The sequence below is a fragment of the Pseudomonas sp. R1-1 genome (assembly GCF_051132135.1).
Taxonomy (GTDB): Bacteria; Pseudomonadota; Gammaproteobacteria; order Pseudomonadales; family Pseudomonadaceae; genus Aquipseudomonas.
This window is the reverse complement of the sequence record NZ_CP071663.1, coordinates 5,390,001-5,447,671: the sequence shown is the minus strand read 5'-3', so window position 1 is coordinate 5,447,671 and position 57,671 is coordinate 5,390,001. Positions and strand designations below refer to the sequence as shown.

Below are 57,671 nucleotides of genomic sequence, written 5' to 3'. Positions count from 1 at the left end.
CACTTGCCTGCCGGGCCTGAGCGCCGCCAATTACGCCGGGCAAAGCGCGTTGCGCAACGGCTACGTCGTTGACGCCAGCAACACCCTCGCGACGACCTGCGGCACGCTGCAAACGGCGGCGACCGGGCTGCGCACCTTCAGCGTGGATGCCACCCAAGCGGTCGCGGTGAAGGTCGCGGCCAGCCGCACCGTTACCAGCAGTTTCGCCGGTGGCGTGCAGGCGTTGTTCAGTGCCACCCCGGTCAGCCTCAATACCACGCTGAATGCCTCGGCAGTGGCTGCCAAGCCGCAGCCGACCGTGGCCCAGCTGAATATCCGCAGTAACCTGGCGACGATCGACACGGCGCAATCGAACATTCTCAATCCGCTGTTTTCCGGCCTGCTGGGCGGTAATGTCAACCTCACTGCGCTGGGCTGGGAAGGCTTGCTCAACACCGATATCAACCTGCTGAAATACCTCGATCAGTTGGCGATCAACCTCAACGTCACCGCCGGTGATTACACGCAATTACTCAATACCCAAACCAGCGTCACGCAACTGATTCAGGCGGCGGCGACGGTGGTGCAACTCGGCGGCGCGACTGCCCAGGTGACTACCGCACTGGGTCAGCTACAGGTGGCGGCAATCAACGCGGCACCGGTCAGACTCGGCGACATCCTGCAATTGCAGACCGGCACTACGGCGGCGGGGCTGGACGCGAATCTGCAACTGCTGCAACTGGTTCAAGGCGTGGTGCAACTGGCCAATAGCAAGAGCGCGGTGGCGGCGACGTTGCCGGTCAGCGTGCTGGGGCTGGCGAATGTCACGGTGCGGGTCAAGGTGATCGAGCCGCCGCAGCTTTCCGCGATTGGCGATCCGGCGCGAGCCAAGGTCGACCCGCTGGGGGCAGACCGGATTTATGTGCGCTCGGCGCAGGTGCGTACGCTGCTTTCGGTGAATCTTCCGGTGTTGTCCGGGGTGACTGGACTGACCAATGCGGTACTGGGGCTCGTAGCTGGATTGACCCCGACACTCAACGCGCTGCTGAGTCTGCATCTGGTCGGCACGCTCAATTCAGCGCTGTGTCTGCTGGGCGCCGGTTGCGAGCAGCTGGATCCGCAATTGCTGGCATCGCCACGGATCGACATCAGCCTAGACGCCGGCGGCGCGAAAAGTTACGTGACCGATTACACCTGCCCGACAGGCACCAGCGGTACCAAGAGCCTGACCGCGCATACCGTCACTTCGCTGGCCGACCTCAAGCTCGGCAAGATCGACCCGATCAACGCTTTTTCTTCCGCCGCCCAGCCGACAGTCGCGCCCTTGCCATTGATCGACCTGGGCATCGTCACCTGCCACAAGATCCTCTTGCTCGGCACTTGTAATCCTGCCACTCACGTACCGTTTGGTGCGGGGGGTATCGGCATCAAGCTCGACACCAGCGTTGCGCAGAATTCCCAGGACCTGGTGTTCTCCAGCAGCACGCCGTTCGCCACCCCGGCCAACCTGAAACTGCCAGCGAGCGTGCTGCCCGCTGTGCCGACCAGCAATCTCGTCGGAAGCCTCTCGAATTCGCTGGCGGGGATCAATCTGATCGTCTACCAACCCGTGGGCAGCAATCCGCTGGGCGCGATTGTCAGCGGCGTCGCTTCGTTGATCAGTGATGTCACCAACCGTTTGTTGCCAGTCGTGACCAGCACCATCAGCCCATTGCTCGACCCGTTGCTCAACAACCTGCTCAAAGGCCTGGGTATCAACCTGATGGACGTCAAGGTTGGCGCCAACATGACCTGCGGCCAGACCGGCAAGGCCTATCTGGTGATCTAGGCGTCGCTGGCAATCGGCAATTCGATGCAGAACCGTGCGCCTTCCACCGAGTTGCGCACGCTCAAGCGCCCGCCCATGTTGTCGATGATGCCATAGCTCACCGACAGACCCAGCCCGGTACCGACACCGATCGGCTTGGTGGTGAAAAACGGTTCGAAAATGCGTTCGAGCAAGCGCGCATCGATGCCGCCGCCGTTGTCCTCGACCCACAACCGCACATGCTGCTGGTCGCGTTCGACATACATCGAGATCCATGGCTTGAACGCTGATTCCTTTTCACGCTTGCTGAGCAATGCGTCACGCGCGTTGACCATCAGGTTGATCAGCACTTGCTCCAGCTGATCGACGTAACCGCGCACCTGGACTTCGAATGCGGTCTCGCTGATGCGCAGGTCCACGCCTTTGCCGCGCATACCTTCGGCCAGCAGCGATAACGTACCTTCGATGGCGTAAACGGGGTTGAACAGTTGTTGCTCGATTTCCGAGCGCCGGCCAAACACGCGCATGTGATCGACCACTTTCGCCGCGCGCTGCACTTGCGCATCGATGCGGTTGAGTTTGTCGGTCAGGTAGTCGATCTGCACGTCACCGTTGCCCAGGCGTTTGAGCACGTTGACGATGGCCATGCGCATAACGTTCAGCGGCTGGTTGATTTCATGGGCCAGGCCGGTGGCCATTTCGCCGAGGGTGGCCATTTTCGCGCTTTGCGTGAGTTGTTGCTGCGAGCGGCGCAGCTCGGTGTTGTCGCGGCCCACTGCTTGCACCTCGATCAAATGACCATGCTCGTCGAACACGCCGCGATCGGACCACACCCACCAGGCGTGTTCGCGGCCGGGCAGTTGCAGGCTGATTTCCGCGGTGCTCACCGGTTGTTCCGGGGTCAGCGCGGCGAGACGTTGAACGAACGCGCTGCGCTGCTCGTCGGACATCCAGCTGCCGAGATCGACTCCCGGCAGTGCCTGCGGCGCACACTCCATATATGTCGCCAACGGGCGGTTGCCGAAGGTCAGAATCAAGTCAGGGCGATAGCGACAGATCATCGCTGGCGAATCCTCGACCAGGATCCGGTAGCGCTCTTCACTGTTTTTCACCTGCTCGGCGGCCAGCGTCGCTTCAGTGACGTCGAGCCACAAACCCACCGCTTCCACCGGCAGGCCAAGGTCATCACGCAGCAATCTGGCCTCATCAAGCAGCCAGTGATAACTGCCGTGACGATCACGCAGGCGATAACGCCCACGCACTGCACCTTCGCGCAGCAGCTGACGCGTGCGCTGGAAATACAGGTCGCGATCGTCAGGATGGATCATCTCGATCAGCGCCCCATCGTTGCAATCGGCCAGGCTCCAGCCGAGCAGCGGTTGCAGGCTGGCGCTGAAAAACGTCGGAATCAGCGCACCCTCGCGGTATTGCTGAACGTAAATTACCGCAGGCGAACTGGCGATCAGGTTGTCCAGCCGTGCGTGTGCGGCAGCGGCGCGTTGCTGCTGGTTCTGGATGTCGCTGATGTCGAGCATGAACCCGACCAGCCGCCGGTTTGCGCCGCTGCCTGTAGCCTGGCCTTGCACTCGGTACCAGGTTGCGGGCTGCGCAGGCTCGCGGCCGGCCAGACGCACCGACAGCGTCAGGGCCTCGCCGTGCTGCTGCAAGCCGTGCAGGCGGCTGCGCAACTCGTCGCGATCGGCCGGGTGGATCTGCGCCAGCCAGTCCTCAAGGGTTGAATCGCCAAGGTCCAGCTGCAGCGCAGCGGCCAGCGAGGGGGCCAGTTGCACGCGCTGGCGCTCGGCGAGGATTTCCCACCAACCGCTGCCCAGCAGGGTTTGCAAGGCTTCGACGCGTTCCAGTTGCAACTGATGCTGGTGTTCGCGCAGACGTCCCAGCAAGGGGCCGGCGAGGGCGCCGAGCAGCGCCGTCCAGTCGCGCTCGCTGAGGTGAGGCGCGGCCGTTTCGACCGGGTAAAAAGCGCAAAGCAGCCAGGCGACCACGCCGCGCTCATCGCTGTACGGCACGGCGAAACCTTCGGCATTGCCGAACAGTACCTGCACCCGCGAATGCTCGTCGAACCCCGGCTGCCCGCCGATCCGCTGCGGCGCAGCGCTGCTCAGGCTGTCGAGCGGCGTGCCGAGACGCTGACCGTCGTCCCAGAGGTTCGGCGTATCGTGAGCGCGATACTGTCGATACACCTGCCAGCCTTTTTGCTCGTCATCGAGCAAGGCCAGCGCCACACAGGGGATGTGCCAACGTTGCGCGATCACTTGCAGTTGTTCGCCGACGACTTCTGGCAAGCGCGCCAGGCTGCAGGCACGCACCTGCTCGCTGATCCGCGCAGCAATCGATTGGCAGGCGTCGCGCTGACGCGCTTGCTGGCGTTCAAGCAACAAGTCGCCGATATCGATCAATTGCAGGAGCCAGCCATCGCCCAGCGGCTGCACCCAGCCGCGCAGGTGCAAGGTCTGCTCGCCGAGGCCGGAAAAATCCAGATCGAGCAACAGGCCTTGCCACTCCTTGGGGGGGCCTTCGATCGCCAGCGTGCTGTGCGCTTGCACATAAGTGCTTAGCGGCAAGGGCTTGTCTTGAGGTTTGTGTTGCGCGAGCAGATGCCGCAGCGGCCCGGCCATTTGCACGACGCCACCTTCGTCGTTGAGGTACAGATGCAAACCACTGGTGGGCGAGCCGAGCCGGTCGGGCAATTCGTGGGCGGCGAATGTGCTGCGTTTGAGCAAGCGCCCGAAGAGCTTGTCGCCCGAGGTCAAAATTGCAGGCTCGAGGTGGCGGTCAGATGACTGGGCAGGCTGGGGACCGGGCCGATGCCCGGCAACAGCAGAACCGGCATGACCTGGTTGAGCTTGCTGACCGGGTAATTCACTTGCACTGTCAGCAGGCCGGTCCCGCTGTATTGGGTGCTGGTATCAACGCCGACCACCAGGTTGAAGACCGGCGGAATCCAGGACAATTGCTGGGTCAGCGTCGCGTTCGCGGTGTTGATCACCACGGTTGAGTAGTTGGGCGTGTTCGGATCAACCGCAACACTGCGGCGTACCGCTTCGGCCGTGGCCTGATTGAACGACTGCATCATCACCAGCGGCAGGCTGTAGCTGACCAAGCCGTAAAACACCGCAAAAAAGATGATGAACACCAAGGCGAACTCAATCGCCACCGCACCTGTTTGCGACTTCCGGAAGGCGTATTTCATGAGTGCGTCTACCCTGACTGTCACTGCGTAGTATCAGCATAGAATCATTCAGCAAAAACGGACGGCTTTTAGCGGATGCACAGTTTGATCCTGTTGCTTTGGCTGGTGTTGTGCGCCGCGCAGGATGCGCGGCAACGGCGCATCCCTAACCTGCTCACCTTGGGGGCTGCTGCGCTGGCGCTGGTTTATCTGCTGGTGACCCACAACACCTGGCTGGGCGCGGAAGCCGGGCAGGGCGGGTGGGCGGTTCTGATTGCCTTGGCGCTGACGTTGCCGGGCTTCTTCATGGGGCGCATGGGCGCCGGCGATGTGAAATTAATGACAGCTCTGGGGCTTGCGACGGACGGTCTGTTTATTCTTGGCGTGTTTATCGGCGCGGGTATCGCTAGTGTGATCTGGATGTTGCTGGCGCCAAGACTCTGGCTCCATATGAGTCAACGAGTTAGAGATCGTTTGGAAAATCTGCGACCAGACACGTCAAAAAAGCTGCCATTTGCACCGTTCGTGCTGATCGGTGCCATCCCCGTTCTGTATTGGATTCGTTGATCGCCAAGCGCCACTAGTCCTATGTACATAGTCGGAAAGTAGGTCTACTTTCAATTGAAACGGGGTATACAGCCAGAAGCTGGCAGTACAGGAATGGTCAGCTTTGGCCCAAGGCAATGGAGTGGCACGTGAACAAGCTTACGTCTGCGGTGAAAATCCTTGTGGTCGACGATCAGCCGTTGGTGGTCGAGGAACTGTGCGAGTTTCTGGAAAGCAGCGGCTACCGCTGCGTGCCGTGCCAATCCAGTCTGCAGGCGATCGAGCGGTTCAGTGACGATGCCGAGATTGGCCTGGTGCTGAGCGATCTGCACATGCCGGACATGGATGGCATTCAGCTGATTCAAGAGTTGCAGCGGCTGGCCGGCAAGCATCGGGTGTTCGAGGCGATCATGCTCACCGGGCGTGCCGACAAGCAGGATGTGATCAAGGCGTTGCGCGCCGGGATTGCCGATTACTATCAGAAGCCGATCAATCTGGATGAGTTGCTTGAGGGCGTGCAGCGTCAGGAAGCGGCGCTGCAGGAGCGTCAGAAGAATCTGCATCTGGGGCATCTGAATCAGAAATTGCAGTTCTTGTCGGAGTCGATCGACGATCTTTATCAGGATCTGGACAAGGTGCGGCGCAGTCCGGCGGCGGTGGCTCGCGATGTGTCGGGCGGTGAGCCTGACGGGGGCGAGGCGCAGGAGACGCCGGCGCTGTTCAGTCAGTTGTCACCGCGCCAACTCGATGTGGCGCGGTTGGTGGGCAAGGGGCAGACCAATTATCAGATTGCCTGTGAGTTGGGGATTACCGAGAACACGGTGAAGCTGTATGTGTCGCAGGTGTTGCGGTTGACGCATATGCATAATCGCACGCAGTTGGCGTTGGCCTTGGCGCCCAGTGGTTCTGCGTTGCGGCAGCGGGTTACGGCGCATTGACCCTTGGCGGCCTCTGGGCCGACCAGGCTTTGGTTGGTTTTGGGTGTTTATCCGTTGCTTCGGGTGTTGCTTCTGGCGGTTCCGCTCTTACAGCGGGTCACCTTTTTCAAACGCCAAAAAGGTAACCCAAAACGCTTGCTCCTACGTACGGCCCTCGCAAGCTCGGGTCCCTTCGCTCCGGGATCGATCCGGGCGCAGCGGCTACGGTTTGCTGCGCTGCACCTCCTTCCGCTGTGTACGACTTCGTCGTACGGTCGCTGCGCTCCCACGCCCGGATCAATCCCTCCACTCAGCCTTCCGATGTCGCTGGTTAGGCAAGATCAAGATCAAGAGCACTCGAGCTGGCGCTCATTGTTGAGTGGTGAAAAGCACGGCGTTCGGCTGGGGATTTGCGGTGTATTCGCCCCTCACCCCAGCCCTCTCCCCGAGGAGAGGGAGCCGATTGGTGTGCTTTTCAAGCGCTGTATTCAACTCGATATTCCAGGTCGGCGTACCTTTCGCATCCACCCCGATCAGTCCCCTCTCCCTCCGGGAGAGGGCTAGGGTGAGGGGCTCTTGATTTTCGAAACGCGACTTCGACTCGGTATCACACGTCGGCATATCTCTCACATCCCCCACGGTCAGTTCCCTCTCCCTCTGGGAGAGGGTTAGGGTGAGGGGCTTTTGATTTTCAAAGTTCGAGTACGACTCGATTTCCCAAGTCGGCGTAGCTCTCGCATCCCCCACGGTCAGTCCCCTCTCCCTCCGGGAGAGGGTTAGGGTGAGGGGCTTTTGATTTTCAAAGTTCGAGTACGACTCGATATCCCAAGTCGGCGAAGCACTCGCATCCACCCCGGTCAGTCCCCTCTCCCTCCGGGCGGTCCGACGTTTCGGGAGGGCTAGGGTGAGGGTTGGCTTTTGGCTTTGCCATCAGGCGCCCCATTCCTGACTGAACACACCAAATCCAAATGTGGGAGCGAGCCTGCTCGCGAAGGCGTCCGCAAGCTCACCGCTTCACTAATTCTTGGTCTCAACCTTCCCACCCGCATCCGGATCATAAAAATCCGGTATCTCGTATTTGTACTTTTTCAACCAGCGCTGCATCGCCAGGTCGCGTTCAGTGGCGGTGGCCGTTTGCGGTTTTTGTGAGGCGGCTTTGTTGCGGCTTTGCAGGAGCAGCCAGCCTTCGGTTTCCTGTTGTTGCGCCGAGGCGGGGCCGGCGTCGATGGCGGGGGCGCTGAGGGGCAGGGTGAGCAGGGTCAGGTAGCACAGGCCTTTGAGGGGATGCATGGCTGTCTCCTTATTTGAGCGACGGCGGCAGTGGGTCGGCCACGGCGGCGACCTGATTGCCAGTCGGCGGTTTGGCTTTGCCCGGCGCTTTGAGTTGTTCAGCGCGTTGTTGGGCCTGGGTGAATTGTTCCGGGGTCAGTTTGGCGCGGCTGACGATCTCGGCGGCTTGCGGCCAGTCGTTCTGGTACAGCAGCAGGGTGACCATGTTCAGCGTCGCCAATTCGTTGTTCTGCTTGAGTTCGATGGCGGTGAGGAATTCGAAACGCGCGTCGTTGAGACGCAACTGGTTGAGGTAGACCACGCCAAGGTCGTTGCGGATTTTCTCGTCGGTGGGCGCCAGGCGGGCGGCGCGTTGCAGGTGGGCCTGAGCCTGGCCGTAGTCGCTGCGGGCGGCGTAGATCTGGCCCAGACCGTGTTCGGCCTGGGCGGTCAGGCAGCCGCCGAGCAGGCTGCGATACAACGGTTCGGCTTCGCTGCGGCCGAGCAGGCGGTAGACCTTGGCTTTGCGCAGGCGCACTTCGCTGAGGTTGTCTGGCAGGCTTTGCAGGTTGGCCAGGCTGGCGTGCAGTTTGCCGTCGTTGGCCAGGTCATCCGCCAGATTCAACGCCAGTTCCTGCTCCTGGGTCATTTTGCTGCAACTGGTTGGTGACAGCAGTGCCGTCCACGGCGCCTGGCCGTCGGTGGCGCAACCGCCGAGCAGCAACAGACTTGCCATGACAATCAGTACTTTCATCAAACGCTCTCCATGAGCCAGGGTCAGTTGGCGAAGGCCCGGGCAATTGCGGTGAAGCCCGGGCCGGCGAGGACGATCAGCAAGGCTGGAAACAGAAACAGCATCATCACCACCGACATCTTTGCCGACATTTTCGAAATGTATTCCTGCAGTCGGGTCAGGCGTCGGTCATCCAGCAGTTGCTTGAGCGCCAGCAGCGATTTCATCGCGCCGCCGCCTTGGTGAATCAGTTGTTCGAGAATCACACAGGTATCGCTGAACTCGTCGACGGCGAGCATCACCGCCGCTTTGTGCAGCTCCTGGCCAAGTTCCAGGCCGCTGTCGACGCGCGCCAGAATCAGGCGCAGTTCGCCGGTCAGTTCCGGCAGCAGTTTTTGCGCTTCACTGCTGAGCACGCGCAGTGCCTGTTCCACCGCCATGCCGGATTCGAAGAGGATGCGCAGCAACGGAATGAAGGTGGATATCTCCACGGCGAGGGTGCGCTGGCGTCGCGCCGCGGCGTAGGCGAGCACGCGTTTGGGCAGCAGATAGCCGCCGCCGGCGGCGAGCATTGGCACGATCCAGCGGTTGCTGGCCTGGGGGAAGAACACTTGCTGCAGAAAGATCGCCAGACCCAGGGTCAACAACGGCGTGCCGATCTGGCAGGCGGCATACAGAGATCGTTCGCTGGCGCGGCGCCAGCCGAGGCGGTTGAGCAGGGTCTGGGTTTCGCTGTCGATGCTCACCGAGCGCTGGCCAAAACGACTGCTGCCGACTGCGCGCAGCCAACTGCCGAAGCGGTTTTCGCGCAAGGTTTGACCTTGCAGGCGCTGGTTGATTTGCCGTACCCGGCGCCGCTCGACCAGCCAGTGATGGGTCACCAGCAGCAGCGCGCCGAGCAGCAGGAGTGCCGCGAGCCAGACCATCTCAAACGCTCCGCAACATGCGCCACAGCGCCAGACTGCCGACCACTTGCAGCACAGCGGCGCTGATCAGCATCTGCCTTCCGCCGGCGTCGTTCCACATGCCGAGCATGTATCCCGGATTGGTCAGCATGAAGTAACTCACCAACAGCAGCGGCAATGCGCCGAGCACCCAAGCGGTCATGCGTGTTTCGCCGGTGAGCGCGCGCAGTTGTCGCGCGCCCTGATCACGTTCGCGGATCAGTTTGATCAGATTCTCCAGCAGTTCGCTGGCGTTGCCGCCGTAGCGGTGATTGACCTTGAGGCCGAGGGCGAACATGCGCAGTTCGTCCTGTTCATACAGCTCGGCAAAATCGCTGACGGCGTCGGGCAGGTTCACGCCCAGTTGCACGTTGCGCTGCACCCGGCCCATGGCCGCTTTCAACGGATCTTCGCTGGCGTCGATGCTGCCCATGACCGCGTCGCTCAGGGTGCGCCCGGACTTCAGGCTGCGTACGGTGTGATCGAGCAACTGCGGCAGTTGCTCGATCATGCGTTTGATCCGGCGCCGGTAAAGGAAGGCGATATACAGCCGCAGCGTCAGAGGCGGCATGACGATCATCAGCAGCAGGCCGACCCAGTCGGCGAGCACGAAACCCAGCCCCATCGCCACTGCCCACAGACTCAGCCACAGGCCAAAACGCTCGGTCGGCCGGCCCAGCCCGGCGCGCAGGAACATCCGCTCCAACCCGACCCAGACGGGCTTCTCCACAGCCGGCTGCGGTTGCCCGGCGGCCAGCCGGTTGAGGACTTTTTCCGTGGCGGTCTTGCGCAGGCCTTGCAGGAACAGGCGGATCGACAGCCCCAGCAGGGTCAGGCAGACAAGGATCAGAATCAGCGGTGACCACATGTTCGCTGCTCCTCGCCGTCAGATCGGATGCGCGTCATGGCGCAACTTGTCGCCAGCCGGATTGACCGCCTCGCGCAGAAAGCCGAAACCCGTACGGCGATCAAGGCGGAACAAGGTGTTGGTGACGTAGACGTCTTCGCGAATGCCGACCACTTCCACCACTTCGCTGACGCAGCGGCGCCCGTCGGGCATGCGCGTCAACTGGATGATGACGTCGAGGGCGGCGCAGATCATCTGGCGCAGGGTGCGTTCGGCAATGGAACGACCGGTCAGACCGACCAGGGTTTCCAGTCGCAGCAGCGCATCCTGAGCATTGTTGGCGTGCACGGTGCTCATCGAACCGTCGTGGCCGGTGTTCATCGCGGTGAGCACATCAACCACTTCAACGCCGCGAATCTCGCCGAGGATGATCCGGTCCGGGCGCATGCGCAGGGCATTGCGAATCAGGTCGCTGGCCTTTACCTCGCCATGCCCTTCGGCATTCGGCGGGCGGGTTTCCAGGCGCACCACATGCGGATGGCCGAGCTGCAATTCGGCGACGTCCTCAATGGTCACCAGACGTTCTTGGGGGTTGATCAACTGGCTGAGAATGTTCAGCAGCGTGGTCTTGCCGGTGCCGGTGCCGCCGCTGATGAGGATGTTGCAGCGCTTGCCCACCGCGTTCTGAAAAAACTCGAAGATTGCCAGGTCGATGGTCTGCATCGCCATCAAATCGCTGCTTTTGAGCATGTCCTTGCGAAATTTGCGAATCGACAGACACGGGCCGTCGAGGGCGATCGGCGGAATGATCGCATTGACCCGGCTGCCATCTGGCAAGCGCGCATCGACCATCGGCGAAGACTCGTCGAGGCGCCGCCCGAGCGGCGCAAGAATCCGCTGCATGACTCGTTCGACATGATGCGCATCGATAAAACGCAGATCGCTTTGATGCAGCACGCCGTCGCGTTCGATGAACACCCGGTGCGGGCCATTGACCAGAATCTCGGTCACCGATGGGTCGCGCAGCAGCACTTCCAGCGGGCCGAAACCGGTCAGCTCGTCGACGATTTCTTCCGCCAGCCGCTCCATTTCATAGCGAGAAATCGCCAGGTGCAGACGGGCGATGTACTCGGCGACCTTGTCGGTGACGAATTGCGCCAGTTGCTGCCGCGAGCCTTCCAGGAGGTTTTTCCCCGACTCCTCGAGGGCATCGATGATGTAGCGATGCAGGACCAGTTTCAGCCCTTCGTGATCGCTGTTGCCGCTGCCGGTGCGCGGGGCGGCGCCGAAGAGCTTTTCTGTGCTCATGAGCTGCCTCGCAAGCGGTCGAACCAGGTGACTTTGGTTTTCGCCAGACCCTCGGAGCGTTTCGCCAGACGCTCGCCGAGGGCGCGCAGGTTCTGCGTGAGTTTCTCGCGCGGGGCCAGTTCGAACAGGCTGACGCCCTGGTTTTTCGCGTTCAGACGCACTTCCGGGGTCAGGGCCAGGGTGGCGATCACTTCGAGGTTGAAGGTTTTGCCGAGGGTCTCCGCGTTCGGCGCGACGCTGCTCAAATAGCGGTCGACCAGCAGACGGCCATGGTCGAGCTTCATGCCTTTTTCGCGCCACAGATTGAGCACGGCGAGGTTGCGTCGGCAATTGAGCACGTTCTGGTCGGTGTACCAGAGCAGCTTGTCGCAGTGGCTGACAAACGTGCGCAAGGCTTCGCTGTCGCTCTGCCCGGTGAGGTTCACGACGATGTGCTGGAAATGCTGACGCAGGGCGCTGAGCAGCATGTACAGCTCGGCGGCGCTGGTGTTTTCCAGCGGCTCGTCATTGCTGGCATAGGCGAGGATGCGCAGGCCGGCTTCAGTGCTGGTGAAGGCGCTGTCGATCAGTGTCGCGTCGAGCCGGCGCAAGTGGCGCAAGGCATCGCCAAAATGAAACGAACTCTCCAGCCCGAGCAGCGCCAGGCTGTCGCCGCGCGGCAGGCCGAGGTCGAGCAGCAAGGTCTGCTGGCCGCTCTTTTGCACCACCAGCGCCATGTGGTTGGCCAGCAGCGCACCGTCAGAGCTGCTCTGCACGCCGTACATCACTGTGAGCCCCCCCAGTTGTGTGTTCGGCGCCACCGGCGGCAGGCGTTTGCTCAAGCGCCGCACCAGCCCGGCGACTTCGCTGGAGCGTGAACCATAGGCGACAAAATCCCGCGCACCGGCGCGCATGGCATTGAGCACCAGCTGATTGTCCATGCCGTCGCCGAGGGCAACGATCGCCAGCATCGGTTTGGCTTCCAGCGCACCCTCGATCAAGGCGCTTTGCGCGACCACGTGCTCGCGATCAAGACCGACAAATACAAGACTGGCGAACGTGACGTCGACCAATGCCAGCAACTCGTCGAGGCTGCCGCCACCGGCGCTGACTACCTGGCCGAGCGGCGCGAGCGCACCTTGCAGCCACTCCAGATCAGTGCTGTTGCGGGTGATGGCGAGAAAGGTCTGGCTGAGGTTCTGGCTCATTGCGATAACCCGCTGCGCTTGTCGAAATTGCCGTTCTCGAGGAAAAACATGCGGTAGAAATTTGGGTCGTAGTTGCGCAGTTTTTCCCCCGGCAACGACGGCAATTGCGCGTCTGCCGCCAGTGGTTGCACCAGATGCGGCGTGACGATCATCAGCAATTCGCGCTCTTCGCGCTTGATCTGCGAGCCTTTGAAAAACGCGCCGAGCACCGGGATATCGCCCAGGCCGGGAAACTTGTTTACCTGCGAGCTGTTGGTGGTGCTGATCAAACCGCTGATCACGAAGCTTTCGCCATCGCCCAGCGACACGCTGGTGTCGGTGCGGCGGATGGTCAGCGCGGGTACCGTGGTGCCGGCAATGTTCACCGCATTGGCGAAATCCAGTTCGCTGACTTCCGGGGCGACCTTCAGGGCGATGCGATCACGGCCGATGATGGTCGGCGTCAGGGTCAGGCGGATGCCGAATTCCTTGTACTCGATAGACACGCTGTCGCTGCCGGAACTGGGCACCGGAATCGGGATTTCACCGCCCGCAAGAAAGCTCGCGCTCTGCCCGTTCAGCGCCACCAGACTCGGGCGGGCGAGGGTGTAGGCAAAGCCACTGGTTTCCAGGGCATTGATGATCGCCATGGTCTTGCCGCCGACCCACGAGAAATTGAACAGCGAGTTATCCACCGGCAGGCGTGGCTGCGGCACCCCGTCAATCGGCGGCAGGGTGCCGGGCGAACCGAAAAGGAAATTGCCGCGCGTGCCGATCAGCGAGGCCGTGGCTTCCTTGAGTTTGGTCCGGCTGACTTCGACAAAACGAATGTCGGTCTGCACCTGTGACGGCAGGCTTGGATCGTCCGAGGGCAGACTGCCGGTCATCGCCGCCGTGGCGGCACCCTGCACAAAGACCATGCTCTGGCGCGGCTCGCTTGAACAGGCCGTCCAGACCATCAGGCTGGTCGCGCCGGGCGCCACGCCAGTGAGCAAAAACGATGAACTGCCGTTGGCGTGCACGTCGGCGATTTTCGGATCGCCGATTGCCAGACGGGTGATCGCCACGGGCGACTGCACGTCCTGCTGAAAGCCTTCGCCGATCTCGATCACCGGTGGCAAACGGCCGAGGGTCGAGCAATTGCCAACGGCGGCGAACGCCGCGTCCAGCGACAGTCCCATCACCATCAAGACGCGGAGCATGTGTTTCCCTGACGACCTGCAACGACTCTGCATGCACCTGGATCCTTGCGCTGTCATGGATTCTGTTGGCTGAGTTGATTGCCGCGGATGATTTCCACCGCAGGGCGCGCGATTGTGTTTGCGCCGCTGCTGGACGGTGTTTTCGGTCCGCTGCCCATGGCCAGTTGGGTGAACTGGAAGAGCTGGCTGTTGGCGTTATCAAGCTGCACGGAGGACTGTTGTTCGCCGGCCCAGTATTTGGCCAGGCGTTGTTCTTCGCTGCTGCGCACGGCCAGGCGCAAGGTGCCGGCCTGGGTCGCAAGCATCAGGCGGCTCAGCAATTGCTGCGGCACCGCGAGCACCACCGTGCGTGCGGCGAGGCGGCGTTGATCCTGTTTGAGTTTGTCTTCGGTGCTGAGCGTTGGCGTGGCCGGTTGGCCACCGTTGGTCAGGCCGTACTGCTCACCAACGCCGAGCACGCGCATCGCCGGCAGGACTGTTTGCGCCGACTGCTGCGGGTTGCTGGCGTCCTGACGCAGGTACAACAACACATCGACGTAATCGCCGGGCAGCAACTGCCCGGCCGCGCCGATCACTTCGTCAACTGCCACGGTCAGCGCGCGCTCATCACTGCGGATCATCCGCGCCAGCGTGCCGCCGGCGCTGAAACTTTCATCGTTGAGCCAGGTGCCGGCGCTCAAGGAACGCCAAGGTGTGCGGCCGATCGCCTGATCGACATTGCTCAAGCTACCGGCCGGTGCGCTGCGCAGTTTTTCTACGGTCACATCGGCTGCCGTCAGTGCGGTGAACGGCGGCACATCGTGCAGCAGCACCACTACCGGTTGGCGAGTCTGCTCTTCGGCGATCGCGACAGTGTTTTCAACGCTGACCGCCGGGGCGATCGGTGCTTGCGCGGCGGGTGCCGGTTGGCGACTGAGGACCAGTCCCCAATAGCCGACAAAAATGGCGCCCAACAGAAGAATGGCGGCGAGGGCCATGGTGACGCGACTGTTCATGACGGCTCTCCCTTTCCTGCTGCACTACCCGTCGAACTGGTTAACGAGAGAAATTCCCGATTCTGCAGCTATGAACATGCAACTATTTCGCTATTTGCACGCTAGCTGATCTGTACAAAAGCGCCATTAATGACAGGCAAATAACCCACTAAAGTATGGGTCCTGGCCAATTAACAGCAGGAAATGGCGTACACAGGCATGGATTAATGCTTTGTGATTAATCCGTTCTTACAGTTGTTGGGCGGGGGTTTGTTGACAATGCTCAGGTTGCACGGTGGAACCTTGCCGCGGTGGTGATGTCGGCGCCAGAGGCGCGAAGGAGCAGGCGTATGTTTGGTATGAATCTGGAATATCTGATGGCCAAGGCCCGTTTGTTGTTCAAGAGCGAGGAGGGCGCTTCGGCGATTGAATATGCAATTGTCGTGGCGATGGTCGCGGTGGTGGTTGTGGCATTCGTTACCCCGATGGGTGACCGGGTGTTGGCGATCTTCAACAACATTCTGACCAGTCTGGATGGGACCGCTGTAACCAGGCCGACGCCTTGATCGCGGTGTGGATCGCCGTTGGCTGATCTCGGGCTACACTCTGGTTTACTTTCAGTTTTCAGGGATTGCCCATGAATTCTCTCCCTATGCCCCGCCAACAGTTGCTTCTGGTTGACGATGAAGAGGACGCGTTGCTGGAGTTGGCGGAGTTGCTGGAGGGGGAGGGCTTTGTCTGTCATACCGCGACGTCGGTGAAGCAGGCGTTGCATCACCTGACGCGGCATCCGGATATTGCGCTGGTGATTACTGATCTGCGCATGCCGGAGGAGTCGGGGATGTCGCTGATCCGGCGCTTGCGTGAGCATACGGCGCGGGAGCATTTGCCGGTGATTGTGATGTCGGGGCATGCGGATATGGAGGATGTCAGCGATATGTTGCGGTTGCAGGTGCTGGATCTGTTTCGCAAGCCGATTTATCACGTTCGGCTTTTTGAGACGCTGGATAATTTGTTTCCCAAGATTCGGAGGGGGTGAGCGCGGCGGCCTTTGGGCCGACCGGGCTTTGGTTGGTTTTGGGTGTATATCCGTTTTTTTGGGTGTTGCGGCTGGCGGTTTCGCCCTTACGGCGAGTCCCTTTTTCAGACGCCAAAAAGGAACCAAAAGGCTTGCTCCTACGTACGGCCCTCGCAGGCTCGGGTTCCTTCGCTCCGGGATCGATCCGGGCGCAGCGGCTACGGTTTGCTGCGCTGCACCTCCTTCCGCTGTGTACGACTTCGTCGTACGGTCGCTGCGCTCCCACGCCCGGATCAATCCCTCCACTCAGCCTTCCGATGTCGCTGGTTAGGCAAGATCAAAAGCACTCGAGCTGGCGCTCATTGTTGAGTGGTTAGAAGCGGGTGGTTGGCTTGGCATTTGTGGTGCGGCTACCCCTCACCCCAGCCCTCTCCCCTTGGAGAGGGGGCCGATTTGTGGGCTGTTCAAAATTCGCATTCGACTCGGTATCGCAAGTCGGCGTATCTCTCACATCCACCTCGGTGAGTCCCCTCTCCCTCCGGGAGAGGGCTAGGGTGAGGGTTGGCTTTTGGCTTGCCAGGCTGATCGGCAGCACCACCGCGTTATCGTTCATCGCCAGCAGGCTGGCTCCCACAGGTCACGCACCTATCTTGAAATCAGCGCAAAACCTGTGGGAGCTGGCTTGCCAGCGATAGCGGCCGCACAGCCAACGAATATTCTGCAGAACTCCCCCATCCAAACTGTGGGAGCCAGCCTGCTGGCGATTGGCGGCCTCACTGCCGACCAATCTGTAACTGAAAGCACACAGTCCAATTGTAGGAGTGAGCCTGCTCGCGATGGCGACCTCACAGCCCCCAATATTTTCCAGAACGCACCCATTCCAATGGTGGGAGCGAGCCTGCTCGCGAATGCGGTGATTCAGCCTGAATAAGCTTATTGCCGAACCACCATCGCGAACATCCTCCCCCTACAACTGATAACTGAAACTAACGCTATACCGCGGTTTGCGATTCAACGTATCCAGCGCTTCATCCGACATGGCCTTGGCCACTTCCAGCGATATGTTGTAGTACCTGGCGTCACCAAACCTCAAGCCGATGGCGGTCGAGGAGAGGTTGTTGGCCTGTACCGGCAGTTGGTTGAACCAGCTGCGTGAGCGGTCGAGGACGACGTACGGTTGCAGGATGCGCAGCCAGTTGCCGTCGCGGTTGAAGCTGTAGTTGACCTCGTATGCCACGCCCCAGCCCTTGTCGCCGGAGGCCTGGTCGTCGGGGTAGCCGCGGCCGAAGTTTTGTCCGCCGAACACCGCGCGTTCGCTGTCGGGCAGGGTGTCGTCGCTCCAGTACAGCGCGGCCGAGAGGACGCCTTGCCAGTTGTCGAGGAATTTGTCGCTCTGCACGCCGGACAGGCGCACGCGGAAGAAGTCCAGGTCGATGTCGTCGTAGTTGGTGTGTGCGCCGAGGCTGTCGAAGCCTTGATAGACACCGGCGCTGAGGATGCGCAGTTGGCGGGCGTCGGCCTTGCGCCAGTCGCCTTCGAAGGCGAGGGCGCGTACGTCGGTGCGCAACTCGGTGCTGAACGGGAAGTTGATGCCGTCGTAGCGGGTCTTGTCGTCGACCGCGTATAGGCGTGAGCCGGCGGTCAGCAGTTCGTTGGCAGAGGCGATCAAGGGTGTGCTGAAGCCAATCGAGTAGCGGTCGTTTTCGCGGTGAGTGCTGAGCCGTCCGCCGCCGTTGACCAGCACTTCGGTGTCGGGATCGGCGCGGTAGCGTGAGGCCGAAAGGTTCAGTTGGGTGCCTTCGCTGTCGAGGAACTGGCTGTAGTCGAGTCGGTAGTAATGCTCTTTGTCATCGCCCGGTGGAAACAGGCCGCTGAGGGTCAGTTGCTCGCCCATTGACGTCTGCGAATTGCTGCTGACGCCGAGCAGGGCCTGCGGGCCGTTGCGGTTGTCTTCGGTGGTGCTCAGGGTGCTGGTGAACGGTTTGCGGCTGGCCTGGGCGATCAGGGTGGTGGCGCCATCGGTGGTACCCGGCGGCGGCACCTGGGCCTGGATCGTTACGCCGGGGATGCGCGTCATCAGCGTGGTGTAGCGCTCGAAGGTCTTGCGGGTCAGCGGCCGTTCGGCCTGGATTTTCGCCGCCAGTTTGTCGAGCAGGCCTTTGACCCGGCCGACATCGCCCTGCATCTGGATATCGCGCACGTAGCCTTCCACCAGCACTACTCGGGCGACGCCGTCGTCGAAGTTCTGTTGCGGCAAAAACGCGTAGGACAGCAGATAGCCGTCTTGTTGATAACGGCGGGTGATGGTGCGCGTGGCTTCGATCAGGTCGGCGAGGCTGGTCTGCCGACCAATCAGCGGTTTGTAGACTTCGGCCAGTTCGTTGAGCGGATAGATCGTGCCGCCTTCGATCTGCACGGTCTGCAGATTGACCTTGGTTTCCATCAGCAGCGGCTGCGTGGCAGTCGCGCCGGGGTCCGGCACTTGCAGCGGCGTGGCGCTCGGGCGATAGGCGTCGGCCGGCAGGTTCGGCTGGGGCAGGTTGCGGATGGTTTCGTTGCTGTTCAGAAAGCTGGGCAGGGTGTCGGCGAAGGCGGTGGAGGTGAGGCTGAGCAGCAGCAGGGATGCCATTACGCGCATAGGACACTCCATGGTCAGATCGCAGCACTGGGCGGATTTTTCCTGAGAAAAAAGGCGGAAGACTCGTGGGAATCTTCCGCCCTCAACCAAGCGTAGGCGCTGTAGGTAAGGCCGTCGAATCGGCCCGGTGCAATTTAGCGTTGAGTGCCGCTCAAAGCGCCGGTCAGGCCACCGAGTACCCCGCCCAGACCGCCAGTTGTGCCGCCAGTGGCAGTACCGCTGTTGACCAGACCACCGACTGCCGCCACGGTGCCGCCGACGTTAGTGACCAGACCCCCGACCGCTGTAGTGACCGGGTTGTTGGTCGCGGCAATGGTGTTGCCGAGGCTGCTGACCGCGCCGCCAACCTGGCCGGTGAGGCCGGCAACGGGTGAGCCAAGGCCAGTGGCGGCGCCGACTTGCTGGGTGACGCTGGTGACCGCGCTGGTGACCGGGTTCAGACCCGCGCCGACCGCGGCACCCACCGTGGCCAGTGGTGATGTAGTGGCGGTGATCGGAGTCCCCGAGCCACCGAGCACCGTGTTGAGCGAAGCGATGGTGTTGCCGAGCGCGCCAGCGGTCACACCACCGGCACTGACCACGCCATTGGTATTGCCCGCGTTGAGGCCTGCGCCGACGTTGACCACCGCACCGCCGACTGTTTGCAGCAGGCCGGTGCCGCCCAGACCGCCACCCAGACCACCGCCAGTGCCGGAACCGCTGCCGTTGGACACCAGACCACCGGCTTTGCCGACCGCCGTGCCGGCGTTGCTCAGCGCACCGCCCAGCGTGTTGGTCAGCGCATTGCCGCTACCGGCGCCGGTGACTTTACCGCCAAGAGAGTTCACCGCGCCGCCCACTTGCGCCACCGCGCCTTTGAGCGGATCGCCGAGGCCGGTGGCATCGCCGAGTTTGTCGGTGGTGCTCTCGACCATGGCGATCACTGGAACCAGGCCGCTGCCGACTTTGTTGGTCAACTGACTGGTCGGGCCGTTGCTCAGGGTGGTGTTGAGCGTGTCACCGAGCATGGTGACTTTGACGCCGACGCCATCGAGTACCGGCGCCACTTTCGTGACCACACCGCCGACGACCGGCACGCTGCTGGTGGCACTGGCGAGTTTGCCGCTCAGGTCCGAGACACCGTCGCCGACATCCGACACCACGCCGCCGACCGAGGCCACGGTAGTGGTCAGGCCTTTCGGGTCGGTGGCCAGTTTGCCGATACCGTTGCTGACGCCATCACCCAGTGTGCTGACCACGTTGCCCGCCGTGTTGGCCGCGCTTTGCACGATGCCGCCGGCCACAGGGAGGCCACTCAGGGAATCGCCGATCTGCCCCACGCCATCGCCGACACCGCTGACGGTTTTGCCGACATCCTGTACCAGCGTGGTCGTCACGAGCGCTGGTGCGGTCGGGTTGGTCGGATTGGTGGGATCAGTCGGGTTGGTCGGATTGGTCGGATCGGTGCCGCCGCCGGTTCCGCCGGTGCCGCCACCCGTCCCACCGGTGCCGCCGCCAGTACCACCGGTGCCTGCGGTATCACCACCGCCAGTGGTTCCACCCGTGCCGCCCGATCCATCGGTGCCCGCCGTGCCATCCGCGGTCGAGCTGCCTGAACCGCCCGAACTGCTGCGATGGCCGCCACCGCCGCTGCTGCAGCCGGCGATGCCGAGGGAGAGGATCAATGCCAGCGCGATTGCCGATTTGGACCACATCACTTGAGTTTTCATGATCGAGATTCCTGCACCTGTCACAACGTTACGTTGCCTTCGATGGCCCGCCGATCTGTTGTCGGCGATGCCTCGTCCATGGCTCTAATCTCAGTCGACGGGTGATTTCGCACCATTCTCAAGTTGGTATTAACGCCTTTATACGAAGGGCGCGGCGCTGTGCCTAAGGACTAATACCCTGGTAATAGCGGCGCAAAAAAAAGCCTTGAAAATCAAGGCTTGGGATTTTTCAGAAGCGGGCATTGGCGGGCAAAAAACCTTAGTTATATATACACAATTAATGGCTTTGCACCCCGATCCGCTCAGGCAATCGGCTGCCACTGGCCCACCATGTGCTCAAGCTCCCCGGCGCCGACCAGCCGCAACTCGCCGCTGGAACCTGCCGCGCTCGCCAGCAACGTCACTTCGCTGGGCAGGCGCACCGGTTTGCGGAAATGCACGGCGATCTCCAGATTGGCTTTGGGCAGGTGCTCGGAGAGTGCCGCCAGCGTGCGCGCCTTGTTCCACAAACCGTGGGCGATGGCGGCGGGAAAACCGAACAGTTTTGCGCTGGCAGCGCTCAGGTGGATCGGGTTGTAGTCGCCGGAGACTTTCGCGTATTGCCGGCCGATGTCCGCCGGCGCTTGCCAGTGCGCCACCTCCAACAGCGCTTGCGCGGGTTGCCAGATTTGCTCGGCGGGTTCGCCGTCGAGTTTCACCCCGCGACAGAGCATCTGGCTTTGCGCCTCCCACAACGGCCCGAGTTGATCATCCAGCGTGGTCAACAGATCGAATGTCGCGCCTTTGGCATGCGCTTGCAGGTTATGCACACGCACGCTGACCTGCGCCCGGCTGATCGCGCCCAGCGGTCGCAGCACACGAATGCGGTTGCTCAAATGAACCAGCCCCAGCAGCGGAAACGGGAATTCCTTGTCCGTGAGCAACTGCATCTGCAAGGCGAAGGCAAGGATGTTCGGATACGTCGGTGGCAGCAAACCGTCGTCGGCGAAGCCGCAGACCTTGCGATACGCTGCCAGACGTTTGCCGTCGATGTCGACCCAGCAGCGCAGTCCTCGGTCGGGCAGTTGCGTGCCGGTGATCTTGCGCCGCGTTGCCGCCCTGGCGTACAGCGCGGGCAGGTTCGGTTCGCGGTCCAGCGTGTGCCATTCGATGCTCATGCCTAGGCCCCCAGAACGCTTTGACCGCAGACCCGCAGCGCCTGCCCGGTGAACGCGCCGCTGCCCGGCTGCGCCAGCCACGCCACAGCCTCGGCGACATCCTGCGGCAAGCCGCCCTGGCCCAGTGAACTCATGCGGCGCCCAGCCTCGCGCAGGCCGAACGGAATGTGCGCGGTCATTTGTGTCTCGATAAAACCCGGCGCCACGGCGTTGATACTAATGCCGCGTGGCAGCAAGGTTGGCGCCCAGGCCTGCGCGAGACCGATCAACCCGGCCTTGCTCGCGGCATAGTTGGTTTGCCCGCGGTTGCCGGCGATGCCGCTGATCGAGGCGAGCAGAACCACCCGCGCGTTGTCATGCAGGGTGCCGCTGTCGAGCAGCGCCTTGGTCAGCACTTGCGGGGCATTGAGGTTGACCGCCAGCACCGCGTCCCAGAATTCCGGGGTCATGTTGGCCAGGGTCTTGTCGCGGGTGATCCCGGCGTTGTGCACCAGAATGTCGAGGCCGTCCGGTAGCTGTTCGATCAGTTGCGCGGCGGCGTCTTCAGCGCAGATATCCAGCGTAATGCTGCGCCCGCCGAGGCGAGCGGCGAGGGCTTCCAGATCGGACTTGGCCGGCGGCACGTCGAGCAGAATCACTTCGGCACCATCGCGCGCCAGGGTTTCGGCAATCGATGCGCCGATGCCACGCGCCGCGCCGGTCACCAGCGCTTTACGCCCGGCCAGTGGTCGCGTCCAGTCGCTGACCGGCGTGGCGCAGGGGCTGAGGCGAATCACCTGGCCGGAGATAAACGCGCTTTTCGGTGAGAGGAAAAACCGCAGCGGGCCTTCCAGCTGATCTTCGGCGCCTTCGCCCACATAGATCAGTTGCAGCGTACCGCCGCTGCGCAGCTCTTTCGCCAGTGAACGGGAAAAGCCTTCCAGCGCGCGCTGTGCACTTGATGCAAACGGATCGCTGAGGGTTTCCGGCGCGCGACCCAGAATCACCAGATGCGCGCTGTGTTCGAGGTTCTTCAGCAATGGCTGGAAAAACTCGCGCAGCTGTTTGAGCTGGTCGGTGTGCTGCAACGCGCTGGCATCGAACACCACCGCCTTGAGTTTCGGCCCATGACCGGGAATCCACTCGCTGGCGCTCGCCGGTTGCTCGCCGTAGCGGTAGATGCCATCGGTCAAGCGATTGGCAAACACGCTGATGCGCTCGACCAGTGGCCCGCCACCGATCAGCAGCGCGCCTTCGACCGGCCGTAGCCGGCCGGCCTGCCAGCGTTCCAGCCGCACCGGCGACGGCAGGCCCAACGCCCCGACCAGACGGTGGCCGAGGGACGAGTTGGCGAAGTCGATATAGCGGTCAGACATGGAACGCTCTCCAGAAGTTGGGGTTCAAAGTGTGGACTGCCGAGGGCAAACAATCGTTCGATCAGCGCAATAAGGCCTACGCTGCAAAGCAGAGTAGTTTGGCTGCGGTAGTTTTGTTGCCAAACACAAATTCGGAAACAACGCGGACCCTGTAGGAGTGAGCCTGCTCGCGATAGCGGCGTGTCAGATAACAATGGGCTGACAGGCACACCGCTATCGCGAGCAGGCTCACTCCTACAGGGGATTGTGCGAATTCAATTATTGTGAAAAGGAGTTATTCATGACCCAGCTGCGCCGCGTCGCGATCATCGGCGGTAACCGTATCCCCTTTGCCCGCTCCAACGGACCGTACGCCACGGCCAGCAATCAGGCGATGCTTACCGCCGCCCTCGAAGGCCTGATCGAACGCTATAACCTGCACGGCCAACGCCTCGGCGAGGTGGTGACGGGCGCGGTGCTGAAATTGTCACGGGATATGAACCTGACCCGCGAATGCGTGCTCGGCTCGCGCCTGTCACCGGCCACCCCGGCCTACGACATCCAGCAAGCCTGCGGCACCGGTCTGGAAGCGGCGATTCTGGTGGCGAACAAGATCGCTCTCGGCCAGATCGACTGCGGCATCGCTGGCGGCGTGGATACCACCTCGGACGCGCCGATCAGCGTCAGCGAAGGCCTGCGCAAGATTCTTCTGCAAGCCAACCGCGCCAAGAGCACTGGCGACAAACTGAAGACCTTTCTGCAATTGCGGCCTCAGCATCTGATTCCGGATTACCCGCGCAACGGCGAGCCACGCACCGGTCTGTCGATGGGGCAGCACTGCGAGTTGATGGCGCAGACCTGGCAGATCCCCCGCGAAGAACAGGATCAACTGGCCCTCGAAAGCCATCACAAACTCGCCGCGTCCTACCGCGAAGGCTGGCACAACGACCTGATGACACCGTTCCTCGGCCTGACCCGCGACAACAACCTGCGCCCGGATCTGACTCTGGAGAAACTCGCGAGCCTCAAACCAGCCTTCGAAAAAAGCGCGAAAGGCACGCTGACCGCAGGCAACTCCACGCCGCTGACCGATGGCGCCTCGGTGGTGCTGCTGGGCAGCGAAGAATGGGCCAGGGAACGGGGTCTGCCGATTCTTGCGTACCTGCGCGACGGCGAAGCAACGGCGGTGGATTTCGTCAACGGCGCCGAAGGCCTGCTGATGGCCCCGGTTTACGCGGTGCCGCGTTTGCTCGCGCGCAATGGCCTGACCCTGCAGGACTTCGATTACTACGAAATTCATGAAGCGTTCGCGGCCCAAGTGCTGTGCACGCTCAAGGCCTGGGAAGACCCAGACTACTGCAAGACGCGCCTGGGCCTCGACGCGCCGCTGGGCTCGATCGACCGCAGCCGGCTGAACGTGAAGGGCAGCTCGCTGGCGGCGGGGCATCCGTTTGCTGCAACGGGTGGGCGCATTGTCGCGAACCTGGCGAAGTTGCTGGATGCGGCGGGCAAGGGGCGCGGGTTGATCTCGATTTGTGCGGCGGGTGGGCAGGGTGTCACTGCCATTGTTGAACGCTGAAAGGGCCTTCCCTCACCCTAACCCTCTCCCGGGGGGAGAGGGGACTGATTGGGGGGATATTGATGAGATACGCCGATCTGAGCGAGCAGCGTCGAATCCAGAATCGACCCGAGACGACGGATTCTGAAAATCCGTAATCGACTCGGGGTGACGGACTCTGCAATCCATAATCAACTCGCTATGTCAGATCGATGTAAAACGCCAGACACCGCGGTCGGCCCCCTCTCCCTTTGGGAGAGGGCTGGGGTGAGGGGAAGGGGATCGCAACAGTCTCAGGTCCGAAACCGACGAACCAACCCATCCAGTTCACTCGACAACCCCGCCAGACTCTGCGAATCCAGCCGTGCCGAATTAGCCAATTCCGCCACCAACTGCGCATCCCCATGAATCTGGCTGATGTGCCGATTAATGTCCTCAGCCACCTGGTGCTGTTCTTCCGCCGCCGTGGCGATCTGCGTGTTCATGTCGCGGATCACGTCCACCGATTCGCGGATCTGCCCGAAGCTTTCCCGCGCCTCGCCGATGCGCGTCACCGATTGCTGCGAAACCTGCAGGCTGGCATGCATCTGTTGGGTGACCTGGCTGGTGCGCTTGGCCAGATTGCCGAGCAAACCGTCGATTTCCGCCGTCGAATCCGCGGTGCGTTTGGCCAGCGCGCGAACCTCGTCGGCGACCACGGCAAAACCGCGGCCCTGTTCACCGGCACGCGCGGCCTCGATGGCGGCGTTGAGTGCCAGCAGGTTGGTCTGCTCGGCGATCGAACGGATGGTGCCGAGGATCGACTGGATATCGGTGCTGTCACGCTCCAGTTGCTGCATCGACTGCGCCGACTGCTCGAGTTCCTGGCTCAACTGATCGACGCTGTGCACTGCTGCATCGATCTGCTGCTGGCCCTGCCGCGCCTGACGCTGGCCGCTGTCGGCAGAATCCGCCGCCTGACTGCACGAGCGTGCGACTTCGTTGGCGGTGGCGACCATTTCATGGAACGCCGTCGACACCATATCGACCGCTTCGCGCTGACGCCCGGCCGCTTCGGCCATGTCACTGGAGACCTGAGTCGAGCTCTGCGAGGTGGCGAGGATTTTCCCCGCCGCGCCGCCGATGTGCTGGATCAGGCTGCGGATCGCCGTCAGGAACTGGTTGAACCAGTTGGCCAGTTGCGCGGTTTCATCGCTGCCCCGAATGTCGAGGTTTTTGGTCAGGTCGCCTTCGCCTTGGGCGATGCCTTCCAGGCCACTGGCGACGCTGCGGATCGGCCGCACGATGAGGCTGGCGAAACTGGCACCGACCACGGCGAACAGCACGGCGAGCACGGCGGCGATGATCGCGATCAACCAGGTCAGTTGCGTGGCCGAACTCATCACATCGCTCTGCTTGATCAGGCCGACAAAGGTCCAGCCCAGTTGCTCCGATGGCCAGACGTTGGCCATGTAGCGTTCGCCGTTGAGCTCGACTTCGACCAACCCTTTGCCAGCCTTGGCCAGTTGCGCATAACCCTCGCCGAGGCTGTCGAGCGGCTTGAAGTTGTGTTCCGGCTGTTTCGGATCGACCAGCACCGTGCCGCTGTTTTCCAGCAGCATCAGGTAACCGCTGTCACCGAGCTTGATCTGTTTGACGATTTCGGTGAGCTGCTTGAGCGTCACGTCGATGCTGACCACGCCGCCGTTGCTGCCAAGTTTGTTGTCGATGGTGCGCACGGTGCTGACGTAGGTAGCATCGTCCTGCGCCCAATAATAAGCCGCGGTGCGAAACGGTTTGCCCGGTTTGGCCTGGGCGGCCTTGTACCAAGGGCGCTGGCGCGGGTCGTAATTGTTCAGCTTGGGATCGTCCGGCCACGACACATAACCGCCGGCAGCGGTGCCGACAATCGCGTAGGCGTAAGCGGGGTGGGCGTTGCCCAGGTCCTGCAGAAACGCAAAGACCTGTTTGTCCATCTCGCCCTGCGGGATGGTTTCGGCGTTGGCGCTCATGTAGGTCTTGAGGCTGTCGTCGGTGTTCTTGATCAGCGGTTGCGACGCCAGGTAATCGACGTTCTGGCTGATGCCGTCAAAAAACAACTGCATTGCGTTGCTGACCTGACGGATCTCGCGGCCGCTGCTGTCGACAAAACTGTCCCGGGCATCGCTGCGCAGGTTCATCACCACGAGGGTAGCGACCAGCACTACCGGCAAGCAGGCGATGATTGCAAACGCCCACGTCAACTTCTGTTTGATGTTCATCCGCGCTCCAGATTTTCTTGTAGGCCCACGCAGTGCAGATGACTTGTGGTTTATTGGCAGCCGAAAACGTTGTGGATCACCCGTTTCCCTGGGCGCGGCATCGCAGATTGTTGTGGAACGATTGTCGAACAGATCCCTCTGTCATTCAGGGCTTCGGCTGCGCAAACCGGAAATTGAGGCGGCGCGAAAAAAATCTGCCGAAGGGTCATCGGGCGCCCATGTCAGATTCTGTCGCAAATGCCCTTGCAGACGGGGACCCACAAAGTCACCGGGCTCGGCTATGATTCGCATCGGTCGATGCGCGAGCGCAGAGTTGGCCCTGTAATCCGGCACAGTGTGTGCATTCTCTACGTTCACAGGTCGGCACCCCCTCCCCGTGATGCGAGGATTGCCGTATAACGAGTGACATTCGCGTGTTTGGTAATAAAGGACCCACAATAAAAGCTGATGAAGACTCCAAAACGCATTGAACCCCTGATCGAGGACGGTCTGGTCGACGAAGTGCTGCGCCCACTGATGAGTGGCAAAGAGGCAGCTGTTTATGTGGTGCGCTGCGGCAATCAGTTACGTTGCGCCAAGGTCTACAAGGAGGCGAACAAACGCAGTTTCCGCCAGGCGGCCGAGTATCAGGAAGGTCGCAAGGTGCGCAACAGCCGACAGGCTCGCGCGATGGCCAAGGGCTCCAAGTTCGGTCGCAAAGAGACCGAAGACGCCTGGCAGAACGCCGAAGTGGCGGCGCTGTTCCGTCTGGCTGGTGCCGGCGTACGCGTGCCAAAACCCTATGACTTCCTCGACGGCGTGCTGTTGATGGAGCTGGTGGCCGATGAGTTCGGCGACGCCGCGCCGCGCCTGAACGACGTGGTGCTGGAGCCGGATCAGGCGCGCGAGTATCACGCGTTCCTGATTTCGCAGATCGTGCTGATGTTGTGTACCGGTCTGGTGCACGGTGACCTCTCGGAGTTCAACGTGCTGCTGACCCCGACCGGCCCGGTGATCATCGACCTGCCGCAAGCGGTCGACGCCGCCGGCAACAACCACGCATTCAGCATGCTCGAACGTGATGTCGGCAACATGGCTTCGTACTTCGGTCGCTTTGCCCCGGAGCTGAAGAAGACCAAATACGCCAAGGAAATGTGGGCGTTGTACGAAGCCGGCACCTTGCACCCCAACAGCGTGCTGACCGGTGAGTTCGACGATCCGGAAGACCTCGCCGATGTGGGCGGGGTGTTGCGCGAGATCGAAGCAGCGCGCCTCGACGAGGAACGCAAGCAGGCCATCCGTGCGGCCGACGACGAGCCCAAAGGCAAGTCCGAGGAACCGCCTCCACCGCCGTGGATGCAGTGATTGCGTGAACAGAAACCCGGCTTCGGCCGGGTTTTTTGTGCTTGCTCCGTTGCCAATGCACCAGGAATCCCCTGTAGGTGTGAGCCTGCTCGCGATAACGTCAGCACAGTCAGCATCTCCATCGGCTGAACCGCCGCAATCGCGAGCAGGCTCACTCCTACAGGGGTTGTGGTGTTGTTGGAAGTTGTATGGGAGTCTCACCGGCCCTACCCACACTCAAGGACTGAATGTGACCACTCCACGCAACCTCGAGCTGATCGTCAGCGCCCGGCTGATCTCCGATTTCGGCGCTTTTCTCAACATGGTCGCGCTGGCCACCTATGTCTACCTGCTGAGCAACAGTGCCATGAGCGTCGGCATCTTTCTCGCCAGCCGCGTCGGCGGCGGGATATTCGCCAGCCTCATTGGCACGGCGTTCTACCGCCGCTGCAGCGGCCGCGTGCCGTTGATCGCGTTTGACGTGCTGCGCGCCGGCGTATTGGCGTTGCTGCTGATTGTGCCGGTCGGCCAACAAGCGCTGCTGCTACCGCTGATTGCCTTCGTGCTGGGCTTTGGCAATTCGATGTTTGCAATCGGCGTGAACAGCCAGCTACCGCGCCTGATCGAGCCGGCGCAGTTGCTCAAGGCCAACGCCTGGATCACATCAGCCTCATCGGCGGCGATGGTCGGCGGCAGTCTGGTGTCCGGTTTGCTGGTGGCGGGTTTTGGTTTTGCAACGGTGTTCGCCCTGAATGCGCTGACCTATGTACTGGCCGCGCTGTTGATTGTGCCGTTGCGTTTTGCCGCAATGACGGTCGACCAGGAACCCGAACGCGGCGAATGGGCCGCCCTCAAAAAAGGTCTGCGCGGTGCCCCGGTGGTCGCGGCGATGCTCGCCGTGACCATGGCCGATACCCTCGGCAGCGCCGCGCACAACGTCGGCTTCCCGATCATTTCGAAACTGCTCACGCCCGAGTCGGCAAGCACGACGCTGGGCCTGGCACTGGCGGTATGGGCCTGCGGCAAGCTGCTCGGTGCGCGTATCGCCAGTCGCTTCAAGGCTACGGGCAACAGCGATTTGCAGCGTCGATATTTCCTCGGCGTGGCCGTGATGTCCTGTGGGTTCATCCTGATGTTCCAGCAGCACAGCCTGTACGGCTTGCTGTTGTTTGCCCTGCCGGCCGGCCTCGGTGACGGGATTTCCGAAGTCAGCCTGATGTCGCGCCTGCAACGCGAGCCCGAGCAACTGCGCTTGCCGATCTTCAGCGTCCTGACCCTGCTGCAAATGACCGGTTTCGGCATTGGCATGCTCATTGCTGCACCGTTCTATGAAGGGTGGACGCCGGGCGCCGTGGTCATGCTGTTCCACGCCATTCCTCTCGGCACGCTGCTTGTGCTGAAAGTGTTGGCGCTCAGGCGCGCGCGGGTTGCGCGCAGCAGCCCGACGCCAGTTCCTTGAGAATCGGGCAGTCGGGGCGCTGGTCGCCGCTGCAGTGTTCGACCAGATCCTGCAGGGTGTCGCGCAACTCGCCGAGTTCGCGGATTTTCTGATTCAGCTCGTCGATGTGCTGGCGCGCCAGGGCTTTCACATCGGCACTGGCGCGCTGACGGTCCTGCCACAGGGTCAGCAGCTTGCCGACTTCTTCGAGCGAAAAACCCAGGTCCCGCGAGCGCTTGATGAACGCCAGGGTGTGCAGGTCATCGCTACCGTAGACGCGGTAACCGGCGTCGGTACGATGGGCCGCTTTGAGCAAACCGATCGACTCGTAATAGCGGATCATTTTTGCGCTGAGGCCACTCTGCCGGGCCGCTTGGCCGATGTTCATCGCTGTTCCTCCAGGTCATCGGGTTTCCAGGTTTTCAACAGTAGCGCATTGCTCACCACGCTGACGCTCGACAAGGCCATGGCCGCGCCGGCCAGCACCGGATTGAGGAAGCCGAACGCCGCCAGCGGAATGCCGATCAGGTTGTAGACAAAGGCCCAGAACAGGTTCTGGCGGATCTTCGCGTAGGTCTTGCGGCTGATCTCCAGCGCCGCCGGGACCAATCGCGGGTCGCCGCGCATCAGGGTGATGCCGGCAGCGTGCATGGCGACATCGGTGCCGCCGCCCATGGCGATACCGATGTCGGCGGCGGCCAAGGCCGGCGCATCGTTGATGCCGTCGCCGACCATCGCCACTACGCCGGTCTTTTTCAGTTCGGTGACGGTTGCGGCTTTGTCTGCCGGCAATACTTCGGCGTGGACATGGGTGATGCCCAGCGCCTCGGCGACCACTCGCGCACTGCCGCGGTTGTCGCCGGTCAGCAGATGGCTGTGGATGTCGCGCGCAGCGAGTTGCTGTACGGCTTGCAGCGCGCCGGGTTTCAGCGTGTCACCGAAAGCGAACAGTCCGAGCACGCGCGGTTGCGGGCTCTGCTCGATCAGCCACGACAAGGTGCGCCCTTCGGTTTCCCAGGCAGTGGCGCTGTTGTTCAGTGGCGCGGCGCTCAACCCGCTTTCTTCGAGCAGCCGTCGGTTGCCCAGGGCCAGGCGGCGATCGCCCAGCGTGCCGGCGATGCCGCGCCCGGTCAGCGACTGGCTGTCGCTGACATTTGGCACATCCAGGTCGCGTTCAGCGGCGGCATCCAGCACCGCTTTGGCCAGTGGATGTTCGCTGCCGCGTTGCAGCGCCCCGGCCAGTTTCAGCAAGGTGTCTTCGTCATCATCGATCGCACTGAAATGGGCAATACGTGGCGTACCTGAGGTCAGCGTGCCGGTCTTGTCGAACACCACGCTGCTGACGGCATGGGCGCGCTCCAGTGCTTCGGCGTCCTTGATCAGAATGCCGTGGCGTGCGGCGACACCGGTGCCGGCCATGATCGCGGTCGGCGTGGCGAGGCCGAGGGCGCAAGGGCAGGCGATGACCAGCACCGCGACGGCGTTGATCAGCGCGGTTTCCATCGGCGCACCGTAGAGCCACCAGCCGATCAGCGTCGCCAGAGCGATCAGCAACACCATCGGCACGAAAATCTGGCTGACTTTATCCACCAGTTTCTGGATCGGCGCTTTCGCCGCTTGCGCGTCTTCGACCAGACGGATGATCCGCGCCAGTACGCTTTCTGCGCCGAGCGCCTGAGTGCGCACCAGCAGGCGTCCCTCACCGTTGATCGCGCCACCGGTCACCGGGTCGCCGGGTTGTTTCGGCACCGGCAGGCTTTCGCCGCTGATCAGCGCTTCGTCGGCGTGGCTCTGACCCTCGATGACCTCGCCGTCGACCGGGAAGCGTTCGCCGGGTTTGACCAGCACCACGTCGTTGAGGCGCAGGGCGCTGATGGCGACGTCCTGCTCGCGGCCGTCGATCACTTGAATCGCACGTTCCGGGCGCAACGCTTCGAGGGCGCGGATGGCGCTGGCGGTCTGGCGTTTGGCGCGGCTTTCCAGGTATTTGCCGAGCAGCACCAGGGCGATGACCACCGCCGAGGCTTCGAAATACAGATGCGGCATGCGTCCGGCGGCGGTAGCCCATTCATAGAGGCTCAAGCCATAACCGGCGCTGGTGCCCAGGGCCACCAGCAAGTCCATGTTGCCGGCGCCGGCGCGCACGGCTTTCCACGCGGCGACATAGAAACGCGCGCCGAAAATGAATTGCACCGGCGTGGCGAGGGCGAATTGCGCCCAGGCCGGGAGCATCCAGTGCAGGCCGAACGGTTGCAGCACCATCGGCGCCACCAGCGGCAGGGCCAGGGTGATCGCGCAAATCAGCGCCCAGCGCTCGTGCTTGAGGCGCTGTTGCTGGTTATCGGTTTTCGCCGCTTCGGCTTGCCAGACGCTGGCGGAGTAACCGGCCTTGCTCACCGCGTCGAGCAGCGTTTGCTGATCGATTTGGCCGAGCAATTCCAGGTGCGCACGTTCGTTGGCGAGGTTGACGCTGACGCTTTTCACCCCGGCGACTTTGTTCAGGGCGCGCTCGACGCGGCCGACGCAGGACGCGCAGGTCATGCCGTCAATACTCAATTCGAGGGTTTGCTGGGGGACGCTGTAACCGGCGCGCTCAACGGCTTCGAGCAACGCCGGCAAGCTGTCGCCCGGGGCTTGCACGCGGGCCTGTTCGGTGGCGAGGTTGACGCTGACGTCGCGGGCGCCGCTGACTTTGCTCAAGGCGCGCTCGACACGCCCGGCGCAACTGGCGCAGGTCATGCCGGCAATCGGCAGATCGAAAGTGATGGAATCGGACATCGGTCGTACTCCCTGCAGTAGAGGCCTGCAAGGATCAACCTTGCCATGCGGGCAAGGTCAAGCACCATTCTTTCAATCGCTGAGAAGCAAAATGTGGGAGCCAGCCTGCTGGCGATGGCGGTGTGTCATTCAGCACTGACGCCGGCTGACACGCCCTCATCGCCAGCAGGCTGGCTCCCACAGGTTCAGGTCGACTCAGTAGCCGAGATCGGCGCGCTTGAGGTACATGCCTTCCTGATTCATCGCTATCCGGTACTTCTGTATATCGCCCGCTTGCAGCTTGATTTCCTGCGAGCCGGGTGCGAGCAAGCCCGGATTGCAGCCGGGTACCTGCCCCGGCAACAGCTTCAAGCGCAACGAAACATTCCCCGGCGGCAGGTTGAACGAAGTGCTCTGCTCCTGAAACAGCCGCGCCGAGAGCTGATCCTGAATGTACACACCAATCTCGCACGAGGTCGCCACTTCCAGGCGCTCGCGGGAAATGATCAGTACCGCGTAATCTTCCCCGACAGCCTGCACGGGCGCGGCGGCGGCGAATAGACCGAGAAAGCCAAACAGGCTGAAAGCTGACCAGCGCATGGCTGCATCTCCTGCAATTGAAGTTGATGTACGCAGCTTGGCCGAGCGCGGCGCCGATTGCCAGCCCGGCAGTTTTTGCCAGAACTTGACCTTGCCATCATGGCAAGCTCGAAACTGCCGGCAACCTCACTCAAAGGAGTCATCCCATGCAAGTATTCAATGTTCAAGGCATGTCCTGCGGGCATTGCGTCAAAGCCATCACCAACGCCATTCAGGGCAAGGATCCGGCGGCCAGCGTGCGTGTCGATCTGGCTGCGAAAGAGGTCGGCGTCGAAAGCACACTGGACGCTGACAAGATCATCGAAGCGATCAACGAAGAAGGGTACACGGTGAAGCTCGTCTGAAATTGATCGTTAGCGAGCTATCGGAATGTTCAAGGCGTCCGGGCGCAGCTAGACTATCGGGCTGCGACTTGCCCACCTGGATGCCTGATGAACTTTCGTACCATTTTGATACTTGGCGCCTTGAGCGCTTTCGGTCCATTGGCGATCGACTTTTATTTACCCGCATTTCCGGCCATGGCGCTGGCCTTCGGCACCGATGAGCAGCATGTGCAGCTGACGCTGGCCGCGTATTTCCTCGGCCTGTCGCTGGGCCAGCTGGCTTACGGGCCGATTTCCGATCGGTTCGGCCGGCGGATTCCTCTGCTCAGCGGCGTCGGCCTGTTCACCCTGGCGTCATTGGCCTGTGCCTATGCGCCGAGTCTGGAATGGCTGATCGGCGCGCGTTTCGTCCAGGCACTCGGCGGCTGCGCGGGCATGGTGATTTCCCGCGCGGTGGTCGCCGACAAGTGCGATGCGGTGGGCTCGGCGAAGGTTTTTTCGCAACTGATGCTGGTGATGGGCCTGGCGCCGATTCTGGCGCCGATGCTCGGCGGTCTGCTGGTCAATACCAGTGGCTGGCAGTCGATCTTTCTGGTGCTGACCGGTTTTAGCGCCCTCGCGGCGCTGGCGGTGGCGCTTGGCCTGCCGGAAAGCATGCCGGCGCACGTGCCACGCCAGCCACTGTCCGGCGCATTGCGCCAATACACGCGACTGGTCAAGGACAGGGTTTATCTGGGCCACGCACTCACCGGCGGGATCGCCATCGCCGGCATGTTCGCCTACATCGCCGGTTCACCGTTTGTGTTCATCAAGCTGTACGGCGTGCCTGCCGAGCATTTCGGCTGGCTGTTCGGTACCAACGCGGCGGGTTTCATTCTGGTGGCGCAAGTCAACGCGCGGCTGTTGGCCAAGCGCGGCCCGGCGTTTCTGCTGGTGCGTGCGGTGTGGGTGTACTTTCTCGCAGGGCTGACCTTGCTGGCGGTCGGCGCGATGCGCCCGGAAGCCTTGTGGCCGTTGCTGATTCCGTTGTTCATCTGCATCGCCAGCCTCGGTTGCATCATCCCCAACGCATCCGCCTGTGCGATGAACGGCCAGGGGGCACGGGCTGGCAGCGCGTCGGCCATGCTCGGTTGTCTGCAATTCAGCATCGCCGCCGGTGCGGCCGCATTGGTGGGCGTGCTGCACGATGGCAGCGCCGTGCCGATGGCCATGGTCATCAGCCTGTGCGGCTTGCTGGTGGTCAGCGTCGCTTTGCTCACCCGTCGCCTGCAGAACGCCCGGGCATTGGCGCAAGCCCAGGCCGAGGCGTAAACAGTCTCAGCCGGCAGCGCGCTGCTGGCTGTGTTCGGGAATGCGATGGGGCGCGCAGAGTCGCGCTTCGAGGGTGCGAGTGAACGCCAGTGCTTCGGCTTCACTGCGAAAGGTCACGACATGCTGGTCGAGGCGAACCTGCCATTGAGACTTTGCCACTTCTTTTATCAGGATCTTCATTGCTGACCTCCCTTGCGTAAAAGATGTATCGCAGAGGCTTCGATTGTAGACCTGAATGCGATCGCAATTGTGACAACGGCCGGGCATCGGACTGACGGCAAAAAGATACGCAGCCCTGCCAGCCGCTCTAGCGCTGGCAAAGGCTGCGACGTGGTTTTTTTAGAAACCTTCTAAAACAATTTTCCCCTTGGCCTTGCCGCTTTCCAGCAATTCATGGGCGCGACGCAGGTTGGCAGCATTGATGCTGCCGAAGTGTTCGCCGACGGTGGTTTTCAAGGTGCCGGCGTCGATCAGTTGCGCGACGCGGTTGAGCAGGTTGTGCTGCTCGATCATGTCCGGCGTCTCGAACAGCGAGCGGGTGTACATGAATTCCCAGTGCAGCGACAGGCTCTTGCGCTTGAGTTTGCTCACGTCCAGCGACTTCGGATCGTCGATCAGCGCCAGTTTGCCCTGCGGCGCCAACGCTTCGACCAGTTGCTCCAGATGCTGGTCGGTCTGCGTCAGGCTGGCAACGTGAGTGACGCTGTCGAGGCCGGCGCGCTGGAGTTCTTCGCTCAGCGGCTGACTGTGATCGATCACCACGTCGGCGCCCAACGCCTTGACCCAGTCGCGGGTCTGTTCGCGGGATGCGGTGCCGATGACCTTCAGGCCAGTCAGCTGCTTCGCCAGTTGCGTGAGGATCGAACCGACCCCACCGGCCGCGCCGACGATCAGCAGGCTCTGGCCCTCGTCGGTTTTGCCCTGATTGATTTGCAGACGCTCGAAGAGCAATTCCCAGGCGGTGATCGCGGTCAGTGGCAACGCGGCGGCTTCGGCGAAATCGAGGGTTTTCGGCATATGCCCGACGATGCGCTCATCGACGACGTGCAACTCGCTGTTGCCGCCGGCACGGGCGATCGACCCCGCGTAGAAGACTTTGTCGCCGGCCTTGAACAGCGTCACGTCGCTGCCGACTGCCTTGACCACACCAGCGACGTCCCAGCCCAGCACTTTCGCAGCGCCGTTTTCCGGCGCTACGTTCTGCCGGACTTTGGTGTCGACCGGGTTGACCGAAATGGCTCTGACTTCCACCAGCAGGTCGCGCGGGCCGGCGACCGGTTCTGGCAGTTCGATATCCTGCAGGGCGTTGGTGTCGCTGATCGGCAGGGATGCGTAATAGGCGATGGCTTTCATGAAAGGCTCCGTACGGTTAATGGAAGAAATCAGGCAATCGCGCCGAGGCGCTTGAGCTGGAACTGTTCGATGGTGTCGCCGGCACTGCGCTGAAACTGCTGGAAGTGCGCGCTGGCGTTGTGCGCCTGTAGCACCTCTTCACTGGCCCAGTGCTCGATCACGTAAAAAACCTGAGGGTCGGCGAGGTCGCGGTGCAGGTCGTACTGGCCGCAACCGGCCTCGGCACGGCTCGGTGCAACCAGCGCGCGCAGGGCCTGTTCGAGGGCGTTCTGCTGGCCGGGTTTGGCGGTCAGGGTGGCGATGGCAGTGAAGGGCTGGGACATGTCGGGCTCCAATAGCGCAGCAAGAATTCGATGGACAGATGATTCGCTATTTCTGTTAGCGATAAAACCGGCTAAAACAGCAGTCTCTTTCAATTTTATTTTGATAATCGAGGCTGAGGATGCTGCGTTTCGATGACCTGCAGTTGTTTGTCCGCGCGGCGGATCTCGGCAGCCTGTCGGCGGCGGCGCGGGTGATGGACATGTCTGCCGCGGTGGCGAGCGCGGCGTTGAAGCGCATCGAGCAGCAGTTGGGCGCGCGCCTGCTGGCGCGCTCGACCCGCAGTCTGCGCCTGACCGCCGAGGGCGAGGGGTTTCTGGAATACGCGCGCGCGGCGCTGAGTAATCTCGACGAAGGTCGGCGCCTGCTCGCCAGCGGTCAGGATCAGGTCAGCGGGATTTTGCAGCTGTCCGCACCCTCGGACTTCGGTCGCAACCTGCTGCTGCCATGGCTCGACGAGTTTCAGCGCGAGCACCCGCGTTTGACCGTGCGCTTGCTGCTCGGCGACCGCATCGCCGATCTGTTTCGCCAGCCGGTGGACATCGCCCTGCGTTACGGCGAACCGGAGGATTCCAGCCTGGTCGCGCTGCCCATCGCTGCGCACAACCGTCGCGTGCTCTGCGCCTCCCCGGCCTACCTGGCTCGGCATGGCGAGCCTCGCCAGCTCGAACAACTGGCGCAGCACAACTGCCTGTTGTACATGCTCGGCAGCCGCGTCCACGACCATTGGAGTTTCCATGACGGCAAGCGCGAAGTCGGCCTGACGGTCAGCGGCGACCGTTTCAGCGACGATGCCGACGTCGTGCGTTTGTGGGCGCTGGCCGGTGCCGGGATCGCCTATAAATCCTGGCTCGACGTCGGCACCGATGTCCTTGCCGGACGGCTCAAGGTGCTGCTGCCGGAACTGCTCTGTGAGCGCGCACCGCTGAATCTGTTGTGCGCTCATCGCGCACAATTGAGTAAGCCGGTGAACCTTCTGCGCGACATGCTCGCCAGCCGTTGCGCTGAATTGAGTAGTCAATTTCGCGTTTTTTCAAAAGTTGATCATTAGTCGCAGGCAAATAGAGAAATTTCTCTCAGGAACAATCACCACCTGTGCAGCCCCTAGCGCAGGACGCGGCGCCTAACCCGCTTATACTAGCGCCCGCCTCATGCCAGCACCGACACCCCGGCCCGGAGACCTTCGCACCCCGTCGCCCGTATTGGCGTGACGGTCGCGCATCTGCTGCGGGTGCTGTGCCGGGGCAGGCTGCGTCAGTGGCTTGCCTCGCCCCGGTACATGGCGATTTTCGCGTCTTGGCCGACGACTCATTAGCGGCCAAGATGTCTCCGAGCAGTAGACGATACGATTCAACAGGGAGTGAACACATGGAACATGCACCTTGCATCAGCCAGATCGCCACGTTGCTGGCCGACCCCAAGCGCAGCGCGATGATGTGGGCGTTGATGGATGGCGCGGCGCGGCAGACCGAGGAGCTTGCGTTACAGGCCGGGCTGTCGCCGTCCTCGGCCAGTGCGCACCTGACGCGGCTGGCCACGGGTGGTCTGTTGAAAGTCGAAGTCCGTGGTCGCAAGCGGTTTTTCCGCCTCGCGGCGCCGGAGGTCGGTGCGGCGATAGAAGCCCTCGCCAGCGCCACCATCGCCAGTGCGCCGCGCGAGGTTCCGGACGTGTTCAAGCGCAGCACGCCGCTGGCCAAACCGCAGACCGCACCGTCGTCGCTGTTGCGCGCCCGCTTTTGTGACGATCACCTGGGCGGTACGCTGGCCGCCGATCTGTACCAGCGCCTGCTCGATGCCGGCTGGATCGAACAGCTGGAGCATCGCGTCGTGGTCACCCAAAAGGGCGCGAAGTTGCTGGCCGAGCGTGGCGTGTTCATTCAGGCGCTGGCCCATCGCAACGTGCAGGTGGCGTGCGCCTGCCCGGACTGGAGCGAGCGGCGTCCGCACATGGGCGGCTCACTTGGCGCGGCATTGCTGCAGTTGTTCATGCAGTCCGGCTGGCTGACGCTGCCCAACGACTCCCGAGCCTTGCAACTGACGGCGACCGGGCAACGCGAATTGCATCGTTTCGCCAAAGACACCGAGCTGGAACTGGCGTAGTAGAGCGTTGCACAAAGCCTGCCTCGAACTGCGCCAGCGCGTCTGGCGTCGTTGACGGCTGCGAACAGGTCGCATCCAGCAGCAACGCCGCATCGCTATCGCGCACACTCGTTCCGGGGATATTTCGGAGGGGGAAGCAGCATGCAAACACAGCGCTACAGCGCGGCAGAACGTCTGGAACGTCTGCCGATCAGCGGTTATCACCGGATCATTTTCATCATCATCGCTCTGGCGTTTTTCTTCGACTCCATGGACCTGGCGATGATGACGTTCCTGCTCGGCTCGATCAAAGCCGAGTTCGGCCTGAGCAGCGCACAGGCCGGACTGCTCGCCAGTTCGAGTTTTTTCGGCATGGTGCTGGGCGCTTCGCTGTCGGGGATGCTCGCCGATCGCTTCGGACGCAAGCCGGTATTCCAGTGGAGCATCGTGCTCTGGGGCGTGGCCAGTTATCTGTGTTCGACGGCGCAAACGGTTGAGACCCTGACGCTGTTCCGCATCCTGTTGGGGATCGGCATGGGCATGGAGTTTCCGATTGCCCAGTCGATGCTGTCGGAGCTGATTCCGGCGCAACGCCGCGGGCGCTACATCGCCCTGATGGATGGTTTCTGGCCGCTCGGTTTCGTCGCGGCCGGCGTGCTCTCTTACTTTCTGCTGCCGGTGATTGGCTGGCGCGACATCTTTCTGGTGCTCGCAGTGCCGGCGGTGTTTGTTTTGGCGATCCGCTTTTTCATTCCCGAGTCGCCGCGCTGGCTGGAACAAGCCGGCCGCGACACCGACGCGGACAAGGTTCTGAACGGCATCGAAGCGCGTGTGCGTACTTCGCTGGGCGGTGCAGCGTTACCCGAACCTGTCCGCTTGCCTCGTACCGTGACGCCGCCGGGCAATTTCTTCTCGGCGCTGAAGCAGATCTGGTCGCCGCAGTACCGCCAACGCACGACGATGATCTGGAGCCTGTGGTTTTTCGCCTTGCTCGGCTTTTACGGGCTGACTTCGTGGCTCAGCGCATTGCTGCAGCAATCGGGTTTTGCCGTGACGCAGTCGGTGTATTACACGGTGCTGATTTCGCTGGGCGGGATCCCCGGTTTTCTAATGGCTGCCTGGCTGGTCGAGCGCTGGGGACGCAAACCGGTGTGCATCGTGACCTTGCTCGGCGGCGGCGTGATGGCGTTTCTGTACGGGCAGAGCGCGGTGTTCGGCGGCAACGTCGCGCTGCTGATCGGCACCGGGTTGCTGATGCAGTTCTTTCTGTTCGGCATGTGGGCGGTGCTCTACACCTACACGCCCGAGTTGTACCCGACGTCGGCACGCGCCACGGGTTCAGGCTTTGCCTCGGCGATTGGCCGGGTCGGCTCGCTGCTCGGACCTCTGGTCACCGGGCTGGTATTCCCGATTACCGGGCAGGGCGGGGTGTTTGCGCTGGGCGCGGCATGCTTTGCGATCGCGGCGGGGGTGGTGTGGCTGTTCGGGATGGAGACGCGGGGCAAGACCCTGGAGGAGCTGACTGAAACCCAAATCCCAGGCTAAACACATGTCCAATTGTAGGAGTGAGCCTGCTCGCGATAGCGGTGTGTCAGTTGAAGATTTTTATCTGACACACCGCTATCGCGAGCAGGCTCACTCCTACAAGGGATTTGCGGTGAGGCTTAGGGTTTTACCAGCCGCGCATCCAGGCTGTTCTGCGCCAGGCGCCTGGCCTGATCCTGGGTCATGCCGAGGTGCTCGTGCAGCGCATGGAAGTTCTCGGTCACATAACCACCGAAGTACGCCGGGTCATCCGAGTTCACCGTGACCTTCACGCCGCGTTCGAGCATGTCGAGGATGTTGTGCTGCGACATGTGATCGAACACGCAGAGCTTGGTGTTCGACAGCGGGCACACGGTCAGGGGGATCTGTTCATCAATGATCCGCTGCATCAGGCGCTCGTCTTCGATGGCGCGCACGCCGTGGTCGATGCGCTGGATTTTCAGCAGGTCGATGGCTTCCCAGATGTATTCCGGTGGGCCTTCTTCACCCGCATGGGCCACGGTCAGGAAGCCTTCATGGCGGGCGCGATCGAACACACGCTGGAACTTGCTCGGCGGGTGGCCCATCTCGGAACTGTCCAGACCGACCGCAACGAACGCATCGCGGAACGGCAGCGCCTGATCAAGGGTTTTCTCGGCTTCTGCTTCGCTCAGATGGCGCAGGAAACTCAGGATCAAACCGCTGGTGATGCCCAGTTGCGTCTCGCCATCCTTCAGCGCCGCCGCGATACCGTTGAGTACCACTTCGAAGGGAATGCCGCGGTCGGTATGGGTCTGCGGGTCGAAGAACGGTTCGGTGTGAATCACGTTCTGCTCTTTGCAGCGCAGCAGGTAGGCCCAGGTCAGGTCGTAGAAATCCTGCGAGGTGCGCAGCACGTCGGCGCCCTGGTAATACAGGTCGAGAAATTCCTGCAGGTTGTTGAAGGCGTAAGCCTTGCGCAGGGTTTCCACGTCGTTCCACGGCAGGGCGATCTTGTTGCGCTCGGCCAGGGCGAACAGCAGCTCGGGCTCCAGCGAGCCTTCCAGATGCAGGTGCAGTTCAGCCTTCGGCAAGGCGTTGAGCCAGTCGTACATGGTCTTTTCTCATCAGGTGCAATGACGGCATTCTACAGATGCTCGCCGAAACAATTGGCAAAACCTGACCAAGCGATCCATCACACCGCTGCTTGCTCGCGTCGATAAGCGTAGGTATCGGCGAAGCGCGACAGGAGGAATTCGGCGCAGGTGGTAGTCGGATATTTCGCCGGGTGCTGTGCGTCCTGGCAACCGGGCAGACATTCGATGCGGGTGTCCGGGTGTGGCTCGGCGAAGAACGGCATCGAATAGCGGTCGACGCCGAGCGGGCTGATCACCCGGTGCGGGGTCGAGCGATAACGGTCGTTGCTCCAGCGCGCCATCATGTCGCCGAGGTTGACCACGAAGGTACCGTCAATCGGCGGTGCGTCGATCCATTCGCCCCTTACATTCTTGACCAGCAAGCCGCCGGCGCTGTCCTGATAGAGCAGGGTGATGCAGCCGTAATCGGTGTGCGCGCCGGCACCTTGCTGCTCGGCGGAACTGGCGGTGTGGCGCGGCGGGTAGTGGATCATGCGCAGCACGCTGACCGGGTCAACGAAACGGCTGTCAAAGAAGTCCCGTTCGATCCCCAACGCCACGGTCATCGCCCGCAACAACGTCTGCGCCAGCGCCTGCATGTCGAGGTAGTGCTGTTCCATCAATTCAACCCAGCCTGCCTGCGCCGGATGACGATTGGGCCCGCGCAACGGCTTTGCCGCAAGCACGTCGGGATGATCTGCGGGCAAATGCAGGCCCATGTCGAAGGTTTCTTTCAGATCGCTGGGTTTGTCCGGATCGAGCTGCTCGGTGGCGATGGCACCGTAGCCGCGGTGATGACGAGTCTGGGTAATATCAATCTGGAGTTTTTCCGCCGCGGGCAGGGCGAAAAAGCGTTGCGCGTGATCGAGCAGGGCGCTGATGCGCTGCGCGGAAATCGGGTGACCCTTGATGTAGAAAAAACCCCACTCGCGGCAGGCCTGGTCGATTTGCGTGGCGACGGCGGGCCAGGCGTTTTCGTTGTCGGCGTAGAGCGGGCTGATGTCGATGATCGGAAGGCTGTTCATGCACGATCCTTAAGAGCGCTGAAAATCCAAATGTGGGAGCCAGCCTGCTGGCGATAGCGGTGTGTCATTTAGCAAGGTCGTTGCCTGACACACCGCTATCGCCAGCAGGCTAGCTCCCACAGGTTTTTGTGTGACGAGTAAAAATTACTTCGGCATTTCGGCCTTCATGCCTTCCACGTAATAGTTCATCGACGCCAGTTCGGCATTGGTTGCGCTCACGCCCGCCGGAATTTTCTCCACGCCGGCCTGATCCTTGATCGGCCCGGTGAACGGCTGCAACGCACCGCTCTTGATGTCGGCAATGATCTGCTCGGCTTCGGCTTTCACCGGTGCCGGCACCAGGTCGCTGATCGGCAGCTCAACCGTGCCTTCCTTCAGTCCGCCCCAGTAGTCCTGGGGTTTCCAGGTGTGATCGATCACGCTCTGCGTCGCCTGAATATAGTGCGGCGCCCAGTCGTTGACGATCGACGTCAGCACCGCTTTCGGCCCGAAGTGCGCCATGTCCGAGGCATAGCCCACTGCGTACACGCCACGGCGTTCCGCGGCCTGAATTGGCGCCGGGCTGTCAGTGTGCTGGAACACCACGTCGACGCCCTGGTCGATCAGCGCGTTGGCTGCATCGGCTTCCTTGCCCGGATCGAACCACGAGTTGACCCAGACCACTTTGATCTCGGTGCCAGGGTTGTATTTGTTAAGGGCCAGTTGAATGGCGTTGATGTCGCGGATCACTTCCGGGATCGGGAACGAGGCGACGTAGCCGATCTTTTTGCTTTTGGTCATCTTCGCCGCAAGGAAGCCGCCGACGTAACGCCCCTCGTAGGTGCGCGCGAGATAGGTGCCGAGGTTCTTGTCCTGCTTGTAGCCGGTGGCGTGTTCGAAGGTCACCTTGGGAAACTGCCTGGCGACTTTCACGGTGGGGTTCATGTAGCCGAAGGAGGTGGTGAAGATCAGGTCGTACTTGTCCTTGGCCATGTTGCGGATGACCCGTTCGGCATCGGCTCCTTCGGCGACGTTTTCCACATAGTTGGTGGTGATCTGGCTGCCGAACTTTTCCGCCAGCGCCTTGCGCCCCTGTTCATGCTGATACGTCCAGCCGTGGTCACCGATCGGGCCGATGTAAACGAAACCGACTTTCAGCGGATCGGCAGCGCTGGCGCTCAGGCTGATGCCCAGACCGATGGCGGCGCACAGCAGTTTGTGCAGCGGACGTATTTGCATGAAGTGGAGCTCCGTTTTGTTGTGTGTGCCCAGGGCCAATGCAAATTGCTGACCAACAGGACAACAAACAATCCGGAACTGTGTGATGGCTATCGCGAGCAGGCGAAGGCCTACAGGGAATGCATTCCAAATGTAGGCCTTCGCCTGCTCGCGATAGGGCCATCAGGGCCGATAAAGGTGCACCCGCCGAAGCACCGCCATGGCTTGGTGCGCGAAGATGTAACGAAACGTTAGCGCCGCCCGGCAGTCAGTAGCTTCATCAGCTCCTTTCGGCAAAAGGCCCGCCATGTTCTCGATCCTCAAACAAGAAAGCTTTCTGCTGCTGGCAATCATTGCCGCGTGCATCGCTTATCCGCTGGAACACTGGTTGCTGCACAGCGGCCAGATCGTCGCGCTGGCCGGCGGGCTGGTGCTGATCGGTTTCATCGTCGCCGCTTCGATGCGCGTCGCCCATCACGCCGAACTGCTCGCAGAAAAAGTCGGCGATCCTTACGGCACGATGATCCTGACCCTCGCCGCCGTGCTCGTGGAGGTGGTGATTCTGGCGATCATGATGAGCAACGAAGCCTCGCCCACGCTGGTGCGTGACACGATCTATTCAGCGGTAATGCTCGACATCAACGGCATCCTCGGTCTCGCCGCGCTGATGGGCGGGATCAAGCACGGCGAGCAGTCCTACAACGACGATTCGGCGCGCAGCTACAGCGTGATGATCCTCACCGCGATGGGCGTGTCGATGGTGGTGCCGGAGTTCATACCCGAAGCGAACTGGAAGCTGTATTCGGCGTTCACCATTGGCGCGATGGTGGTGCTTTACACCTTGTTCCTGCGCATGCAGGTCGGGCCGCACAGCTATTTTTTCAGCTACAGCTACCCGGACAAGCGACGCAAGAAAGAGCCCATTGAGCAAGAACCGAAACCGCTGAGCCTGGGCCTGTCGATCGGCATTCTGGTCGGCGGTGTGGTGGTGATCGGTGCGCTCGCCGAGGTGATGTCCAAGACCCTCGATCTCGGCCTGGAAGGCACCGGGGCGCCGCCGGTGATCACGGCGATTCTGGTGGCGGCGATTTCCGCAGCGCCGGAAATCCTCACGGCATTGCGCGCGGCACTGGCCAACCGCATGCAGTCGGTGGTCAATATTGCGATGGGCGCGTCACTGTCGACAGTGATCCTGACTGTGCCGGTGATGGAAGCCATGGCGCTGTACACCGGCCAGCCGTTTCAGATGGCAATGACCCCGGTGCAGACAGTGATGGTCTTCATCACCCTGATCGTCAGCGCAATCAACCTCAACGACGGCGAGACCAACGCCATCGAAGGCATGACCCACTTTGTGCTGTTTGCGACGTTCATCATGCTGTCGCTGCTGGGCCTCTGAAAACAGCTGCCCTCCCGATGATCGTTCCCACGCTCCGCGTGGGAGTGCCGCCACGGACGCTCTGCGTCCACCGCTGGGACGCGGAGCGTCCCGAGATGCATTCCCACGCGGAGCGTGGGAACGATCATGTGGGGAGGTCAGGTCCCGGCGATCAGCTGCCGTGCTGCCTGGCTGTGATCGGCGATCAGGCCTTTCAGATCCAGCCCTTCAACCTGGCCATCCACCACGCGCCACTTGCCGCCAATCATCACCCGATCCGCACGGTCCGCGCCGCACAGCAGCAGCGCCGAAATCGGGTCGTGGCTGCCGGAGAAACGCAGTTCGTCGAGCTTGAACAGCGCCAGATCGGCCTGCTTGCCGACCGCCAGTTCACCGATGTCGCTGCGGCCCAGCAAACTCGCCGAGCCCTTGGTCGCCCAGCCCAGCACGCGTTCCGGGGTGATCTTCTCGGCGCCATAACGCAGGCGCTGGATGTACAGCGCCTGACGCGCTTCAAGGATCATGTTCGAGGCGTCGTTGGACGCCGAACCGTCAACGCCGAGCCCAAACAGCGCGCCGGCGTCGGTCAGGTCGATACTCGGGCAGATGCCCGACGCCAGGCGCATGTTCGAACTCGGGCAGTGGCAGATGCCAGTGCCGGCCTGGCCGAGACGGGCGATTTCGTCCGGGTTGAAATGGATGCCGTGGGCCAGCCAGGTGCGCGGGCCGAGCCAGCCGACGCTGTCCAGATAATCGACGGTGCGCAGGCCGAAACGCTGCAGGCAGAAATCTTCCTCATCAAGGGTTTCGGCCAGGTGCGTGTGCAGGCGCACGTCGAGGGTGTTCGCCAGTTCAGCGCTGGCCGACATGATTTCCGGCGTCACCGAGAACGGTGAGCACGGCGCCAGGGCGATCTGGATCTGCGCACCGTCGCCACGTTCGTGGTACTCGTGAATCAGGCGCTGACTGTCGTCGAGAATCACCTGTCCTTCTTGCACGGTCTGCTGCGGTGGCAGGCCGCCGTCCTTTTCGCCGAGGCTCATCGAACCGCGAGTGAGCATGGCGCGCATGCCCAGTTCGCGCACGGTTTCGACTTGCACGTCGATGGCGTTTTCCAGGCCGTCCGGGAACAGGTAGTGATGGTCAGCAGCGGTGGTGCAGCCCGACAGCAGCAGCTCGGCCAGCGCCACTTTGGTCGCGAGGGCGAGTTTTTCCGGAGTCAGACGTGCCCACACCGGGTACAGGGTTTTCAGCCACGGGAACAACGGCTGATTGACCACCGGCGCCCAGGCGCGGGTCAGGGTCTGATAGAAGTGGTGGTGGGTGTTGATCAGCCCCGGCAGGATCACATGCTCGCGGGCATCGAACACTTCGCTACACGGTGTCGAGGGTTGCTGGCCGGCGGCAAGCACTTCGACGATCACACCGTTTTGCAGAACCAGACCGCCACGCGCGTCGAGCGCGTTGGCCGTGAAAATGGAGAGGGGATTTTTTAACCAGATACGGGTCGCAGGCATGGTCGCCGGCTCCTCTGAAAGTTGGGTTCAGGGTTGCCAGCTCAGTGTTGCCCTGTCTGCTGATCCAGGTTCGCCGCGACGGGCGAGGCGCGCAGTTTCAGACAAATCGCCGCGCCGGGCAAGCCTGACCCGACCAGACAACCTGCAATACCCCTGTGGGAGCTAGCAGGCTAGCTCCCACAGTTACATCTGCGGGCTTACCAGGGAATCGTCTCACCCTTGTAATTGACGAAATGATGCCCGCCCTTGCCGCTGAACGCGTTGACCTGATCGATCAGCCCACGGGTGCTGGTTTCCACATCAAGATCAGCGCCATCACCGCCCATGTCGGTCTTCACCCAGCCCGGATGCAGCGACAGCACGGTCAGTTTCTGCTCGCCCAGTTGCGTGACGAAGGTATTGGTCATCGAGTTCAGCGCAGCCTTGCTCGCCTTGTACAACGCCAGCTCCGGTGCATCCGGCACCGTCACGCTGCCCAGCCCGGAACTCATGAACGCCAGTACGCCGCTGCCATCGCGGATCTGCCCGACAAAACGCTGGGCCAGATTGATCGGCGCCACTGCGTTGGTGAAAAACAGCTTGCCGACTTCGGCCAATGTTGCGCCGCCTGGAGTCTGCACATCCGGGCCCTTGACCCCGGCGTTGACGAACAGCAGGTCGAACGTTTCGCCCTTCAATTGTTGACTGAGGGCGATGACCGCTTGCTGATCATCCATGTCGAGCTTCTCGATCCGCACGCCGCCCAGCGCTTGCAGCGCCTCGGCGTTCTGCGGATTGCGCACCGTGGCGGTGACTTGCCAGCCATCGGCCAGCAGGGTTTTCACCAGCCCGAGGCCCAAACCCCGAGAGGCACCGATGATCAGTGCGTTTTTTGCCTGAGACATGATGGGTTCCTTGATATTCAGCGTTCAGGATTCAATGGACAGGCCTGCCCGAGCCGAAGTTGCAGCGTCCGGCGCAAAAGAGGCAGCGACCGGAGCATACCCCAGCCTTTGCCGCGCATGCTTCCTGAAGTTCTCAAGATTGTTGGATAGGGAACAGGCGTGATTCAGGTGTTGCCTGTGCGGACGCCATCGCGAGCAGGCTCACTCCTACATTGGATCGGGTTCGCAGGTCCCCAGTAGGAGTGAGCCTGCTCGCGATGGGACCATTGAATTCACCTCTCAATGCCCTGATTGCCACGGCTGCCCCAACGACACCGGCGCATACAACCGCGTACGCAACGCATCCCGCGACAGCAGCACCAGCACGATAATCGTCGCCACATACGGCAGCATCGCCAACAGACTCGAAGGAATCGCCAGCCCCAAGCCCTGCGCCACCAGATGCAGGATGCTGGCGAGGCCGAACAGATACGCGCCGAGCAACAACCGCCACACTCGCCAACTGGCAAACACCACCAGCGCCAGGGCAATCCAGCCGCGCCCGGCGGTCATGTTTTCCGCCCACATCGGCGTGTACGCCAGCGACAGATAGGCCCCGGCCAGCCCGGCCATCGCCCCGCCAAACAGCACCGCCAGGGTACGCACGGTCAGCACCGGCAATCCCATCGCGCTGGCCGCATCGGGGTTTTCGCCGACCGCTTGAATGATCAGCCCGACACGACTCTTGATGATCACCCACGCCACCAGCGCAAACAGCGCGAACGACAGGTACACCAGCAGGTCCTGGGCAAACAGCATGCGCCCAAGCAGCGGAATCTCACTCAAGTACGGAATCGCCACCGGTTCAAACCCGGCCAGCGGTTTGCCCACCCAGGCCGCGCCAACGAACGTTGATAGCCCGACACCGAAAATCGTCAGCGCCAACCCGGTCGCGACCTGATTGGCGTTGAACACCAAGGCGACCAAGGCAAACAGCGACGACAGCAGCATCCCCGCGAGCATCGCCAGCAGGACGCCCAGCCACAGGTTGCCGCTGCTGAGCGCGACGATAAAACCGATCACCGCGCCAAACAGCATCATTCCTTCCTGACCCAGGTTGAGCACGCCGCTCTTCTCGCAGATCAGTTCACCCAGCGCCACCAGCAACAGCGGCGTGCCGCAGCGCACCATGGCGTAGAAAATATTGCTCAACAGATCGATATCCATCACAGCGCTCCGGCGGTTACGGCGGTGGTCGACGTGCGCCGCGTCCAGTGCCGATTCAGGCGCGGCCGATAGAGGATCAGCACGTCACAGGCGAGCAGAAAAAACAGCATCATTCCCTGAAACAACTGAGTGATCGCCTGCGGCAAATTGAGGGTCATCTGCGCGCTTTCGCCGCCGAGGTACAGCAGCGCCATCAACAGGCTGGAAAACACAATGCCGATTGGATTGAGCCGGCCGAGAAATGCCACGGTGATCGCCGCGTAGCCATATCCCGGCGATACCTGCGGGACCAATTGGCCAATCGGCCCGGTGACTTCGCTGACCCCGGCAAGCCCCGCCAGTCCGCCGCTGATCAGCAGCGCGAGCCAGATCAAACGCTTCTCGCGAAAGCCGACGAAGCCCGCCGCGCGCTTGTCCAGACCGAGCACTTTGATCTGGAAACCGATAAAGCTTTTCTGCAACAGCACCCACACCGCCACCAACGCGAGCAGGGCGAAATACACCCCGGCGTGCACGCGGCCATCTTCGAGCAACAGCGGCAAGCGGCTGGCGTCGCCGAACATCGCCGACTCGGGAAAGTTGAACCCGGCCGGGTCCTTCAGCGGCCCGTGCACGCAGAACAGCAGCAGGTTCAGCGCGATGTAGTTGAGCATGATGCTGGTGAGAATTTCATTGGCGTTGAAGCGCGTGCGCAACCATGCGGTCAGCCCGGCCCATGCGGCGCCGGCGAGCGTGCCGGTGAGCAGGATCAGCACCAGCGCCCAACGGCTTTGCCAGTCGATGATGTGCACCGCCAGCGCACTGCCGGCGAGGGCGCCGAGGAGCAATTGACCTTCGGCGCCGATGTTCCAGATTCGCGCCTGATAGGCCACCGCCAGACCGAGTGCGCAGAGCAGAATCGGCAGCGCTTTGACCAGTAACTCGGAGATGCCATACATATCGCTGACCGGCACGATCAGCAGTGTGTGCAAGGTTTGCAGCGGATCGTGGCCGAGGGCGATGAACAGCAGCGAGCCGCACGCCAGGGTCAGCGCGGCGGCCAGTAACGGTGAGCACCAGAGCATCGGGCGCGATTGCTGGCCGCGTGGTTCGAGGGAAAGCAGCATGTCAGGAAAACTCCGTTAAACCGTGGCCGATGAAGGTGAGTGCACGAACTGTCCGGCCATCCAGCCGCCGACGTCGCTGAGCTGCGTTTCGCCGGTGTCGTGCAGCGGCGACAGACGGCCGCCGCACAATGCGCCGAGGCGGTCGCTGATCTGGAACAGCTCATCGAGATCTTCGGAGATCACCAGGATCGCCGCGCCGGCATCGCGCAGCGCGATCAACGCGCGGTGGATGGTCGCGGCAGCGCCAACGTCCACGCCCCAGGTCGGGTGTGCGGCGATCAACAGTTTCGGTTGCTGAAGAATTTCCCGGCCGAGGATGAATTTCTGCAGATTGCCGCCGGACAGGCTGCGCGCGGCGGTTTGCGTGTCCGGGGTTTTCACGCCGAAGCGCTGAATGATCTGCGCAGCGAACGCTTCGAGTTTGCCGCGCTGGATCATGCCGCGGCTGACCAGTCCCTGCTGAAAAGCGGTGAGCAGGGCGTTATCGGCCAGGCTCAATTCCGGCACTGCGCCGTGACCCAGACGTTCGGCCGGGACAAACGCCAGACCGAGTTTGCGCCGCGCATCCGGGCGCAGATCGGCAACGTTTTGCGCGCCAAATCGAATGGTGGCGGCGTTTGTTCGAGGCAAGCGCTGTTCGCCGCTGAGCAGCGCCAGCAATTCATCCTGACCATTGCCGGCCACCCCGGCGATGCCGACGATTTCACCGCTGCGTACCTGCAAGTCGATATCGCGCAGCGAGCAGCCGAATGGGTCCGGGTTGTGCCAGCTCAAGCCGTTCACCTGCAAGAACGCCGCGCCGCCGCTGACCTTGGCGTATTCACCGATCAACGCCGCTGCTTCGCCAACCATCAATTGCGCCAGTTGCTGATCCGAGCATTCGGCCGGCCGGCAATGTCCGGCCACTCGCCCGCCGCGCAAGACCGTGGCGCTATGGCACAGGGCGCGAACCTCACCGAGCTTGTGGCTGATAAACAAAATGCTGCTGCCCTCGGCGGCGAGCCGACGCAGGGTGACGAACAGCTCGTCGGCCTCCTGCGGCGTCAGCACCGACGTGGGTTCATCGAGGATCAACAGCCGAATGTCCTGCATCAGGCAGCGCACGATCTCGACGCGCTGACGCTCGCCGATCGACAGGCTGTGGACAAGTCGTTCCGGCTCAAGCGCCATGCCATAACGCCGCGACACTTCGGCAATCTGCGGTGCCAGCTGTTGCGGCGTGCCGGCCGCCGCGCCCATCGCCAAGGCAATGTTCTGCGCCACGCTGAGGGTTTCGAACAGCGAGAAATGCTGAAAAACCATGCCGATTCCCAACTGCCGCGCCTGCGCCGGGTTGCGGATATTCACCGGCTGACCTTGCCAGAGCATGTCGCCCGCATCGGCCTGGGTGACGCCGTAGATGATCTTCATCAAAGTGCTTTTGCCAGCGCCGTTTTCGCCGAGCAGGGCATGGATTTCACCGGGTGCGATACTCAGATCGATGGCGTCATTGGCCAAACAACCGGGGTAGCGTTTGCTGATATGGCGCAGTTGCAGGCGCGGGACGGGCGGAGCGATGGGCATGACAGGCTCGACTGCTTGGAGTTGTGCCTGTGGATAAAGCAATTTCCTGGCCATTGAGTCAGGAACGCGAGCGGGCCGCGTTTGCCGGCACCGGATGTAGAGCGTTGGGTCGTGACAAGAATGGAAACGCAGCACCATTTCAGCGCAAAGGTGTTGATCGGGCTCCAGTTTTGCCCACCGCTAACTGATCAAAAAACGAGCAAACCGTTGCGAAGCAGGCAGAACCTGCGACTGCGCCGGTCATGAACGGGTTATCCACAGGTTGTTCCACAGTTATTGTGCGCAAGCCGAAAAGCTCGGCATAAGCACTGCGGTGCTTTGTTCTAATGGTGCTAAACATCGCTAACTGGTTGTTTAGCCTTGGGATTTCCGTTTCGTCTGGAAAATTGAACGAAAAGTGAACAAACCGCGCAAAGCCGCGTGACAAAAGGGTTACAGACGAATGTACTCAGGTTATCCACAGTCGGGTGCACAGCGGATGTGGGCAACTTGGCGGAATAAGGGTGGACGGCGGCGCCCTAAAAACTCGCAGCGTTCTAGCGCCGCAGCAAAATCCGCCCGCGACTCAGATCGGCCAATTGGCTTTGCAGCAAATCGATGTGGGCCGCCCCCAGTGCCAGCCGCAATTCGACGCCGTTGGCAGTGAAATTTTCCTCCAGCACCAGGCCACCGAGATCGGCGACGCGCAGCTTGACCAGCGCCAGTTCGGAAAATCCACAGGCACAACTCAGCGGCACACGACTGATCAATTCGATCTTGTCTGCCGCTTGCAGGCATTTGTTCGCGCCGCCGCCGTATGCCCGGGCCAAACCACCGGTGCCCAGTTGGATACCGCCGTACCAACGGATCACCAGCACTGCGACCTGATCGCAATCCTGCGCCTCGATTGCCGCCAGAATCGGGCGCCCGGCAGTACCGCCGGGCTCGCCGTCGTCGCTGCTGCGGTATTGCCCGCCGAGTTTCCACGCCCAGCAATTGTGCGTGGCATTCAGATCGCTGTGCTGCTCGAAGAACGCCTGCGCGTCGCTGGGGCTGTCGATCGGCGCGGCGAGGGTGATGAAGCGGCTTTTGCGAATCTCTTCGCGGTACTCGCAAAAACCGCTGAGGGTAAAAGGCATAAAACGTCTTATACAGAAGGAGTGAGGCCGCAGCCCTTGAGGATGATGCGGATCAGGTTGTTGCCAGCGTCTTCCATGTCCTGCTTGGTCAACTTGCTGCGCCCGCTGACCCGGCAGATCTGCGTGGCGAAGTCGGCGTAATGCTGGGTGCTTCCCCACAGCAGGAAGATCAGGTGCACCGGATCGACCGGGTCCATTTTGCCCGCATCGATCCAGGCCTGGAACACGGCGGCGCGGCCCTGGAACCAGGCGCGATAGTCCTGATTGAAATACTCGGTCAGGCATTCGCCGCCGCTGATCACTTCCATCGCGAAAATCCGCGAAGCCTGTGGCTGGCGCCGGGAGAACTCCATTTTGGCGCGGATATAGCGGGTCAGCGCCTCCGCCGGATCGTCCTCGGCGGTCAGGGTGTTGAAGGTGCTGTCCCACAACTCGATGATGTTGCTCAGCACCGCCACGTACAAACCGAGTTTGTTGGTGAAGTAGTAATGCAGGTTGGCTTTCGGCAACCCGGCATTCTGCGCGATGGTGTTCATGCTGGTGCCTTTGTACCCGTGACGGGCGAACTCGTCTTCGGCGGCTTTGAGAATGGTCTCTTCGTTCTTCTGACGAATGCGGCTGGCGGGCTTGCCGCCGTGAGCAGGGACTTCAAAGGTCATAGGCACTTCCGGGTTTGTCTGTGGGTGCAACCAATTGCGTTGATAGCGCACCCACAGGCATCCGACAAGTCCTTGCGCGATAAAACCGTTACGCCTGTTCGATCTTGTTCAGCTTGGCCGGCAGTTCAGCAGCTGCGGTTTGGCTTTCCGGCAGCAGCAGGCACAGGACGATGGCGGTCAGACCGCCGCTGGTAATCGCCGAGTCGAACAGGTTCTGCACCAGTTTCGGCAACAGGTGCAGCAGGTTCGGTTGCGCGGCGATGCCCAGGCCGACACCGAACGAAGTCGCAATGATCAACATGCTGCGCCGGTCCAGCGGCGACTGCGCAAGGATGCGCACCCCGGCCGCCGCGACGGCACCGAACATCACCAGCGTCGCGCCACCCAGCACCGGTTTCGGAATCTGCTGCAGTACCGCGCCGATCATCGGGAACAGGCCGAGGCAGAACAGGATCGCACCGATGTAGAGGCCGACGTAACGGCTGGCGACCCCGGTCAACTGAATCACGCCGTTGTTTTGCGCGAAGGTCGTATTGGGAAATGCGCTGAACGTCGCGGCGATCATGCAGCTTACGCCGTCGCCCAATACGCCACCGCGGAGCCGGCTTATATAAGAAGGACCGCTGATCGGCTGGCGAGCGAGCATGCAATTGGCGGTGAGGTCGCCGACGGTTTCGATGGTGCTGATCAGATAAATCAGCGCGACCGGCAGGAAAGCCGTCCAGTCGAAGCTGAAACCGAACTTGAACGGCGTGGGAAAACTCACCAGCGGCACGTCAGGCAAAGGCTGCGGCAGCAGTTTTCCGCTGAACCACGCCGCCAGACTACCCAGCAGCAGACCGATGATGATCGCCGACAGGCGCACCCACGGCGTGTTCGAGCGGTTGAGCAGAATGATCGTCAGCAGCACAAACACGCCCAGCGCCAGGTTGCCCGGCGCGCCGAAGTCCGGCGCATTGAAGCCACCGCCCAGATCGGTGATGCCGACCTTGATCAGGCTGATACCGATCAGGGTGATGACAATGCCGGTCACCAGCGGTGTGACGACCCGGCGCAACTGGCCGATGAACCGGCTGAGCACGATTTGCACCAGTGCGCCGAAAAAACACACACCGAAAATCATCGCCAGAATGTCTTCCGGGCTGCCGCCACGCTGCTTGACTAGAAACCCGGCCGAGAGCACAGCGCCAAGAAAGGCGAAACTGGTGCCCTGCAGGCAAATCATCCCGGCGCCAATGCCGAACGGCCGCCGCGCCTGGATAAAGGTGCCGACGCCGGAGACCATCAGCGCCATGCTGATCAGATACGGCAGGTGCGCGGTCAGGCCGAGCGCCGAGCCGATCACCAGCGGCGGGGTGATGATGCCGACGAAGCTGGCGAGCACGTGTTGCAGTGCGGCAAGGATCGCGGCGAGGGGTTTGGGACGGTCGTCGAGGCCGTAGATCAGTTCACTGGGCGAATCGGAATCTGGCTGCATGGCGCTGGGCTTCTTGTTCAGGGATCGGGTTGATCCTGCTTTGCAAAAAGCTGTCCACTTGCTCAGGTTATTAGGATTTTTAGTCTGTAAGGCCCAGTGCTGCCGGGCCTTTCGCGGATTTTTAGCGCGTCGCCGCCAGGCTTTCGAGAAAGCTTTCCAGCACCAAATGAGGGCGACGCCCCTTGCGCGTGACCGATGCGAGGCTCAGGTCATAAAAACGTGTGGTGGACTTCAGCGCACGCAGACGACCCTGTTGAACCCAGAGGCTGGCGTAGTGATCCGGCAGATAACCGATGTAGCGCCCGGTCAGAATCAGGAACGCCATGCCTTCACGGTCCGAAGCGCTGGCGGTGCAATTGAGTGCCTGATAATGCGCCTGGATGTCCGCCGGTAAACGGAACGTCGGCGCGATGGCGTCCTGGCTGTTCAGGCGCTGGTCATCGAGTTGCTTGTCATCGACATAAAACAACGGATGGCCGACCGCGCAATAAAGCAGTGATCGCTCGCTGTACAGCGGCTGATACTCCAGCCCCGACAGCGCGCTGGCCTGCGGCACGACGCCGACATGCAGACGGCCATCGAGTACGCCTTGCTCGACTTCATTGGGCGCGATCATGCGGATCTGAATCTGCACATCCGGCCCACGCTCCTTCAACTGCGCGAGTGCGTGGGTGATGCGCATGTGGGGCAGGGTGACGAGGTTGTCGGTCAGGCCGATGATCAACTCACCACGCAAGTGCTGGTGCAGGCCATTGACCTCGGTGCGAAAACTTTCCAGCGCACTCAGCAGTTGCAGCGCCGATTGATAGACCTCGCGGCCTTCTTCGGTCAAGGAGAACCCGGCGCGACCGCGTTGGCACAGGCGCAAACCGAGACGTTGTTCCAGATCGCTCATTTGCTGGCTGATCGCCGAGCGGCCGATGCCCAGCACCGTTTCCGCCGCGGAAAAGCCACCGCATTCGACCACGCTGCGAAAAATCCGCAGCAAGCGAATATCAAAGTCACTGACCTGTGCCAGCGGATCGGGGCGGCGGCTGCTCATTTATTGGGCTCTTTGTTTAGCAGTGTTCTAACTGAAGGTTAGAAAAGTTGAATTTCACCGACTTTATCGCCGTGGCAACTTAGCTGCAATAACGCTTTCTATCTCCCTGCCGCTTATGCCCTGCGAGGTTTTGCCCGATGAACATGCCTGAAAACGCGCCGTCGCCACTGGCCAGCCAACTGAAGCTGGACGCGCACTGGATGCCGTACACCGCCAACCGCAACTTCCAGCGCGACCCGCGGCTGATCGTCGGTGCCGAAGGCAGCTGGCTGTTCGATGACAAGGGCCGCAAGATTTATGACTCGCTGTCTGGTCTGTGGACCTGCGGCGCCGGGCACACTCGCAAGGAAATCCAGGACGCGGTGGCCAAACAGTTGGGCACCCTCGATTACTCGCCAGGCTTCCAGTACGGCCATCCGTTGTCGTTTCAACTGGCGGAGAAAATCACCGAGCTGACCCCGGGCAATCTCAACCACGTGTTCTTCACCGACTCCGGTTCCGAGTGCGCCGACACCGCAGTGAAAATGGTCCGCGCCTACTGGCGTCTGAAAGGCCAGTCAACCAAAACCAAAATGATCGGCCGTGCCCGTGGTTATCACGGCGTGAACATCGCCGGCACCAGCCTCGGTGGCGTCAACGGCAACCGCAAACTGTTCGGTCAGTCGATGATGGATGTCGATCATCTGCCGCACACCTTGCTGCTGGCAAGCAATGCTTTTTCTCGGGGCATGCCAGAGCAGGGCGGGATCGCTTTGGCGGATGAGTTGCTGAAGCTGATCGAACTGCACGATGCGTCAAACATCGCTGCAGTCTTTGTCGAGCCAATGGCCGGTTCGGCCGGCGTACTGGTGCCGCCGCAGGGTTACCTCAAGCGCCTGCGCGAGATCTGCGATCAGCACAACATCCTGCTGGTGTTCGACGAAGTGATCACCGGCTTCGGGCGTACCGGTTCGATGTTCGGCGCCGACAGTTTCGGCGTCACCCCGGACCTGATGTGCATCGCCAAGCAAGTCACCAACGGCGCGATTCCGATGGGCGCGGTGATTGCCAGCTCCGAGATCTACCAGACCTTCATGAACCAGCCGACCCCGGAATACGCGGTGGAATTCCCCCACGGCTACACCTACTCGGCGCACCCGGTAGCGTGCGCCGCTGGGCTGGCCGCACTCGATCTGCTGCAAAAGGAACAGCTGGTGCAGAGCGTCGCGGAAGTCGCACCGCATTTCGAAAATGCGCTGCACGGTTTGAAAGGGGCTAAGAACGTCATCGACATTCGTAACTACGGCCTGGCCGGCGCAATCCAGATTGCCGGCCGTGACGGTGACGCCATCGTGCGTCCATTCGAAGCGGGCATGGCGCTGTGGAAGGCCGGGTTCTATGTGCGCTTCGGCGGCGACACGCTGCAATTCGGCCCAACCTTCAACAGCAAGCCGCAGGACCTTGATCGTCTGTTCGACGCGGTCGGCGAAGTGCTGAACAAGCTCGACTGATTTTCCCTCTTTATAGATGCACAAATGGCAGGCGCTCCTTGCGGGCGTCTGCGCACAAGAATTCAGGAGTGTTCGATGAGCGTTATTCCGCATTTGATCAATGGCGAACTGGTGACCGAGAACGGTCGCGCAGTGGATGTGTTCAACCCGTCTACCGGCCAGGCCATTCATAAACTGCCACTGGCCAGCCAGGCCACCATCCAGAAAGCCATCGATGCCGCCAAGGCTGCATTCCCGACGTGGCGCAATACGCCACCGGCGAAACGTGCTCAGGTAATGTTCCGCTTCAAGCAACTGCTGGAGCAGAACGAAGCACGCATCTCGCAATTGATCAGCGAAGAACACGGCAAGACTTTGGAAGATGCCGCCGGGGAGCTGAAGCGCGGCATCGAGAACGTCGAGTTCGCCTGCGCCGCCCCGGAAATCCTCAAGGGTGAATACAGCCGCAACGTCGGCCCGAACATCGACGCCTGGTCGGACTTCCAGCCACTGGGCATCGTGGCCGGGATCACCCCGTTCAACTTCCCGGCCATGGTGCCGCTGTGGATGTATCCATTGGCGATCGTCTGCGGCAACTGCTTCATCCTCAAACCATCGGAGCGCGACCCAAGTTCGACGCTGCTGATCGCTCAGCTGCTGCTGGAAGCCGGTTTGCCGAAAGGCGTGATGAGCGTGGTCCACGGTGACAAGACAGCGGTGGACGCGTTGATCGAAGCGCCGGAAATCAAGGCGCTGAGTTTTGTCGGCTCGACGCCGATTGCCGAATACATCTACGCCGAAGGCACCAAGCGTGGCAAACGCGTCCAGGCACTCGGCGGCGCGAAGAACCACGCGGTGCTGATGCCGGATGCCGATCTGGATAACGCGGTCAGTGCATTGATGGGCGCGGCGTACGGTTCTTGCGGCGAGCGCTGCATGGCGATCTCCGTTGCGGTGTGTGTCGGTGATCAGGTGGCGGATGCGCTGGTGGCCAAACTGGTGCCGCAGATCAAGGCGCTGAAAATCGGTGCCGGCACCTCCTGTGGTCTGGACATGGGACCACTGGTGACTGGTCAGGCGCGAGACAAGGTCAGCGGTTATGTCGATGACGGCGTCGCGGCGGGCGCAACGTTGGTGGTTGATGGCCGTGGTCTGAGGGTGGCCGGTCACGAAGAGGGCTTCTTCCTCGGTGGCTGCCTGTTCGACAACGTCACCCCAGAGATGCGCATCTATAAAGAAGAGATCTTCGGGCCGGTCCTGTGCGTGGTTCGGGTGAACAGCCTGGAAGAGGCCATGCAACTGATCAACGATCACGAATACGGTAACGGCACTTGCATCTTCACCCGTGAT

General features: G+C 61.9%; 49 protein-coding genes and 2 pseudogenes (2 of these 51 cut by a window edge). 16 read left to right on the top strand and 35 right to left on the bottom strand.

Features of this window, described 5'->3' with window-relative positions:
- On the top strand, positions 1–1,807 hold the 3' portion of the coding sequence (locus tag J3P75_RS24460; RefSeq protein ID WP_434708486.1) for a pilus assembly protein TadG-related protein. The gene continues 191 nt to the left of window position 1, outside the view; the window shows 1,807 of its 1,998 coding nt (coding positions 192–1,998); its start codon lies beyond the left edge, outside the window; it ends in the stop codon at positions 1,805–1,807.
- Here J3P75_RS24460 and J3P75_RS24455 read toward each other — a convergent pair.
- Together J3P75_RS24455 and J3P75_RS24450 are read right to left on the bottom strand one after the other, a co-directional pair.
- Complete coding sequence (locus J3P75_RS24455) at positions 1,804–4,557, bottom strand: PAS domain-containing protein (protein WP_434708485.1); 2,754 nt, start codon at positions 4,555–4,557, stop codon at positions 1,804–1,806. The two genes, J3P75_RS24460 and J3P75_RS24455, sit on opposite strands and share 4 nt — an antisense overlap.
- Positions 4,554–4,997, bottom strand: a complete 444-nt coding sequence (locus tag J3P75_RS24450; protein ID WP_434708484.1) for a TadE/TadG family type IV pilus assembly protein — start codon at positions 4,995–4,997, stop codon at positions 4,554–4,556. Before J3P75_RS24450 ends, J3P75_RS24455 begins: the two co-directional genes overlap by 4 nt.
- 75 nt (positions 4,998–5,072) lie before the next feature.
- Between J3P75_RS24450 and J3P75_RS24445 the strand changes: the two genes are divergently transcribed.
- Both J3P75_RS24445 and J3P75_RS24440 read left to right on the top strand, forming a co-directional pair.
- Positions 5,073–5,543, top strand: coding sequence for an A24 family peptidase (locus J3P75_RS24445; protein WP_434708483.1), 471 nt, complete (start codon positions 5,073–5,075; stop codon positions 5,541–5,543).
- Positions 5,544–5,671: 128 nt separating this feature from the next.
- Positions 5,672–6,460 carry a response regulator transcription factor gene (locus J3P75_RS24440; protein ID WP_434708482.1) on the top strand — a complete coding sequence of 263 codons (789 nt, stop codon included), beginning with the start codon at positions 5,672–5,674 and terminating at the stop codon, positions 6,458–6,460.
- 348 nt (positions 6,461–6,808) lie between these two features.
- On the opposite strand, the gene J3P75_RS24435 is transcribed toward J3P75_RS24440, so the two are convergent.
- The 9 genes from J3P75_RS24435 to cpaB form a co-directional block, all read right to left on the bottom strand.
- A complete protein-coding gene (locus J3P75_RS24435) occupies positions 6,809–7,291 on the bottom strand; it encodes a hypothetical protein (protein WP_434708481.1) in 483 nt (160 codons plus the stop codon).
- 165 nt (positions 7,292–7,456) lie between these two features.
- Positions 7,457–7,729 (bottom strand): DUF3613 domain-containing protein, encoded by a 273-nt coding sequence (locus J3P75_RS24430; RefSeq protein WP_434708480.1) that lies wholly within the window; start codon positions 7,727–7,729, stop codon positions 7,457–7,459.
- A gap of 10 nt (positions 7,730–7,739) precedes the next feature.
- Complete coding sequence (locus J3P75_RS24425; RefSeq protein ID WP_434708479.1) at positions 7,740–8,462, bottom strand: hypothetical protein; 723 nt, start codon at positions 8,460–8,462, stop codon at positions 7,740–7,742.
- 23 nt (positions 8,463–8,485) lie between these two features.
- A complete protein-coding gene (locus tag J3P75_RS24420) occupies positions 8,486–9,367 on the bottom strand; it encodes a type II secretion system F family protein (protein WP_434708478.1) in 882 nt (293 codons plus the stop codon).
- Position 9,368: 1 nt separating this feature from the next.
- On the bottom strand, positions 9,369–10,253 hold the full coding sequence (locus J3P75_RS24415) for a type II secretion system F family protein (protein WP_434708476.1): 885 nt from the start codon (positions 10,251–10,253) through the stop codon (positions 9,369–9,371).
- 18 nt (positions 10,254–10,271) lie between these two features.
- The gene (locus tag J3P75_RS24410; protein ID WP_434708475.1) at positions 10,272–11,540 is read right to left on the bottom strand and encodes a CpaF family protein; all 1,269 of its coding nucleotides are present in this window, start codon (positions 11,538–11,540) and stop codon (positions 10,272–10,274) included.
- Entirely contained in the window at positions 11,537–12,727 is a 1,191-nt protein-coding gene (locus tag J3P75_RS24405; RefSeq protein ID WP_434708474.1) for a pilus assembly protein, read from the bottom strand. The genes J3P75_RS24410 and J3P75_RS24405 overlap by 4 nt, the downstream gene beginning before the upstream one ends.
- On the bottom strand, positions 12,724–13,941 hold the full coding sequence (locus tag J3P75_RS24400) for a type II and III secretion system protein family protein (protein WP_434708473.1): 1,218 nt from the start codon (positions 13,939–13,941) through the stop codon (positions 12,724–12,726). Before J3P75_RS24400 ends, J3P75_RS24405 begins: the two co-directional genes overlap by 4 nt.
- A gap of 20 nt (positions 13,942–13,961) precedes the next feature.
- Positions 13,962–14,903 carry a Flp pilus assembly protein CpaB gene (cpaB, locus tag J3P75_RS24395; RefSeq protein ID WP_434708472.1) on the bottom strand — a complete coding sequence of 314 codons (942 nt, stop codon included), beginning with the start codon at positions 14,901–14,903 and terminating at the stop codon, positions 13,962–13,964.
- Positions 14,904–15,232: 329 nt separating this feature from the next.
- Between cpaB and J3P75_RS24390 the strand changes: the two genes are divergently transcribed.
- Together J3P75_RS24390 and J3P75_RS24385 are read left to right on the top strand one after the other, a co-directional pair.
- Complete coding sequence (locus tag J3P75_RS24390) at positions 15,233–15,448, top strand: Flp family type IVb pilin (protein WP_434592666.1); 216 nt, start codon at positions 15,233–15,235, stop codon at positions 15,446–15,448.
- Between the two features lie 71 nt (positions 15,449–15,519).
- Complete coding sequence (locus J3P75_RS24385) at positions 15,520–15,921, top strand: response regulator (protein WP_434708471.1); 402 nt, start codon at positions 15,520–15,522, stop codon at positions 15,919–15,921.
- A 946-nt stretch (positions 15,922–16,867) separates the two neighbouring features.
- Here J3P75_RS24385 and J3P75_RS24380 read toward each other — a convergent pair.
- From J3P75_RS24380 to J3P75_RS24365, 4 genes are all read right to left on the bottom strand, one after another.
- The gene (locus J3P75_RS24380; protein WP_434708470.1) at positions 16,868–18,538 is read right to left on the bottom strand and encodes a ShlB/FhaC/HecB family hemolysin secretion/activation protein; all 1,671 of its coding nucleotides are present in this window, start codon (positions 18,536–18,538) and stop codon (positions 16,868–16,870) included.
- A gap of 134 nt (positions 18,539–18,672) precedes the next feature.
- On the bottom strand, positions 18,673–20,247 hold the full coding sequence (locus J3P75_RS24375; RefSeq protein WP_434708469.1) for a collagen-like triple helix repeat-containing protein: 1,575 nt from the start codon (positions 20,245–20,247) through the stop codon (positions 18,673–18,675).
- Positions 20,248–20,549: 302 nt separating this feature from the next.
- Positions 20,550–21,404, bottom strand: coding sequence for a MaoC family dehydratase (locus tag J3P75_RS24370; RefSeq protein WP_434708468.1), 855 nt, complete (start codon positions 21,402–21,404; stop codon positions 20,550–20,552).
- Positions 21,405–21,406: 2 nt separating this feature from the next.
- Positions 21,407–22,759, bottom strand: coding sequence for a 3-oxoacyl-ACP reductase (locus tag J3P75_RS24365; protein ID WP_434708467.1), 1,353 nt, complete (start codon positions 22,757–22,759; stop codon positions 21,407–21,409).
- Between the two features lie 280 nt (positions 22,760–23,039).
- Between J3P75_RS24365 and J3P75_RS24360 the strand changes: the two genes are divergently transcribed.
- Positions 23,040–24,317, top strand: a complete 1,278-nt coding sequence (locus J3P75_RS24360; RefSeq protein WP_434708466.1) for an acetyl-CoA C-acetyltransferase — start codon at positions 23,040–23,042, stop codon at positions 24,315–24,317.
- A 272-nt stretch (positions 24,318–24,589) separates the two neighbouring features.
- Here the strand turns inward: J3P75_RS24360 and J3P75_RS24355 are convergent.
- Together J3P75_RS24355 and J3P75_RS24350 are read right to left on the bottom strand one after the other, a co-directional pair.
- A pseudogene (locus J3P75_RS24355) lies at positions 24,590–25,189 on the bottom strand (methyl-accepting chemotaxis protein); the annotation flags it as partial.
- 306 nt (positions 25,190–25,495) lie between these two features.
- Positions 25,496–26,380 (bottom strand): annotated as a pseudogene (locus J3P75_RS24350) (cache domain-containing protein); the annotation flags it as partial.
- A 603-nt stretch (positions 26,381–26,983) separates the two neighbouring features.
- Here J3P75_RS24350 and J3P75_RS24345 point away from each other — a divergent pair.
- Positions 26,984–27,880, top strand: coding sequence for a PA4780 family RIO1-like protein kinase (locus tag J3P75_RS24345; RefSeq protein WP_090281144.1), 897 nt, complete (start codon positions 26,984–26,986; stop codon positions 27,878–27,880).
- Between the two features lie 229 nt (positions 27,881–28,109).
- On the top strand, positions 28,110–29,318 hold the full coding sequence (locus tag J3P75_RS24340) for an MFS transporter (RefSeq protein WP_434708465.1): 1,209 nt from the start codon (positions 28,110–28,112) through the stop codon (positions 29,316–29,318).
- On the opposite strand, the gene cueR is transcribed toward J3P75_RS24340, so the two are convergent.
- From cueR to J3P75_RS24325, 3 genes are all read right to left on the bottom strand, one after another.
- Positions 29,272–29,685 carry a Cu(I)-responsive transcriptional regulator gene (gene cueR, locus J3P75_RS24335; RefSeq protein WP_090281149.1) on the bottom strand — a complete coding sequence of 138 codons (414 nt, stop codon included), beginning with the start codon at positions 29,683–29,685 and terminating at the stop codon, positions 29,272–29,274. The genes J3P75_RS24340 and cueR overlap by 47 nt on opposite strands.
- Entirely contained in the window at positions 29,682–32,075 is a 2,394-nt protein-coding gene (locus J3P75_RS24330) for a heavy metal translocating P-type ATPase (RefSeq protein WP_434708464.1), read from the bottom strand. The genes cueR and J3P75_RS24330 overlap by 4 nt, the downstream gene beginning before the upstream one ends.
- 195 nt (positions 32,076–32,270) lie before the next feature.
- Positions 32,271–32,654, bottom strand: coding sequence for a hypothetical protein (locus J3P75_RS24325; protein ID WP_434708463.1), 384 nt, complete (start codon positions 32,652–32,654; stop codon positions 32,271–32,273).
- Between the two features lie 146 nt (positions 32,655–32,800).
- Between J3P75_RS24325 and J3P75_RS24320 the strand changes: the two genes are divergently transcribed.
- Positions 32,801–32,998, top strand: a complete 198-nt coding sequence (locus J3P75_RS24320; protein WP_434708462.1) for a heavy-metal-associated domain-containing protein — start codon at positions 32,801–32,803, stop codon at positions 32,996–32,998.
- 87 nt (positions 32,999–33,085) lie between these two features.
- Complete coding sequence (locus J3P75_RS24315; protein WP_090281161.1) at positions 33,086–34,288, top strand: multidrug effflux MFS transporter; 1,203 nt, start codon at positions 33,086–33,088, stop codon at positions 34,286–34,288.
- A 6-nt stretch (positions 34,289–34,294) separates the two neighbouring features.
- Here the strand turns inward: J3P75_RS24315 and J3P75_RS24310 are convergent, their stop codons facing one another.
- The 3 genes from J3P75_RS24310 to J3P75_RS24300 all read right to left on the bottom strand — a co-directional run bounded on the left by J3P75_RS24310 (position 34,295) and on the right by J3P75_RS24300 (position 35,964).
- A complete protein-coding gene (locus J3P75_RS24310) occupies positions 34,295–34,468 on the bottom strand; it encodes a hypothetical protein (protein WP_186547404.1) in 174 nt (57 codons plus the stop codon).
- Between the two features lie 159 nt (positions 34,469–34,627).
- Positions 34,628–35,641, bottom strand: coding sequence for a zinc-binding alcohol dehydrogenase family protein (locus J3P75_RS24305; RefSeq protein ID WP_434708461.1), 1,014 nt, complete (start codon positions 35,639–35,641; stop codon positions 34,628–34,630).
- A 29-nt stretch (positions 35,642–35,670) separates the two neighbouring features.
- A complete protein-coding gene (locus J3P75_RS24300; protein WP_434708460.1) occupies positions 35,671–35,964 on the bottom strand; it encodes a putative quinol monooxygenase in 294 nt (97 codons plus the stop codon).
- Positions 35,965–36,083: 119 nt separating this feature from the next.
- On the opposite strand from J3P75_RS24300, the gene J3P75_RS24295 reads away from it, so the two are divergent.
- From J3P75_RS24295 to J3P75_RS24285, 3 genes are all read left to right on the top strand, one after another.
- Complete coding sequence (locus tag J3P75_RS24295; RefSeq protein WP_090281169.1) at positions 36,084–37,013, top strand: LysR family transcriptional regulator; 930 nt, start codon at positions 36,084–36,086, stop codon at positions 37,011–37,013.
- Between the two features lie 317 nt (positions 37,014–37,330).
- Positions 37,331–38,062 (top strand): ArsR/SmtB family transcription factor, encoded by a 732-nt coding sequence (locus tag J3P75_RS24290; protein WP_434592631.1) that lies wholly within the window; start codon positions 37,331–37,333, stop codon positions 38,060–38,062.
- Between the two features lie 141 nt (positions 38,063–38,203).
- A complete protein-coding gene (locus J3P75_RS24285; protein WP_434708459.1) occupies positions 38,204–39,586 on the top strand; it encodes an MFS transporter in 1,383 nt (460 codons plus the stop codon).
- Between the two features lie 119 nt (positions 39,587–39,705).
- On the opposite strand, the gene J3P75_RS24280 is transcribed toward J3P75_RS24285, so the two are convergent.
- From J3P75_RS24280 to J3P75_RS24270, 3 genes are all read right to left on the bottom strand, one after another.
- On the bottom strand, positions 39,706–40,659 hold the full coding sequence (locus tag J3P75_RS24280; RefSeq protein ID WP_434708458.1) for an adenosine deaminase: 954 nt from the start codon (positions 40,657–40,659) through the stop codon (positions 39,706–39,708).
- A gap of 80 nt (positions 40,660–40,739) precedes the next feature.
- Positions 40,740–41,705 (bottom strand): 2-oxoglutarate and iron-dependent oxygenase domain-containing protein, encoded by a 966-nt coding sequence (locus J3P75_RS24275; RefSeq protein WP_434708457.1) that lies wholly within the window; start codon positions 41,703–41,705, stop codon positions 40,740–40,742.
- 144 nt (positions 41,706–41,849) lie between these two features.
- Positions 41,850–42,923 carry a BMP family ABC transporter substrate-binding protein gene (locus J3P75_RS24270; protein WP_434592624.1) on the bottom strand — a complete coding sequence of 358 codons (1,074 nt, stop codon included), beginning with the start codon at positions 42,921–42,923 and terminating at the stop codon, positions 41,850–41,852.
- Between the two features lie 286 nt (positions 42,924–43,209).
- On the opposite strand from J3P75_RS24270, the gene J3P75_RS24265 reads away from it, so the two are divergent.
- Positions 43,210–44,301, top strand: coding sequence for a calcium:proton antiporter (locus J3P75_RS24265; protein WP_434708456.1), 1,092 nt, complete (start codon positions 43,210–43,212; stop codon positions 44,299–44,301).
- Between the two features lie 137 nt (positions 44,302–44,438).
- Here the strand turns inward: J3P75_RS24265 and J3P75_RS24260 are convergent, their stop codons facing one another.
- From J3P75_RS24260 to J3P75_RS24220, 9 genes are all read right to left on the bottom strand, one after another.
- On the bottom strand, positions 44,439–45,797 hold the full coding sequence (locus J3P75_RS24260; RefSeq protein WP_434708455.1) for an 8-oxoguanine deaminase: 1,359 nt from the start codon (positions 45,795–45,797) through the stop codon (positions 44,439–44,441).
- A 197-nt stretch (positions 45,798–45,994) separates the two neighbouring features.
- Entirely contained in the window at positions 45,995–46,681 is a 687-nt protein-coding gene (locus tag J3P75_RS24255) for an SDR family oxidoreductase (RefSeq protein ID WP_434592616.1), read from the bottom strand.
- Between the two features lie 279 nt (positions 46,682–46,960).
- Positions 46,961–47,887: an ABC transporter permease gene (locus J3P75_RS24250; RefSeq protein WP_434708454.1), complete on the bottom strand. Its 927-nt coding sequence runs from the start codon at positions 47,885–47,887 to the stop codon at positions 46,961–46,963.
- Positions 47,887–48,993, bottom strand: a complete 1,107-nt coding sequence (locus tag J3P75_RS24245) for an ABC transporter permease (RefSeq protein ID WP_434708453.1) — start codon at positions 48,991–48,993, stop codon at positions 47,887–47,889. Before J3P75_RS24245 ends, J3P75_RS24250 begins: the two co-directional genes overlap by 1 nt.
- Positions 48,994–49,008: 15 nt before the next feature.
- Positions 49,009–50,556: an ABC transporter ATP-binding protein gene (locus J3P75_RS24240; protein ID WP_434708452.1), complete on the bottom strand. Its 1,548-nt coding sequence runs from the start codon at positions 50,554–50,556 to the stop codon at positions 49,009–49,011.
- Positions 50,557–51,092: 536 nt separating this feature from the next.
- The gene (locus J3P75_RS24235) at positions 51,093–51,674 is read right to left on the bottom strand and encodes an IMPACT family protein (protein ID WP_434708450.1); all 582 of its coding nucleotides are present in this window, start codon (positions 51,672–51,674) and stop codon (positions 51,093–51,095) included.
- 8 nt (positions 51,675–51,682) lie between these two features.
- The gene (locus J3P75_RS24230) at positions 51,683–52,333 is read right to left on the bottom strand and encodes a TetR/AcrR family transcriptional regulator (RefSeq protein WP_203420639.1); all 651 of its coding nucleotides are present in this window, start codon (positions 52,331–52,333) and stop codon (positions 51,683–51,685) included.
- Between the two features lie 88 nt (positions 52,334–52,421).
- Complete coding sequence (locus J3P75_RS24225; RefSeq protein ID WP_434708449.1) at positions 52,422–53,810, bottom strand: uracil-xanthine permease family protein; 1,389 nt, start codon at positions 53,808–53,810, stop codon at positions 52,422–52,424.
- Between the two features lie 121 nt (positions 53,811–53,931).
- Positions 53,932–54,852: a LysR family transcriptional regulator gene (locus J3P75_RS24220; protein WP_093104952.1), complete on the bottom strand. Its 921-nt coding sequence runs from the start codon at positions 54,850–54,852 to the stop codon at positions 53,932–53,934.
- 137 nt (positions 54,853–54,989) lie between these two features.
- Here J3P75_RS24220 and J3P75_RS24215 point away from each other — a divergent pair, with 137 nt between their 5' ends.
- Complete coding sequence (locus J3P75_RS24215) at positions 54,990–56,342, top strand: aspartate aminotransferase family protein (protein WP_434708448.1); 1,353 nt, start codon at positions 54,990–54,992, stop codon at positions 56,340–56,342.
- Positions 56,343–56,417: 75 nt separating this feature from the next.
- Positions 56,418–57,671, top strand: the 5' portion of a protein-coding gene (locus J3P75_RS24210) for a CoA-acylating methylmalonate-semialdehyde dehydrogenase (RefSeq protein WP_434708447.1). It continues 240 nt past the right edge of the window; 1,254 of the gene's 1,494 nt are visible here — the first part of the coding sequence; the start codon lies at positions 56,418–56,420; the stop codon falls past the right edge of the window.

Coding starts and splice junctions, on each gene's coding strand:
- J3P75_RS24295 (WP_090281169.1), top strand. CDS start 36,084: ATGCTGCGTTTCGATGACCTGCAGTTGTTTGTCCGCGCGGCGGATCTC.
- J3P75_RS24240 (WP_434708452.1), bottom strand. CDS start 50,556: ATGCCCATCGCTCCGCCCGTCCCGCGCCTGCAACTGCGCCATATCAGC.
- J3P75_RS24235 (WP_434708450.1), bottom strand. CDS start 51,674: ATGCCTTTTACCCTCAGCGGTTTTTGCGAGTACCGCGAAGAGATTCGC.
- J3P75_RS24400 (WP_434708473.1), bottom strand. CDS start 13,941: ATGCAGAGTCGTTGCAGGTCGTCAGGGAAACACATGCTCCGCGTCTTG.
- J3P75_RS24445 (WP_434708483.1), top strand. CDS start 5,073: ATGCACAGTTTGATCCTGTTGCTTTGGCTGGTGTTGTGCGCCGCGCAG.
- J3P75_RS24265 (WP_434708456.1), top strand. CDS start 43,210: ATGTTCTCGATCCTCAAACAAGAAAGCTTTCTGCTGCTGGCAATCATT.
- J3P75_RS24220 (WP_093104952.1), bottom strand. CDS start 54,852: ATGAGCAGCCGCCGCCCCGATCCGCTGGCACAGGTCAGTGACTTTGAT.
- J3P75_RS24255 (WP_434592616.1), bottom strand. CDS start 46,681: ATGTCTCAGGCAAAAAACGCACTGATCATCGGTGCCTCTCGGGGTTTG.
- J3P75_RS24405 (WP_434708474.1), bottom strand. CDS start 12,727: ATGAGCCAGAACCTCAGCCAGACCTTTCTCGCCATCACCCGCAACAGC.
- J3P75_RS24230 (WP_203420639.1), bottom strand. CDS start 52,333: ATGACCTTTGAAGTCCCTGCTCACGGCGGCAAGCCCGCCAGCCGCATT.
- J3P75_RS24325 (WP_434708463.1), bottom strand. CDS start 32,654: ATGCGCTGGTCAGCTTTCAGCCTGTTTGGCTTTCTCGGTCTATTCGCC.
- J3P75_RS24430 (WP_434708480.1), bottom strand. CDS start 7,729: ATGCATCCCCTCAAAGGCCTGTGCTACCTGACCCTGCTCACCCTGCCC.
- J3P75_RS24260 (WP_434708455.1), bottom strand. CDS start 45,797: ATGCCTGCGACCCGTATCTGGTTAAAAAATCCCCTCTCCATTTTCACG.
- J3P75_RS24270 (WP_434592624.1), bottom strand. CDS start 42,923: ATGCAAATACGTCCGCTGCACAAACTGCTGTGCGCCGCCATCGGTCTG.
- J3P75_RS24280 (WP_434708458.1), bottom strand. CDS start 40,659: ATGTACGACTGGCTCAACGCCTTGCCGAAGGCTGAACTGCACCTGCAT.
- J3P75_RS24305 (WP_434708461.1), bottom strand. CDS start 35,641: ATGAAAGCCATCGCCTATTACGCATCCCTGCCGATCAGCGACACCAAC.
- J3P75_RS24390 (WP_434592666.1), top strand. CDS start 15,233: ATGTTTGGTATGAATCTGGAATATCTGATGGCCAAGGCCCGTTTGTTG.
- J3P75_RS24275 (WP_434708457.1), bottom strand. CDS start 41,705: ATGAACAGCCTTCCGATCATCGACATCAGCCCGCTCTACGCCGACAAC.
- J3P75_RS24385 (WP_434708471.1), top strand. CDS start 15,520: ATGAATTCTCTCCCTATGCCCCGCCAACAGTTGCTTCTGGTTGACGAT.
- J3P75_RS24370 (WP_434708468.1), bottom strand. CDS start 21,404: ATGAGCATCGAATGGCACACGCTGGACCGCGAACCGAACCTGCCCGCG.
- J3P75_RS24450 (WP_434708484.1), bottom strand. CDS start 4,997: ATGAAATACGCCTTCCGGAAGTCGCAAACAGGTGCGGTGGCGATTGAG.
- J3P75_RS24290 (WP_434592631.1), top strand. CDS start 37,331: ATGGAACATGCACCTTGCATCAGCCAGATCGCCACGTTGCTGGCCGAC.
- J3P75_RS24300 (WP_434708460.1), bottom strand. CDS start 35,964: ATGTCCCAGCCCTTCACTGCCATCGCCACCCTGACCGCCAAACCCGGC.
- J3P75_RS24315 (WP_090281161.1), top strand. CDS start 33,086: ATGAACTTTCGTACCATTTTGATACTTGGCGCCTTGAGCGCTTTCGGT.
- J3P75_RS24225 (WP_434708449.1), bottom strand. CDS start 53,810: ATGCAGCCAGATTCCGATTCGCCCAGTGAACTGATCTACGGCCTCGAC.
- J3P75_RS24285 (WP_434708459.1), top strand. CDS start 38,204: ATGCAAACACAGCGCTACAGCGCGGCAGAACGTCTGGAACGTCTGCCG.
- J3P75_RS24245 (WP_434708453.1), bottom strand. CDS start 48,993: ATGCTGCTTTCCCTCGAACCACGCGGCCAGCAATCGCGCCCGATGCTC.
- J3P75_RS24410 (WP_434708475.1), bottom strand. CDS start 11,540: ATGAGCACAGAAAAGCTCTTCGGCGCCGCCCCGCGCACCGGCAGCGGC.
- J3P75_RS24345 (WP_090281144.1), top strand. CDS start 26,984: ATGAAGACTCCAAAACGCATTGAACCCCTGATCGAGGACGGTCTGGTC.
- J3P75_RS24310 (WP_186547404.1), bottom strand. CDS start 34,468: ATGAAGATCCTGATAAAAGAAGTGGCAAAGTCTCAATGGCAGGTTCGC.
- J3P75_RS24425 (WP_434708479.1), bottom strand. CDS start 8,462: ATGAAAGTACTGATTGTCATGGCAAGTCTGTTGCTGCTCGGCGGTTGC.
- J3P75_RS24250 (WP_434708454.1), bottom strand. CDS start 47,887: ATGGATATCGATCTGTTGAGCAATATTTTCTACGCCATGGTGCGCTGC.
- J3P75_RS24420 (WP_434708478.1), bottom strand. CDS start 9,367: ATGGTCTGGCTCGCGGCACTCCTGCTGCTCGGCGCGCTGCTGCTGGTG.
- J3P75_RS24415 (WP_434708476.1), bottom strand. CDS start 10,253: ATGTGGTCACCGCTGATTCTGATCCTTGTCTGCCTGACCCTGCTGGGG.
- J3P75_RS24375 (WP_434708469.1), bottom strand. CDS start 20,247: ATGAAAACTCAAGTGATGTGGTCCAAATCGGCAATCGCGCTGGCATTG.
- J3P75_RS24360 (WP_434708466.1), top strand. CDS start 23,040: ATGACCCAGCTGCGCCGCGTCGCGATCATCGGCGGTAACCGTATCCCC.
- J3P75_RS24365 (WP_434708467.1), bottom strand. CDS start 22,759: ATGTCTGACCGCTATATCGACTTCGCCAACTCGTCCCTCGGCCACCGT.
- cueR (WP_090281149.1), bottom strand. CDS start 29,685: ATGAACATCGGCCAAGCGGCCCGGCAGAGTGGCCTCAGCGCAAAAATG.
- cpaB (WP_434708472.1), bottom strand. CDS start 14,903: ATGAACAGTCGCGTCACCATGGCCCTCGCCGCCATTCTTCTGTTGGGC.
- J3P75_RS24380 (WP_434708470.1), bottom strand. CDS start 18,538: ATGCGCGTAATGGCATCCCTGCTGCTGCTCAGCCTCACCTCCACCGCC.
- J3P75_RS24215 (WP_434708448.1), top strand. CDS start 54,990: ATGAACATGCCTGAAAACGCGCCGTCGCCACTGGCCAGCCAACTGAAG.
- J3P75_RS24320 (WP_434708462.1), top strand. CDS start 32,801: ATGCAAGTATTCAATGTTCAAGGCATGTCCTGCGGGCATTGCGTCAAA.
- J3P75_RS24330 (WP_434708464.1), bottom strand. CDS start 32,075: ATGTCCGATTCCATCACTTTCGATCTGCCGATTGCCGGCATGACCTGC.